Origin of the sequence: Enterobacter cloacae complex sp. IR5402 (assembly GCF_049238125.1) — a bacterium.
GTDB classification, from domain to species: domain Bacteria; phylum Pseudomonadota; class Gammaproteobacteria; order Enterobacterales; family Enterobacteriaceae; genus Enterobacter; species Enterobacter hormaechei_C.
On record NZ_JBMKHO010000013.1, the window covers coordinates 57488 to 115158 of the forward strand.

At 56.1% G+C, this 57671-nt stretch carries 53 protein-coding genes (2 of these 53 running past the window's edge); 28 read left to right on the forward strand and 25 right to left on the reverse strand.

Features of this window, described 5'->3' with window-relative positions; genetic code table 11:
- Window positions 1–165, forward strand: the 3' portion of a protein-coding gene (gene rhaR / locus ACOTXL_RS18630; protein WP_045350732.1) for an HTH-type transcriptional activator RhaR. It extends 684 nt beyond the left edge of the window; 165 of the gene's 849 nt are visible here — the last part of the coding sequence; its start codon lies beyond the left edge, outside the window; its stop codon occupies window positions 163–165.
- Here the strand turns inward: rhaR and rhaT are convergent, their stop codons facing one another.
- Window positions 166–1200 carry an L-rhamnose/proton symporter RhaT gene (rhaT, locus tag ACOTXL_RS18635; protein ID WP_003861997.1) on the reverse strand — a complete coding sequence of 345 codons (1035 nt, stop codon included), beginning with the start codon at window positions 1198–1200 and terminating at the stop codon, window positions 166–168.
- A 288-nt stretch (window positions 1201–1488) separates the two neighbouring features.
- On the opposite strand from rhaT, the gene sodA reads away from it, so the two are divergent.
- Together sodA and yiiM are read left to right on the forward strand one after the other, a co-directional pair.
- Entirely contained in the window at window positions 1489–2109 is a 621-nt protein-coding gene (gene sodA / locus ACOTXL_RS18640) for a superoxide dismutase [Mn] (RefSeq protein ID WP_003861999.1), read from the forward strand.
- A gap of 66 nt (window positions 2110–2175) precedes the next feature.
- Window positions 2176–2850: a 6-hydroxyaminopurine reductase gene (gene yiiM, locus ACOTXL_RS18645; RefSeq protein WP_045350733.1), complete on the forward strand. Its 675-nt coding sequence runs from the start codon at window positions 2176–2178 to the stop codon at window positions 2848–2850.
- Window positions 2851–2902: 52 nt separating this feature from the next.
- On the opposite strand, the gene cpxA is transcribed toward yiiM, so the two are convergent.
- Together cpxA and cpxR are read right to left on the reverse strand one after the other, a co-directional pair.
- Window positions 2903–4276, reverse strand: coding sequence for an envelope stress sensor histidine kinase CpxA (cpxA, locus tag ACOTXL_RS18650; protein WP_045350734.1), 1374 nt, complete (start codon window positions 4274–4276; stop codon window positions 2903–2905).
- The gene (gene cpxR, locus ACOTXL_RS18655) at window positions 4273–4971 is read right to left on the reverse strand and encodes an envelope stress response regulator transcription factor CpxR (RefSeq protein ID WP_003862004.1); all 699 of its coding nucleotides are present in this window, start codon (window positions 4969–4971) and stop codon (window positions 4273–4275) included. Before cpxR ends, cpxA begins: the two co-directional genes overlap by 4 nt.
- Window positions 4972–5121: 150 nt before the next feature.
- Between cpxR and cpxP the strand changes: the two genes are divergently transcribed.
- From cpxP to ACOTXL_RS18685, 6 genes are all read left to right on the forward strand, one after another.
- Window positions 5122–5628, forward strand: coding sequence for a cell-envelope stress modulator CpxP (gene cpxP, locus ACOTXL_RS18660; protein ID WP_003862006.1), 507 nt, complete (start codon window positions 5122–5124; stop codon window positions 5626–5628).
- A gap of 153 nt (window positions 5629–5781) precedes the next feature.
- Window positions 5782–6666 carry a CDF family cation-efflux transporter FieF gene (gene fieF, locus ACOTXL_RS18665; protein WP_022652064.1) on the forward strand — a complete coding sequence of 295 codons (885 nt, stop codon included), beginning with the start codon at window positions 5782–5784 and terminating at the stop codon, window positions 6664–6666.
- A 184-nt stretch (window positions 6667–6850) separates the two neighbouring features.
- On the forward strand, window positions 6851–7813 hold the full coding sequence (gene pfkA / locus ACOTXL_RS18670; protein ID WP_003862009.1) for a 6-phosphofructokinase: 963 nt from the start codon (window positions 6851–6853) through the stop codon (window positions 7811–7813).
- Between the two features lie 231 nt (window positions 7814–8044).
- Window positions 8045–9034: a sulfate ABC transporter substrate-binding protein gene (locus ACOTXL_RS18675; RefSeq protein ID WP_003862012.1), complete on the forward strand. Its 990-nt coding sequence runs from the start codon at window positions 8045–8047 to the stop codon at window positions 9032–9034.
- 111 nt (window positions 9035–9145) lie between these two features.
- Window positions 9146–9889, forward strand: a complete 744-nt coding sequence (locus tag ACOTXL_RS18680; RefSeq protein ID WP_003862014.1) for a CDP-diacylglycerol diphosphatase — start codon at window positions 9146–9148, stop codon at window positions 9887–9889.
- Window positions 9890–9962: 73 nt separating this feature from the next.
- Window positions 9963–11267 carry an SLC13 family permease gene (locus ACOTXL_RS18685; RefSeq protein ID WP_045350735.1) on the forward strand — a complete coding sequence of 435 codons (1305 nt, stop codon included), beginning with the start codon at window positions 9963–9965 and terminating at the stop codon, window positions 11265–11267.
- A gap of 47 nt (window positions 11268–11314) precedes the next feature.
- Here the strand turns inward: ACOTXL_RS18685 and tpiA are convergent, their stop codons facing one another.
- Window positions 11315–12082: a triose-phosphate isomerase gene (tpiA, locus tag ACOTXL_RS18690; protein ID WP_003862019.1), complete on the reverse strand. Its 768-nt coding sequence runs from the start codon at window positions 12080–12082 to the stop codon at window positions 11315–11317.
- 111 nt (window positions 12083–12193) lie between these two features.
- Window positions 12194–12790 carry a DUF1454 family protein gene (locus ACOTXL_RS18695; RefSeq protein ID WP_003862020.1) on the reverse strand — a complete coding sequence of 199 codons (597 nt, stop codon included), beginning with the start codon at window positions 12788–12790 and terminating at the stop codon, window positions 12194–12196.
- Window positions 12791–12902: 112 nt separating this feature from the next.
- Between ACOTXL_RS18695 and ACOTXL_RS18700 the strand changes: the two genes are divergently transcribed.
- Window positions 12903–13322, forward strand: a complete 420-nt coding sequence (locus ACOTXL_RS18700) for a DUF805 domain-containing protein (RefSeq protein ID WP_003862022.1) — start codon at window positions 12903–12905, stop codon at window positions 13320–13322.
- On the opposite strand, the gene fpr is transcribed toward ACOTXL_RS18700, so the two are convergent.
- From fpr to ACOTXL_RS18720, 4 genes are all read right to left on the reverse strand, one after another.
- Window positions 13323–14069, reverse strand: coding sequence for a ferredoxin--NADP(+) reductase (fpr, locus tag ACOTXL_RS18705; protein ID WP_045350736.1), 747 nt, complete (start codon window positions 14067–14069; stop codon window positions 13323–13325).
- Between the two features lie 96 nt (window positions 14070–14165).
- Window positions 14166–15176, reverse strand: a complete 1011-nt coding sequence (gene glpX, locus ACOTXL_RS18710) for a class II fructose-bisphosphatase (RefSeq protein ID WP_023315041.1) — start codon at window positions 15174–15176, stop codon at window positions 14166–14168.
- Window positions 15177–15299: 123 nt separating this feature from the next.
- A complete protein-coding gene (gene glpK, locus ACOTXL_RS18715; protein WP_003862028.1) occupies window positions 15300–16808 on the reverse strand; it encodes a glycerol kinase GlpK in 1509 nt (502 codons plus the stop codon).
- A 21-nt stretch (window positions 16809–16829) separates the two neighbouring features.
- Window positions 16830–17675 carry an MIP/aquaporin family protein gene (locus tag ACOTXL_RS18720; RefSeq protein WP_003862030.1) on the reverse strand — a complete coding sequence of 282 codons (846 nt, stop codon included), beginning with the start codon at window positions 17673–17675 and terminating at the stop codon, window positions 16830–16832.
- A 399-nt stretch (window positions 17676–18074) separates the two neighbouring features.
- Here ACOTXL_RS18720 and zapB point away from each other — a divergent pair, with 399 nt between their 5' ends.
- A complete protein-coding gene (gene zapB / locus ACOTXL_RS18725) occupies window positions 18075–18314 on the forward strand; it encodes a septal ring assembly protein ZapB (RefSeq protein WP_003862031.1) in 240 nt (79 codons plus the stop codon).
- A gap of 80 nt (window positions 18315–18394) precedes the next feature.
- Here the strand turns inward: zapB and rraA are convergent, their stop codons facing one another.
- The 7 genes from rraA to priA all read right to left on the reverse strand — a co-directional run bounded on the left by rraA (window position 18395) and on the right by priA (window position 26329).
- A complete protein-coding gene (rraA, locus tag ACOTXL_RS18730) occupies window positions 18395–18880 on the reverse strand; it encodes a ribonuclease E activity regulator RraA (protein ID WP_003862032.1) in 486 nt (161 codons plus the stop codon).
- A gap of 92 nt (window positions 18881–18972) precedes the next feature.
- Window positions 18973–19899: a 1,4-dihydroxy-2-naphthoate polyprenyltransferase gene (menA, locus tag ACOTXL_RS18735; protein WP_086531981.1), complete on the reverse strand. Its 927-nt coding sequence runs from the start codon at window positions 19897–19899 to the stop codon at window positions 18973–18975.
- Between the two features lie 62 nt (window positions 19900–19961).
- A complete protein-coding gene (gene hslU, locus ACOTXL_RS18740) occupies window positions 19962–21293 on the reverse strand; it encodes an HslU--HslV peptidase ATPase subunit (protein WP_003862035.1) in 1332 nt (443 codons plus the stop codon).
- A 9-nt stretch (window positions 21294–21302) separates the two neighbouring features.
- Window positions 21303–21833, reverse strand: coding sequence for an ATP-dependent protease subunit HslV (gene hslV, locus ACOTXL_RS18745; RefSeq protein ID WP_003862036.1), 531 nt, complete (start codon window positions 21831–21833; stop codon window positions 21303–21305).
- Window positions 21834–21927: 94 nt separating this feature from the next.
- Window positions 21928–22896 (reverse strand): cell division protein FtsN, encoded by a 969-nt coding sequence (gene ftsN, locus ACOTXL_RS18750; RefSeq protein WP_003862037.1) that lies wholly within the window; start codon window positions 22894–22896, stop codon window positions 21928–21930.
- Window positions 22897–22988: 92 nt separating this feature from the next.
- A complete protein-coding gene (cytR, locus tag ACOTXL_RS18755; protein WP_003862038.1) occupies window positions 22989–24014 on the reverse strand; it encodes a DNA-binding transcriptional regulator CytR in 1026 nt (341 codons plus the stop codon).
- A gap of 119 nt (window positions 24015–24133) precedes the next feature.
- Entirely contained in the window at window positions 24134–26329 is a 2196-nt protein-coding gene (gene priA / locus ACOTXL_RS18760) for a primosomal protein N' (RefSeq protein WP_023315037.1), read from the reverse strand.
- 200 nt (window positions 26330–26529) lie between these two features.
- On the opposite strand from priA, the gene rpmE reads away from it, so the two are divergent.
- Both rpmE and ACOTXL_RS18770 read left to right on the forward strand, forming a co-directional pair.
- Window positions 26530–26742, forward strand: coding sequence for a 50S ribosomal protein L31 (gene rpmE / locus ACOTXL_RS18765; RefSeq protein ID WP_003862040.1), 213 nt, complete (start codon window positions 26530–26532; stop codon window positions 26740–26742).
- A gap of 321 nt (window positions 26743–27063) precedes the next feature.
- On the forward strand, window positions 27064–27744 hold the full coding sequence (locus ACOTXL_RS18770) for an oligogalacturonate-specific porin KdgM family protein (RefSeq protein WP_045617562.1): 681 nt from the start codon (window positions 27064–27066) through the stop codon (window positions 27742–27744).
- 42 nt (window positions 27745–27786) lie between these two features.
- Here the strand turns inward: ACOTXL_RS18770 and metJ are convergent, their stop codons facing one another.
- Window positions 27787–28104, reverse strand: coding sequence for a met regulon transcriptional regulator MetJ (metJ, locus tag ACOTXL_RS18775; protein WP_003862042.1), 318 nt, complete (start codon window positions 28102–28104; stop codon window positions 27787–27789).
- Between the two features lie 275 nt (window positions 28105–28379).
- Between metJ and metB the strand changes: the two genes are divergently transcribed.
- The 4 genes from metB to katG all read left to right on the forward strand — a co-directional run bounded on the left by metB (window position 28380) and on the right by katG (window position 35417).
- Window positions 28380–29540: a cystathionine gamma-synthase gene (gene metB / locus ACOTXL_RS18780; protein WP_023323886.1), complete on the forward strand. Its 1161-nt coding sequence runs from the start codon at window positions 28380–28382 to the stop codon at window positions 29538–29540.
- Window positions 29541–29542: 2 nt separating this feature from the next.
- Window positions 29543–31975 carry a bifunctional aspartate kinase/homoserine dehydrogenase II gene (locus ACOTXL_RS18785; RefSeq protein ID WP_003862044.1) on the forward strand — a complete coding sequence of 811 codons (2433 nt, stop codon included), beginning with the start codon at window positions 29543–29545 and terminating at the stop codon, window positions 31973–31975.
- 226 nt (window positions 31976–32201) lie between these two features.
- The gene (metF, locus tag ACOTXL_RS18790; RefSeq protein ID WP_003862045.1) at window positions 32202–33092 is read left to right on the forward strand and encodes a methylenetetrahydrofolate reductase; all 891 of its coding nucleotides are present in this window, start codon (window positions 32202–32204) and stop codon (window positions 33090–33092) included.
- A 144-nt stretch (window positions 33093–33236) separates the two neighbouring features.
- Window positions 33237–35417 (forward strand): catalase/peroxidase HPI, encoded by a 2181-nt coding sequence (katG, locus tag ACOTXL_RS18795; protein ID WP_003862046.1) that lies wholly within the window; start codon window positions 33237–33239, stop codon window positions 35415–35417.
- Window positions 35418–35509: 92 nt separating this feature from the next.
- On the opposite strand, the gene gldA is transcribed toward katG, so the two are convergent.
- The 3 genes from gldA to ptsP are packed head-to-tail and all read right to left on the reverse strand — an operon-like array spanning window position 35510 to window position 39804.
- The gene (gene gldA, locus ACOTXL_RS18800; RefSeq protein ID WP_023315034.1) at window positions 35510–36613 is read right to left on the reverse strand and encodes a bifunctional L-1,2-propanediol dehydrogenase/glycerol dehydrogenase; all 1104 of its coding nucleotides are present in this window, start codon (window positions 36611–36613) and stop codon (window positions 35510–35512) included.
- A gap of 12 nt (window positions 36614–36625) precedes the next feature.
- Window positions 36626–37288, reverse strand: a complete 663-nt coding sequence (fsa, locus tag ACOTXL_RS18805) for a fructose-6-phosphate aldolase (RefSeq protein WP_023315033.1) — start codon at window positions 37286–37288, stop codon at window positions 36626–36628.
- A gap of 14 nt (window positions 37289–37302) precedes the next feature.
- Window positions 37303–39804: a phosphoenolpyruvate--protein phosphotransferase gene (gene ptsP / locus ACOTXL_RS18810; protein ID WP_045350738.1), complete on the reverse strand. Its 2502-nt coding sequence runs from the start codon at window positions 39802–39804 to the stop codon at window positions 37303–37305.
- A gap of 305 nt (window positions 39805–40109) precedes the next feature.
- Here ptsP and ACOTXL_RS18815 point away from each other — a divergent pair, with 305 nt between their 5' ends.
- The 5 genes from ACOTXL_RS18815 to ACOTXL_RS18835 are packed head-to-tail and all read left to right on the forward strand — an operon-like array spanning window position 40110 to window position 45073.
- Window positions 40110–41189, forward strand: a complete 1080-nt coding sequence (locus ACOTXL_RS18815; protein WP_045350739.1) for a PTS fructose transporter subunit EIIC — start codon at window positions 40110–40112, stop codon at window positions 41187–41189.
- A gap of 14 nt (window positions 41190–41203) precedes the next feature.
- Entirely contained in the window at window positions 41204–41524 is a 321-nt protein-coding gene (locus ACOTXL_RS18820; protein ID WP_045346531.1) for a PTS fructose-like transporter subunit IIB, read from the forward strand.
- 51 nt (window positions 41525–41575) lie between these two features.
- Window positions 41576–43873, forward strand: coding sequence for a formate C-acetyltransferase (locus ACOTXL_RS18825; RefSeq protein WP_045350740.1), 2298 nt, complete (start codon window positions 41576–41578; stop codon window positions 43871–43873).
- Window positions 43839–44714 carry a [formate-C-acetyltransferase]-activating enzyme gene (locus ACOTXL_RS18830; protein WP_045343484.1) on the forward strand — a complete coding sequence of 292 codons (876 nt, stop codon included), beginning with the start codon at window positions 43839–43841 and terminating at the stop codon, window positions 44712–44714. Before ACOTXL_RS18825 ends, ACOTXL_RS18830 begins: the two co-directional genes overlap by 35 nt.
- 2 nt (window positions 44715–44716) lie before the next feature.
- Entirely contained in the window at window positions 44717–45073 is a 357-nt protein-coding gene (locus ACOTXL_RS18835; RefSeq protein WP_045343485.1) for a PTS fructose-like transporter subunit IIB, read from the forward strand.
- On the opposite strand, the gene ACOTXL_RS18840 is transcribed toward ACOTXL_RS18835, so the two are convergent.
- The 3 genes from ACOTXL_RS18840 to argE all read right to left on the reverse strand — a co-directional run bounded on the left by ACOTXL_RS18840 (window position 45060) and on the right by argE (window position 50085).
- Window positions 45060–45908: a helix-turn-helix transcriptional regulator gene (locus ACOTXL_RS18840; protein ID WP_045343486.1), complete on the reverse strand. Its 849-nt coding sequence runs from the start codon at window positions 45906–45908 to the stop codon at window positions 45060–45062. The genes ACOTXL_RS18835 and ACOTXL_RS18840 overlap by 14 nt on opposite strands.
- A 102-nt stretch (window positions 45909–46010) precedes the next feature.
- Entirely contained in the window at window positions 46011–48662 is a 2652-nt protein-coding gene (gene ppc / locus ACOTXL_RS18845) for a phosphoenolpyruvate carboxylase (protein ID WP_017383108.1), read from the reverse strand.
- A gap of 271 nt (window positions 48663–48933) precedes the next feature.
- Window positions 48934–50085, reverse strand: a complete 1152-nt coding sequence (gene argE, locus ACOTXL_RS18850) for an acetylornithine deacetylase (RefSeq protein WP_003862050.1) — start codon at window positions 50083–50085, stop codon at window positions 48934–48936.
- Between the two features lie 88 nt (window positions 50086–50173).
- Here argE and argC point away from each other — a divergent pair, with 88 nt between their 5' ends.
- The 4 genes from argC (at window position 50174) to oxyR (ending at window position 54663) form a co-directional block, all read left to right on the forward strand.
- The gene (gene argC, locus ACOTXL_RS18855) at window positions 50174–51178 is read left to right on the forward strand and encodes an N-acetyl-gamma-glutamyl-phosphate reductase (protein WP_045350741.1); all 1005 of its coding nucleotides are present in this window, start codon (window positions 50174–50176) and stop codon (window positions 51176–51178) included.
- 6 nt (window positions 51179–51184) lie between these two features.
- A complete protein-coding gene (gene argB / locus ACOTXL_RS18860) occupies window positions 51185–51961 on the forward strand; it encodes an acetylglutamate kinase (RefSeq protein WP_086531982.1) in 777 nt (258 codons plus the stop codon).
- Between the two features lie 105 nt (window positions 51962–52066).
- The gene (gene argH, locus ACOTXL_RS18865; RefSeq protein ID WP_003862053.1) at window positions 52067–53440 is read left to right on the forward strand and encodes an argininosuccinate lyase; all 1374 of its coding nucleotides are present in this window, start codon (window positions 52067–52069) and stop codon (window positions 53438–53440) included.
- Between the two features lie 305 nt (window positions 53441–53745).
- Complete coding sequence (oxyR, locus tag ACOTXL_RS18870) at window positions 53746–54663, forward strand: DNA-binding transcriptional regulator OxyR (RefSeq protein ID WP_008501786.1); 918 nt, start codon at window positions 53746–53748, stop codon at window positions 54661–54663.
- On the opposite strand, the gene sthA is transcribed toward oxyR, so the two are convergent.
- A complete protein-coding gene (gene sthA / locus ACOTXL_RS18875) occupies window positions 54646–56046 on the reverse strand; it encodes a Si-specific NAD(P)(+) transhydrogenase (protein ID WP_003862057.1) in 1401 nt (466 codons plus the stop codon). The two genes, oxyR and sthA, sit on opposite strands and share 18 nt — an antisense overlap.
- A 196-nt stretch (window positions 56047–56242) precedes the next feature.
- Here sthA and fabR point away from each other — a divergent pair, with 196 nt between their 5' ends.
- Window positions 56243–56881, forward strand: a complete 639-nt coding sequence (fabR, locus tag ACOTXL_RS18880; RefSeq protein ID WP_003862059.1) for an HTH-type transcriptional repressor FabR — start codon at window positions 56243–56245, stop codon at window positions 56879–56881.
- A 9-nt stretch (window positions 56882–56890) separates the two neighbouring features.
- Entirely contained in the window at window positions 56891–57250 is a 360-nt protein-coding gene (locus tag ACOTXL_RS18885; RefSeq protein WP_003862061.1) for a YijD family membrane protein, read from the forward strand.
- A gap of 55 nt (window positions 57251–57305) precedes the next feature.
- Here ACOTXL_RS18885 and trmA read toward each other — a convergent pair whose 3' ends face one another.
- Window positions 57306–57671, reverse strand: the end of a protein-coding gene (gene trmA / locus ACOTXL_RS18890) for a tRNA (uridine(54)-C5)-methyltransferase TrmA (RefSeq protein ID WP_045343489.1). Its footprint extends 735 nt past the window's final position; 366 of the gene's 1101 nt are visible here — the last part of the coding sequence; its start codon lies off the right edge, out of view — the gene reads right to left on this strand; its stop codon occupies window positions 57306–57308.

The following is a 57671-nucleotide window of genomic DNA, read 5'->3' on the forward strand; positions in this document are numbered from 1 at the left end:
CGCATCTGCCACGCCCAGTACCTGTTACAGCATACGGAGCTGATGGTGAGTGAAGTGGCGATGCGCTGCGGCTTTGAGGACAGTAACTACTTTTCGGTGGTGTTTAACCGTGAGGTGGGGATGACGCCGGTTCAGTGGCGTCATCGCAGTCGAAAGGCAGCGTAATCAGTTCGCCATGCCGAGGCCGACGATATTGGCCGCAATGATAATCACCACGCAGCCCAGGCTCAGCACGCCAACCGGACGACGCCCGGCATTGTTCCACTCTTTCAGCACCAGCCCAACCAGCCCGCCGCACAGCACGTAGAAGCTCATGTGCAGCATCCAGCTCATGTAGTCATACTGCGCCGGAATACTGGCGTGACCCCAGGCGTAGAAGAAAAATTGCAGATACCACATCAGGCCGCCAAGGGCGGAGAGCAGGACGTTGGTGACGATCAGCGGTTTTGCCAGCGAGAAGTCGGCTTTTACCGACAGGTTGTTCACTTTTGCCAGACGAATAAAGCAGAAGCCGAGGTTTACCAGCGCGCCGCCGCCCATGATCACCACGTAGCTTGGCAGGGCAACGTACAGCGGATCGACGCCCAGCGCCGCAGCGGCGTCGTGCATCGGTTTGGCGGCATTCATGGCGAACGACATGCCCGCCGAGAAGATGCCGCACATCACCGCCAGCAGCAGCCCTTTCTTCAGGTTGAACTCTTCGGCTTTGATGCCCATCTTGCGTTCTTTCAGCTGGCCCGCGCGGGTGACGATGCCCACGCCGATCACCGCCACCAGCACGCCCAGCAGGGTCATTCGCCCTCCCTGGGTGTTGATCAGCACATCGAAGTTGCCGTTGAGGATTGGCGTCATCAGGGTGCCAACAATCAACGTTATGCCAATCGCGATGCCAATCCCCATCGACATGCCGAGGTAGCGCATGGTGAGGCCGTAGTTGATATTACCGATGCCCCACATCGCGCCGAACAGGAATACCGGCAGCAGGGTGGAGGCGTTGAAGGAGGAGAAGTAGCCCCAGAAATCGGGCAGCAGCATGGCGCTGATTGTCCACGGCAAAATCAGCCAGGACACGGTACCGCCAACGGACCACATGGTTTCCCATGACCAGCCTTTCACCTTTTTAAACGGGGCATAGAAACAGGCTGCACTGGCCGCGCCTATCAAATGCCAGAAGATACCCATCGTAATCGCATGATTCATTTTTACATCCTCATCGTTTTTATAGCCGGAGGCTTCCCGCCGACTTGATGAGTGTAAAAATGAGGCGGTTTGGGAACCTTCAGAAGGTTGCCGCACTTTTGTTCAGGATGGCAATCAGCACGTTAAACACGTGAGCAGACTCACAATTTTTTCATTTATCAAAAACCGAATAACCTTATAAAAACTACGGCATTGATAATCATTTTCAATATCATTTAATTAACTATAATGAACCAACTGCTTACGCGGCATTAACAGCTGTGCCGCCCGACAATAATGGAGAGGATTATGAGTTATACACTGCCATCCCTGCCGTATGCCTACGACGCACTGGAACCGCATTTCGACAAGCAGACGATGGAAATCCATCACACTAAACACCACCAGACCTACGTGAACAACGCGAATGCTGCGCTGGAAAGCCTGCCAGAGTTCGCTAATCTGCCTGTTGAAGAGCTGATCACCAAACTGGACCAGCTGCCGGCAGACAAGAAAACCGTGCTGCGCAACAACGCGGGCGGTCACGCTAACCACAGCCTGTTCTGGAAAGGCCTGAAAACCGGCACCACCCTTCAGGGCGACCTGAAAGCGGCTATCGAGCGTGACTTCGGTTCCGTTGACAACTTCAAAGCGGAATTCGAAAAAGCCGCTGCAACCCGTTTCGGCTCTGGCTGGGCGTGGCTGGTCCTGAAAGGTGACAAACTGGCGGTCGTTTCTACCGCTAACCAGGACTCCCCGCTGATGGGTGAAGCTATCTCTGGCGCATCCGGCTTCCCAATTCTGGGTCTGGACGTGTGGGAACACGCTTACTACCTGAAGTTCCAGAACCGTCGCCCTGACTACATCAAAGCCTTCTGGGATGTAGTGAACTGGGACGAAGCAGCAGCGCGTTTCGCCGCTAAAAAATAAGGTTGCATTGACGCCTGTGAGAAGCGAGTCTGATGGCTCGCTTTTTTTGTATCTGAAGGAGTGGAGATGCATTACCCGGTGAATGTGTTTACAGGCAAGGTAAGGGAGTACGAAGGCAGCCGCCCGAGTGCCATCGCCAAAGTGCAGGTCGACGGTGAGCTGACGTTGACCGATCTCGGGCTTGCGGGTGACCAGCAGGCTGAAAAGAAAATCCACGGCGGGCCCGATCGCGCGCTGTGCCATTATCCGCGCGAGCACTATCAGCACTGGAAAACCGAATTTCCTGAACAGGCTGACCTCTTCGCCGCCCCCGCGTTTGGCGAAAATCTCTCAACGGAGGGGTTGACGGAGAAGAACGTCTTTATCGGCGATATTTACCGCTGGGGCGATGCTTTGATTCAGGTCACCCAGCCGCGCTCACCGTGCTTTAAGCTTAATTACCATTTCGGCATTCAGGATATGTCGGCCCAGTTGCAAAACGCGGGTAAAACCGGCTGGCTGTATCGCGTTGTGCAGGCGGGACAGGTTTCGGCGGATGCGCCGCTTGAGCTGGCTTCGCGTTTGAGTGAGGTGTCGGTGTACGAGGCCTGCGCAATTGCCTGGCATATGCCGTTTGATGACGATCAGTATCACCGTCTGCTGTCAGCGGCGGGATTATCCACCAGCTGGACCAGAACGATGCAGAAGCGGCGGATAAGCGGCAAGATCGAGAGCAGTTCGCGGAGATTATGGGGGAAATAGTTCCCGCAGAAAGTAGGCCGGGTAAGGCGAAGCCGCCACCCGGCACATACTGTTACGAACGCTTATACAGCGGCAGCCACAGCGTTAACCTGAGCCCGCCCAGCGGGCTGTCATCGGCTTTCACCCAGCCACGGTGCTGTTGCATGGCGGTTTCAACAATCGCCAGACCCAGTCCCGTACCGCCAGATTCACGGTCGCGTGCCTCGTCGGTACGGTAGAACGGACGGAAAATCTGCTCGCGGTCTTCCGGGCTGACGCCAGGACCGTCGTCGTCGACAATGACGGTGATCCCGTCTTTATCCACCGAGAATGCCACCTCAATCTTCGTGTGCGAGTAGCGCAGGGCGTTACGCACGATATTTTCCAGCGCGCTTTCCAGCGCGTTGGGGTTACCGTACAGCGGCCATGGACCCGGCGGGAAGTTAACGGTGAAGGATTTGCCCATCTGCTCCGCTTCGAACGCCGCGTTATCCAGCACTTCATGCCACAGATGATTGGCTTTCACCGTTTCGCTCACCAGCGCGTTTTTCTGCTGATTGCGCGACATGACCAGCAGATCGTTGATCATGCTGTCCAGACGATGCGCTTCGGTTTCGATGCGCTCCAGCTCTTTGCTCTCACCGCTGCGGCGACGCAGCAGGGCGGTACCCAGCTGTAAGCGCGTGAGCGGGGTACGCAGTTCGTGCGAGATATCCGACAGCAGGCGCTGCTGGGCCGTCATCATGCGATCGAGCGCGCTCACCATCTGGTTAAAACTGGTCCCGGCGGCCAGGAACTCCTGCGGCCCGGATTCCAGCTCCGGATGCTGCCTCAGGTTGCCCTGCGCCACTTCGTCCGCCGCATTTTTCAGCTTACGCGCCGGTTTCGCCAGGCTCCACGCCAGCCATAACAGCAGCGGGGAACTGACCAGCATCGTGACAATCAACAGCAAAAGCGGACGGTCAAACAGCAGGTTGATGAAGTCGGACTGGGAACTGCTCGCAGGGCGAATCAGGTAGAGCTGATAATTGTCTTCCCCGTCCCGAACCGAGAAAGGACCAACCATCTCTACCCGACCATATTTCTTTTTCTGTGGGTGATCGGCGTTATCCGCCTGGCCAATAAAGTTGCGGATAATCTGCATTTCATTGCGATCGGCCCCAATCACGCGGCCTTCACTGGTGACCAGTAAAAGACGTTGTCCGGGGGGCGCCCACTTGTGGATAGCGCGAAACAACCTGCGCCACCACATTAAATCGTTCGGCGGATCGTTTGCCAGCTCCGCTTCCACGTGCTGCTCGATCATCACGCCCTGACGTTGCTCGCTGTCTAGTAGCTCCGTCATCTGGCGTGAGTCGAGTTTTGGCAACATCAAAACGAGCATTAAAACCAGTGCCAGCGTCAGCCAGAAGATGGCGAAGATGCGGGCGGTTAAGCTGCCTATCATGAAGCGGAAACCATCAGATAACCACGACCACGCAGGGTTTTGAACCAGGGATGACCGTCTTTACGCTCCGGCAGCTTACGGCGCAGGTTCGAGATATGCATGTCGATGGCGCGGTCAAACGGGGTGAGGCGTTTGCCCAGCACTTCCTGGCTTAAGTGTTCACGCGACACCACCTGGCCGAGATGCTGCGCCAGCAGATACAGCAGGGTGAACTCGGTGCCGGTTAGCTCCAGCGTTTCACCGTCGAAGCTCGCTTCCTGTCGGCCCGGGTTCAGGCTCAGGGAGTCCACTTCCAGCGTAGGTGAGCTGTTGTCGGTATTCTGCTGCTGCTCGCTCCAGTGAGAGCGGCGCAGGATCGCGCGAATACGGGCCACCAGTTCACGGTCGTTGAACGGCTTAGGTAAATAGTCATCCGCACCCAGCTCAAGGCCGAGTACGCGGTCAAGCTCGCTGCCGCGTGCGGTCAGCATAATGACGGGGGTCTGGTGTGTCTGGCGAAGCTCTTTCAACGTATCAATACCGTTTTTCTTCGGCATCATGACGTCGAGCAAAAGTAAATCGATGCTGTCGTCAAGGAGACTCAGCGCCTGCTCGCCATCATGGGCAACCAGGACGTTGAAACCTTCCATGTCGAGCAACTCCTTTAAAAGAGATGTGAGCTCTCGGTCATCATCAACTAACAGGATTTTATTCATTGTTTAAATACCTCCGAGGCAGAAATTACGACATCAAGGCTATCTAATCCATGACTTTACGTTGTTTTACACCCCCTGACGCATGTTTGCAGCCTGAATCGTAGACTGTCTCTCGTTGAATCGCGACACGAAAGATTTTGGGAGCAAGTGATGCGCAAAGTTACCGCTGCCGTCATGGCCTCAACGCTGGCCTTCAGTGCGTTTAGCCAGGCTGCTGTAGCTATCATCAGCGATAACGGTTCCTCAGCAGAGGGCGCAACGCAGCACAGCAGCCAAAGCCATATGTTTGACGGCATAAGTTTAACCGAACATCAGCGTCAACAGATGCGAGATCTGATGCAGAGGGCAAGACACGACCAGCCCCCTGTTAATGTTAGCGAAATGGAGACAATGCATCGCCTTGTCACCGCAGAAAATTTTGACGAAAGCGCTGTACGCGCTCAGGCCGAAAAAATGGCGCAGGAACAGGTTGCCCGCCAGGTAGAGATGGCGAAGGTTCGCAACCAGATGTTCCACCTGCTAACGCCCGAGCAGCAAGCGGTTTTGAATACCAAACATCAGCAACGTATGAACCAGTTGCGTGAGGTTGCACGGATGCAGCGAAGCTCAGATATGACGCTTTTCAGTAGCAATAGCAGTACCCGTAGTAACCAGTAAACCCTGTTTTCCTTGCCATAGACACCATCCCTGTCTTCCCCCACATGATGTGGGGGTTTTTTTTGCCCATCGTTCCGGTTTGTTAACGCTTTATTCATCCTTTCACTCCACCACCATCCGTTATACTAGCGCCATGGCATGACAGGAGTGTTTATGAATCAATCCTATGGACGGCTGGTAAGCCGGGCCGCAATAGCCGCGACGGTGATGGCGTCGTGTTTACTGATCATTAAAATTTTCGCGTGGTGGTACACCGGATCGGTCAGTATTCTGGCGGCGCTGGTGGACTCACTGGTGGATATTGCCGCCTCGCTGACCAACCTGCTGGTGGTGCGCTACTCGCTGCAACCGGCGGATGAAGAGCATACGTTTGGCCACGGCAAAGCGGAATCGCTGGCCGCGCTGGCACAAAGCATGTTTATTTCGGGCTCTGCGCTTTTCCTGTTTTTGACAGGCATTCAGCATCTTGTTTCGCCGTCACCAATGAACGATCCGGGCGTTGGCGTGGTCGTAACGGTAGTTGCACTTATAAGCACACTTGTTCTTGTAACGTTCCAGCGCTGGGTTGTACGCAAAACACAAAGCCAGGCTGTACGGGCCGATATGCTTCATTATCAGTCTGATGTTATGATGAATGGGGCTATTCTTATTGCGCTTGGTCTGGCCTGGTATGGCTGGCATCGGGCCGATGCGTTGTTTGCGTTAGGGATAGGGATCTATATTTTATACAGCGCCTTGCGGATGGGGTATGACGCGGTACAGTCGCTTCTTGACCGTGCGCTTCCGGATGCAGAACGTGATGAAATTTATGCCATCGTGACCAACTGGCCCGGCGTCAGTGGTGCTCACGATCTTCGTACGCGGCAGTCAGGGCCGACCCGCTTTATTCAGATTCATTTGGAAATGGAAGACAACCTGCCACTGGTTCAGGCGCATATGGTCGCTGAACAGGTGGAGCAGGCGATTTTGCAGCGTTTCCCTGGGTCAGACGTCATTATTCACCAGGACCCATGCTCTGTCGTACCCAGGGCGTTTTGAGCTTTCGTAATTCGTTGTAAAAAAGTGAGCCAGAGCAGCATTTTGTGGATAAATTACCACCATATGGCCTGACCTGAATCAATTCAGCTGGAAGGGATTGATATACTATTTGCAGTATTCGACGGTTGAACAGTTTCTTCCGGCAGCAGATTTCAATTTTGCATTCCTAAGTTCAGAGGTAGTCATGATTAAGAAAATCGGTGTGTTGACAAGCGGCGGTGATGCGCCGGGCATGAACGCGGCAATCCGTGGGGTTGTCCGTGCAGCGCTGACGGAAGGTCTGGAAGTTTTTGGTATCTATGACGGTTACCTGGGTCTGTATGAAGACCGCATGGTTCAGCTCGACCGCTACAGCGTGTCTGACATGATCAACCGTGGCGGTACTTTCCTCGGTTCTGCACGCTTCCCGGAATTCCGTGACGAACACATCCGTGAAGTGGCTATCGAAAACATGAAAAAACGGGGTCTGGATGCGCTGGTGGTTATCGGCGGCGACGGCTCCTACATGGGTGCAAAACGTCTGACTGAAATGGGCTTCCCGTGCATCGGCCTGCCTGGCACCATCGACAACGACATTAAAGGCACCGACTACACCATCGGTTACTTCACCGCGCTGGGTACCGTTGTGGAAGCGATTGACCGCCTGCGTGACACCTCTTCCTCTCACCAGCGTATTTCCATTGTTGAAGTGATGGGCCGTTACTGCGGTGACCTGACTCTGGCGGCGGCAATTGCCGGTGGCTGTGAGTTCGTGGTGGTGCCGGAAGTGGAATTCAGCCGTGAAGATCTGGTCGCTGAAATCAAAGCTGGTATCGCGAAAGGCAAAAAACATGCGATCGTTGCCATCACCGAGCACATCTGTGACGTTGACGAGCTGGCGAAGTACATCGAAACCGAAACCAAACGCGAAACCCGCGCGACCGTTCTGGGTCACATTCAGCGTGGCGGTTCCCCAGGCCCGTACGACCGTATCCTGGCGTCCCGCATGGGCGCGTACGCGATCGAGCTGCTGCTACAGGGCCACGGCGGCCGCTGCGTCGGTATCCAGAACGAGAAACTGGTTCACCATGACATCATCGACGCCATTGAAAACATGAAGCGTCCGTTCAAAGGTGACTGGCTGGACTGCGCGAAAAAACTGTACTGATTGGCTCTGTTGCCCGGTGGCGGCAAGGTAAATGCAAAACGGTAACCCTTGGGTTACCGTTTTTTATGGTTGCTCCCTCTCCTGTGGGAGAGGGTTGGGGTGAGGGCATCAGTCCGCTCATTCACTTTTTTTATTCCTCCACGTTATAGCCAATCTTTTTTTATTCTTTAATCATCGGTTAGCTTTCTGGCACGCTGCATTCATCAAAACACTACACAAGAGAGCTGGGCGATGAATAAATGGGGCGTGGGGTTAACATTATTGCTGGCATCAACCAGCGTTCTGGCAAAGGACATTCAGTTACTGAATGTGTCGTACGATCCGACGCGTGAACTGTACGACCAGTACAACAAAGCTTTCGCGGCGCACTGGAAACAGGAAACCGGCGATAACGTGGTGGTTCGCCAGTCTCACGGCGGTTCCGGTAAGCAGGCGACATCGGTGATCAACGGTATCGAAGCCGACGTGGTGACCCTGGCGCTGGCTTATGACGTGGATGCGATCGCGGAGCGTGGCCGTATCGACAAAAACTGGATCAAGCGCCTGCCGGACAACTCTGCGCCATACACCTCGACCATCGTCTTCCTGGTGCGCAAAGGCAACCCGAAACAGATTAAAGACTGGAACGACCTGATTAAGCCGGGCGTGTCTGTCATCACCCCGAACCCGAAAAGCTCCGGCGGCGCACGCTGGAACTACCTGGCGGCCTGGGGCTACGCGCTGCACCACAACAACGGCGATCAGGCCAAAGCACAGGACTTCGTCAAAGCACTGTTTAAAAACGTCGAAGTGCTGGACTCCGGCGCGCGCGGCGCAACCAACACCTTCGTCGAGCGCGGCATCGGCGACGTGCTGATCGCCTGGGAAAACGAAGCCCTGCTGGCGACCAACGAGCTGGGTAAAGACAAGTTCGAGATCGTCACCCCGAGCGAATCCATCCTCGCTGAGCCGACCGTCTCCGTCGTCGATAAGGTTGTTGATAAGAAGGGCACCAAAGCGGTGGCGGAAGCCTACCTGAAGTACCTCTACTCACCGGAAGGGCAGGAAATTGCGGCGAAAAACTTCTACCGCCCACGCGATGAGGCCGTCGCGAAGAAATACGAAAACGCCTTCCCGAAACTGAAGCTGTTTACTATCGATGATGTTTTTGGCGGCTGGACCAAAGCGCAGAAAGAGCACTTCTCTAACGGCGGCACCTTCGACCAGATCAGCAAGCGCTAAGCGTTTTACAAAGAACGACACGGTAACCCGGTGTGAGAAATCCGCCGGGTTTTTTATTTGGTCATCATTTTGCGTTACTCTTTTGCCTCTATTGAAAACAGGGAACGCGTTGTGAAAAAAATTATCTTACTGATTCTGATCGTTATCGCCCTTGCCGCAGGCGGCGTGTACTGGATGAAAGCGGGTAATCCGAATGCGTTGCGTCATATCGTTCTCGACCAGTGTGTGCCCAACCAGCTGCATAACCGTAACCCGGCACCGTGCGCGCAGGTGAAGCCAGATGCGGGCTACGTGGTGTTCAAAGACCGCAACGGACCGCTGCAATACCTGCTGATGCCCACGTACCGTATCAACGGCACCGAAAGCCCATTGCTGACAGAGCCGCAGACACCGAATTTCTTCTGGCTGGCATGGCAGTCTCGTCATTTTATGAGCATGAAACGAGGGGCCGACGTGCCTGACAGCGCCGTTTCGCTAACCATCAACTCCCCGACCGGGCGCACGCAAAACCATTTTCATATCCACATCTCCTGTCTGCGCCCAGACGTGCGCGAGAAGCTGAACGCGTCGCAGGGGCAAATCAGCACCCAGTGGTTACCGCTTCCGGGCGGGCTGGAAGGGCATGAATACCTTGCCCGTCGGGTGACGGAGAACGAACTGGTGCAGCGCAGCCCGTTTATGATGCTGGCGGAAGAGCTGCCAGAAGCGCGCGACCATATGGGACGCTTCGCGCTGGCGATGGCGCAGCAGTCAGACGGCTCGTTTGTATTGCTGGCGACAGAGCGTAATTTGCTTACCTTTAACCGCGCGTCAGCTGAGGAATTGCAGGATCATCAATGCGATATCCTGAAGTGACCCCACCATAAATAGCGTTTACTCGCCCTGCCTGTCGCCGTAGACTTGCTGAAAAATTCTACAGGAGACAGGTATGTCGCTCTGGTTAACGCATCCTCTGCTGCTTCCCTCGCTGATCGTCGGCGTCACCATCGTGCTGTGGGCGACGTCGCTGTTGCCCGAATTTATCACCGCGCTGTTGTTTTTCACGGCGGCGATGACCGCCAGAATCGCCCCGCCGGAAGTGATCTTCGGCGGCTTCGCCTCGTCTGCCTTCTGGCTGGTGTTCAGCGGCTTTGTGCTGGGTGTGGCGATTCGGAAAACCGGCCTGGCGGACAGGGCCGCCCGGGCGCTGTCGGCAAAGCTTACCGACTCCTGGGTGCTGATGGTGGCAAGCGTTGTGCTACTGAGCTATGCCCTGGCATTCGTGATGTCGTCGAACATGGGACGTATTGCGCTTCTGATGCCGATTGTCGCCGCGATGGCGAAGCGGGCCGGCATTCCTGATGGCTCGCGGGCCTGGTTTGGCCTGGCGCTGGCGGTCGGGTTTGGCACCTTCCAGCTCTCGGCCACTATTTTGCCCGCCAACGTGCCCAACCTGGTGATGAGCGGCGCGGCGGAAGGCTCATACGGCATCCACCTGAACTATGTTCCGTATCTGCTGCTGCACACCCCGGTGCTGGGTATTCTCAAAGGCCTGATTCTGATTGGCCTGATCTGCTGGCTGTTCCCCGGCAACCCGAAACCGGCGAAGGATCTCGCGCCATCGGAACCGATGGGGCGTGACGAAAAACGGCTCGCCTGGCTGCTGGCGGTGGTGTTGACGATGTGGGTGACGGAGAGCTGGCACGGCGTGGGCCCAGCGTGGACAGGGCTGGCGGCCTCAGTCGTCGTTATGCTGCCGCGTATAGGTTTTATCACCGGGGAGGAGTTCTCGGCGGGGGTGAATATGCGTACCTGTATTTACGTCGCGGGTATACTCGGGCTGGCCATTACGGTAACGCAGACCGGTATCGGTTCGACCGTAGGTGAAGCGTTGCTCCATATCATGCCGCTGGATGCAGATCGCCCGTTTACCAGCTTCCTGGCGCTGACGGGGATCACCACGGCGCTCAACTTCATTATGACCGCCAATGGCGTTCCGGCGCTGTACACCACGCTGGCGCAGAGCTTCTCCGACGCGACCGGCTTCCCGCTGCTGTCGGTGATCATGATTCAGGTGCTGGGGTATTCCACGCCGCTGCTGCCGTATCAGGCGTCGCCAATTGTGGTGGCGATGGGCTTAGGGAAAGTGCCTGCGAAGGCGGGGATGCTGCTCTGCCTGGCGCTGGCGATTGCGACGTATCTGGTGCTGCTGCCGCTGGATTATTTGTGGTTTAGCGTATTAGGACGTTTGTAGTGGTTTTGTAGGGCGGGTTAGCGAAGCGCCACCCGCCCCAAAGGCAATTACGCCTGCTTAGCCGCTTCTGCCGCTTTAACGATCACCGCGAAAGCGTCTGCTTTCAGGGATGCGCCGCCAACCAGCGCGCCATCGATGTCTGGCTGGGTGAACAGCTCAGCTGCGTTTGATGCGTTAACGGAACCGCCGTACTGGATGATGACCTGCTCCGCCACTTTCGCGTCTGCTTTTGCAATGTGGTCACGAATGAACTTGTGCACCGCCTGTGCCTGCGCTGGAGTTGCAGATTTGCCGGTACCGATCGCCCAGACTGGCTCGTAAGCGATAACCGCGCCTTCGAACGCTGCCGCGCCCTGGGTTTTCAGCACAGCGTCGATCTGACGTGCGCACACTTCTTCGGTTTTACCCGCTTCGTTTTCTGCTTCGGTTTCACCGATGCACAGAACCGGGATCAGACCCTGCTCTTTCAGCACAGCGAATTTCTTCGCGATGAACTCGTCAGATTCTTTGTGGTAGGTGCGACGCTCAGAGTGGCCGATGATGATGTATTTCGCGCCGATGTCTTTCAGCATTTCAGCGGAGGTTTCACCGGTAAACGCGCCAGACAGGTTAACGTCAACGTTCTGCGCGCCTAGAATGATGTGGCTGCCGTCAGCGGCACGTTTAGCCAGATCCAGGTACATATCCGGCGGAGCGATAGCAACCGCGCAGCCGGTCACGCCAGCCAGCTCTTTACGCAGGTTAGCAACCAGTTCGTTTACCATGTGGCGGCTGCCGTTCAGTTTCCAGTTACCCATCACTAAAGGATGTCGCATTTCAATTCTCCACGCTCAATAAGCGAATTAAGGAATATGGCCACCCTTAAGGGCAGCATGGTCTGTGAATCAGTATAGAGATTTTCCCTCGAAAGGCTTTGCTTTTTGTCATTAATTCGCCCCCTCGAGTGCGTCTGATAGGGCCAGCTTAATCGGTTCAACCGCGAAGGTCAGCCCCTTTTCGCCGTTATCTGCGACGACATAGCGAACGGCACCTTCCGTATCGGCGTAATAGCGTTTGTTTTTCCCCGCGGTAAGTAGTTTTTGCAGCTTTTGCTGGCTTTGTGCTTTCGTGAAGGTGGGGGTAAAGGCGCGCAGAATAGCGCTCATGTACTCCAGCGCTTTCGCTTTCGCCGCTTTCTGCTCTGGGCCCTGAATCGGCAGCCAGGTGATCTGCATGCTTTTGATTTTTAACGTTCCGCGCTCAAGGGCGGTAGAGGCATACAGATTCTCGTTAATTTTGCTGGCCGCGCGGGTCAGGGTCGGCGTATCGCGGGCGCTGTCAATCGCTCGGAACTCTCCCAACGGAAGTGAGGGGTTTTCTTTGTTGAAGGCTTCGCGGAACTGGCTGATAGATTGATCGAAAGAGGGAGCGCCCGCCAGAAGATAGGGGGCGGTGACCGGGGAAGCCGTTTCCGTGGCGTACAGGGAAAAACTGGCGCTCAGCATCGCTAAACACAAATAAAGAGAGTGTGCCGAACTTTTCATCAACATTGCCCCTGGCCGTCATTGCCCATGATTAAAACGATATCTGGTCGGCTTGTCAAAAGGTCACAACTCCAGGGTAAAATGCGGGCTAAACAATAATAAGGAACCTTACATGACCATACAGCAGTGGCTGTTTTCATTCAAAGGGCGTATTGGGCGCCGTGACTTCTGGATCTGGATTGCAACGTGGGTTGTCGCCATGCTGCTTCTGTTTTTTGTTGCCTACAACGCATGGCTGAGCACGCAAACCGCGGCATTTGCGCTGGTCTGTTTACTGTGGCCAACCGCCGCCGTGGTGGTGAAACGTCTGCACGATCGTGGCCGCTCCGGCGCATGGGCTTTCCTGATTATCCTGGCGTGGATGCTGGTGGCGGGGAACTGGTCATTGCTGCCCTCAATCCTCCCATGGGTGGTGGGCAGACTGCTGCCGACGGTTATCTTTGTAATGATGGTTGTCGAACTGGGCGCGTTTATCGGCACCCAGAGCGAGAACAAATATGGAAAAGATACCCTTGAGGTGAAGTACCGCTGATCACCAGTAGTGTTCGGCGGTTATGTGGCCCGGCCGACGGCGAAGGTGCTTCGTCATCTGCCGGGTATCCTTCAGCAACTGCTGCGTATCGCGCACCATCTGCGGGTTGCCGCACAGCATCACGTGGCTGGTTTCGGTATTCATCGGTAAACCCACCGCCTCTTCCAGCGCGCCGCTTTCAATCAACGCCGGAACGCGACCGGTTAACGAGCCAGCTGCGGTTTCGCGGCTGACCACCGTCTGAATTTTTAACTTTCCGCCATATCGCTGTTCCAGCGCCTGCATCTGCGGCAAATAGCTCAGGTCTGCGGCGTAGCGCGCGGCGTGAACCAGCACGATATTTTTAAAGCGCTCCAGATCTTTGCCGTATTGCAGAATGGAAAGATACGGGCCGATGGCCGTGCCGGTCGCCAGCATCCAGAGCGTGTCACAGTCGGGGATTTCATCCAGCACGAAGAACCCCGCCGCGTCGGAGACAATCTGCACTTCATCGCCTGGCTTCAGCGCGGCGAGGCGCGGGCTGAGCTTACCGTCCGGGACGGTGACCAGATAGAACTCAAGGTCCGGGTTATCAGGCGCATTAACGTAAGAGTAGGCGCGCTGTACGCGTTCACCGTCGATATCCAGCCCGAGTTTGGCAAACTGCCCGGCAGTAAACGGATGAACGGGAGCGTGCAGCGTGAGGCTAAATAGCGCATCGGTCCAGAACTGTACCTTTGTGACTTTACCTGTTACCCAGTCCGCCATGATCTTCTCCTGTGCTGTTTCTCTCTTCTATCTTCCGTACTTGTGGGAAACATTTCCAGCCCATTCGGGCCGGAAAGCTCTATCGATCAAACGGTTTTACAGAATGTGCGTCTGTACGTCCGGATCTTTACGATCGAGATAATGAATGGACTTAATGCGGCGAATAGTGCGGGATTTACCGCGGATCAGCAGGGTTTCAGTGGTGGCCATGTTGCCCTTGCGGGTGATGCCGTCCAGCAGATCGCCTTTGGTGATGCCGGTTGCGGAGAAGACCACGTTATCGCTGCGGGCCATCTCGTTTAGCGCGAGCACTTTATTGGCCTCGATGCCCATCGCCGCGCAGCGCGCCAGTTCGTCTGCACCAATGCGAAGGTTCTCGTCGCTGTCGCCTTTCACCTCATGGCGTGGCAGCAGACGCGCCTGCATATCGCCGTCCAGCGCGCGGATCACTGCCGCAGAGACCACACCCTCCGGCGCGCCGCCGATGCCGTAAAGCACGTCGACTTCGCTGTCAGGCATGCAGGTCAGAATAGAGGCGGCAACGTCGCCATCCGGAATAGCAAATACGCGCACGCCAAGCGTTTGCAGGTACGCGATGGTGGCGTCGTGGCGCGGTTTTGCCAGAATGGTCACGGTGAGTTCGCTGAGCGCTTTACCCAGCGCCGCAGCGATATTGCGCAGGTTGGCGTCCAGCGGCAGACTAAGGTCGATAGCGCCTTTAGCGCCAGGACCGACGATCAGCTTTTCCATGTACATATCGGGCGCGTTGAGGAAGCAGCCCTTATCGCCCACCGCCAGTACCGCCAGCGCGTTGGCCTGGCCCATCGCCGTCATGCGCGTGCCTTCGATCGGGTCGACCGCGATATCCACCGCATCGCCTTTGCCGGTCCCGACCTTTTCACCGATGTAGAGCATCGGCGCTTCGTCGATCTCGCCTTCACCGATGACGATAGTGCCGTCGATGTTAACCTGATTAAGCACAATGCGCATGGCGTGGACGGCTGCGCCGTCTGCGGTATTTTTGTCGCCACGGCCCAGCCACTTGTAGCCTGCGAGGGCGGCAGCTTCGGTGACGCGGGAAAACTCGATAGCAAGTTCACGTTTCATGAGGTACTCGTACAATCAAAAGGAATTGCACGAAGTTTATCACAGAGTGGGGAGGGTCGAGGGGACCGGTGCGGTTGGAGCCCCTCACCCTAACCCTCTCCCCAGGGGAGAGGGAATATAGGCTTACTCGTCGTGCTCTTCCCACGCCAGGGCACGTTTCACCGCTTTCTTCCAGCCGCTGTAGCGGTAGTTGCGCTCGGTGGTTTCGATGCCAGGACGGAATTCGCGTTCGATAACCGCTTTTTCCTGAAGCTCGTCGAGGTTTTGCCAGAAGCCAACCGCCAGACCTGCCAGATACGCCGCGCCCAGCGCCGTCACTTCTCGCACCTCAGGACGTTCAACGCGAGTGCCCAGAATGTCGGACTGGAACTGCATCAGAAAGTTGTTGGCTACTGCACCGCCGTCCACGCGCAGGGCGTGCAGACGAATGCCAGAGTCAGCCTGCATCGCTTCCAGCACGTCGCGCGTCTGGTAGGCGATGGATTCCAGCGTCGCGCGAATGATGTGGTTTGAGTTCACGCCGCGCGTCAGGCCGAAAATCGCGCCGCGGGCGTACGGATCCCAGTACGGTGCGCCCAGACCGGTGAACGCTGGCACCACGTACACGCCGTTGGTGTCTTTCACTTTGGTCGCGAAGTATTCGGAGTCAAACGCGTCGCTAATCAGCTTCATCTCGTCGCGCAGCCACTGAATGGAGGCACCCGCCATGAATACCGCGCCTTCCAGGGCATAGTTCACTTCGCCGCGCGGGCCGCAGGCGATGGTGGTCAGCAGACCGTTTTCTGATTTCACCGCTTTCTCGCCCGTGTTCATCAGCATAAAGCAGCCGGTGCCGTAGGTGTTCTTCGCCATCCCTTCTTTTACGCACAGCTGGCCGAACAGGGCTGCCTGCTGGTCACCGGCGATACCGGCGATAGGAATACGCGTGCCGCCTTTACCGCCAATGTTGGTCTGGCCGTACACTTCTGAAGATTTACGCACGTCTGGCAGCATCGCTCGCGGAATGTCCAGCGCGTCCAGCATCTTGTCATCCCACTCCAGAGTGTTGATGTTGAACAGCATGGTGCGCGAGGCGTTGGTGTAGTCGGTGACGTGAACGCGTCCCTGAGTCATCTTCCAGATAAGCCAGGTATCGACGGTACCGAAGAGCAGCTCGCCACGACGTGCGCGCTCGCGTGAACCTTCCACGTGGTCGAGGATCCACTTCACTTTGGTGCCGGAGAAATAGGGGTCAACCACCAGGCCGGTGGCGCTGCGCACGTACTCTTCCATCCCGTCGCGCTTCAGCTGTTCGCAGATCTCTGACGTACGGCGGCACTGCCAGACGATGGCGTTGTAGATGGGCTTACCGGTTTCGCGCTCCCAGACCACAGTCGTTTCACGCTGGTTGGTGATACCGATAGCGGCAATCTGGTCAGAACTGATGTCGGCTTTCGCCAGCACTTCCACCAGCGTGGAGCTTTGTGACGCCCAGATCTCCATCGGGTCGTGTTCAACCCAGCCTGGACGCGGATAAATTTGCTCAAATTCGCGTTGAGACACGCTGACAATGTTCGCGTCATGATCCATTACGACAGCGCGGGAGCTGGTAGTGCCCTGGTCGAGCGCAACGATATATTTTTTTTCGGTCATGGTATGTGTCCCGTAGTCAGATTACAGCGAAGCTTTTTGTTGTGTGGTGGAAGTTGTCTCTTTTTCCTCTTCCACACAGGTGTCGCACGGTAAGTGGCGACCAATTAATTTGCGATAGCCGAATGCGCCCAGTGCCGCCCCTACAATTGGCCCGAACAGCGGAACCAGGAAGTAAGGAATGTCTTTGCCGCCCGTGAAGGCGACATCGCCCCATCCCGCAAAGAAGGCGAAGGTTTTTGGACCCAGGTCACGCGCCGGATTCATCGCAAAACCGGTCAGCGGACCCATGGATGCGCCAATCACCGCAATCAGAAGGCCAATCAGAAGTGGTGCCAGCGGGCCGCGCGGAATGCCGTTTCCGTCGTCGCCCAGCGCCATAATGACGCCCATCAGAATAGCGGTAATCACCATTTCAACTGCGAACGCCTGCACAAAATTGATATGCGGATTCGGATACGTTGAGAAAATGCCTGCCAGATCCAGACTTTCGACACTGCCACGCACCATATGATGCGTCTGTTCGAAGTCGATGAAAAGATTGTAATAAAGCCCGTAAACTAACGCCGCTGCGCAAAAGGCGCCGGCAAATTGCGAAATGATGAAAGGAACAACTTTGCGTCCGTCAAAGCACGCGAATAGCCACAACGCGATGGTCACCGCCGGGTTAAGATGTGCGCCGGAAACCCCTGCGGTCAGGTAGATGGCCATCGCCACGCCCAGACCCCAGATAATACTGATTTCCCACTGACCAAAACTGGCACCCGCCACTTTCAGTGCAGCGACACAGCCTACTCCGAAGAATATCAACAACCCGGTACCCAGGAACTCGGCAATGCACTGGCCTTTTAAGGTTGATGTCTGACTCATAATCGGAATCCTGCAAAAGAGTAATGTTTATTGTTTGCGTGACCGCCCGTGACAGTCACGATGCCCTGTAGACATAGTGTTAATTTATCGTTAACGAGCACAAACGAGAAATATCGAAATCGAAATGTGTGGTCTGCGTCAATAAAATGAGCGTTTTCGCGCCATAAGGCGCGTTTTTGCATCAGGTAATGATTGTGGGTTGAATCATTTCTTTAACTTATGGGTTAACAACTTAGGGGTATATGCGGCGAACGCACCAGGACGAGGCCGAAAAGTGTTGCAAACCGCGATCTGCGTGGCATGCCGCTGGACAGGGGCGACGGCGCTCCATACAATCGGAACATATGTTGTGCGCGTTTACGTTAAAGCGTCGCCTTGCAATTCAGGAGAGGTAGGATCATGTCTTTAGAAGTGTTTGAGAAACTGGAATCGAAAGTACAGCAGGCGATTGACACCATCACGCTGCTGCAAATGGAAATTGAAGAACTGAAAGAGAAGAACAACTCCCTGTCTCAGGAAGTTCAGAACGCTCAGCACAGCCGCGAAGAACTGGAGCGCGAAAACAACCAGCTGCGCGAACAGCAGAACGGCTGGCAGGAACGCTTGCAGGCGCTGCTGGGACGTATGGAAGAAGTCTGATTTCCTTGGGAATGAATTGAACAGGCCGGGTAAGGCGAAGCCGCCACCCGGCTTTTTTATGCATCTCGCTTACCGATTAACTACTCAATATCCAGCGCATCCTCAGAAAGGATAATGCCGGTATTGTCAGCATAAAGGTGGTCACCAGAGAAGAAGGTCACGCCGCCGAAGTTAACGCGCACGTCGCTTTCGCCGATGCCTTCACCCGCTGCGCCAACCGGAATGGCGGCAATGGCCTGAATACCGATATCCAGATCTTCCAGATCGTCCACCTGGCGCACGGAGCCGTAGACCACAATCCCTTCCCACTCGTTTTGCACCGCAAGGCGGGCGAGGTCCGCATCGATCAGTGCACGGCGCACTGAACCGCCACCATCCACCAGCAGAACGCGGCCACGACCGTTCTCTTCGAGCAGATCGTACAGCAACCCGTTGTCCTCGAAACATTTCACCGTGATGATTTGTCCGCCAAACGACGACCGTCCACCAAAGTTGGAGAACAGGGGTTCAACGACGTTGACATCTTCCTGGTAGATGTCACAAAGCTCGGAGGTATCGTATTTCATAGGTTTAACGCTCTGTTGCTGCGAATGTGTTCAGTATATCGTGCGAAATGCGTTGTTGGCAAAATCATCAATTGTTAATTGATATTTGTCAGCTAACTCAGCGTCTGGCTTAAGACAATCCCGATGACGAACAGCAGGTTAGTCAGTAACGCGCCTTTTACCGTACGTTCCAGCATCGGTGGCATGGCGGCCGGGCTGAGTTCACGCATGACATAGCGGGCCTGCTTAATCAGCAGCGGTGCGGCGAGCACAAACAGCCAGCCCCACAGGCTGTGCAGAGAGATCAGATTGAACAGTGCCAGGCAGACCAGCGCGCCGATGAGCAGGAAGGCGTGATAGCGGCGTGCATTCACCGGACCCAGACGCACGGCCAGCGTGTTTTTACCGTTCTCGCGGTCGCTGTCGATGTCGCGCAGGTTATTGATATTCAGCACCGCCGTCGCCAGCAGACCGCAGGCGGTCGCCGGCAGGAACAGGGCTGGTATCACCGTATGCGCCTGCAAGTACCAGCTTCCCATCACGCTCAGCCAGCCGAAGAACACCAGCACGGAGATGTCGCCCAGACCAATATACCCGTAAGGACGCGTCCCGACGGTATAGGTAATGGCTGCAATAATGGCAAGCAAGCCCAGCACCAGGAAGCCAATGAAATCACTGGTGGTTTTCGACGCGACCGTCACCAGCGCCAGCCCGGACAGGCAAATCAATACCACGGTGATAATCAGCGCCCGTTTCATCTGTGCCTGGGTAATCACCCCTTTTTGCATCCCGCGCAGCGGCCCGATACGGTCAGGCTTGTCGCTGCCCTTTACCGCATCGCCGTAATCATTGGCGAGATTAGAGAGGATTTGCAGCAGCCCGGCGGTGACAAGCGCCAGGCCTGCTACCAGCGGATCGAAATGACCCTGCCACCAGGCAAGCGTGGTACCGACAATAATGGCGGCAAAAGCCAGAGGAAGCGTTTTAGGGCGCAGACTTTCGAGCCACGCCTGCGTACGGCTGATATCAGTCATAGTTATTTAGCCAATAAAAATGGGGGCCATAGCCCCCATCAACAGTGATGAAAATGCATTGAACGCGATTATAGAATAAAACGGCTCAGATCTTCATCTGCCACTAACGCATCCAGGTGTTTGCCCACATAGTCTGCGTCAATGGTAATGCTTTGACCGTTAAGGTCGCTCGCATCATAAGAGATGTCTTCCATCAGGCGTTCCAGCACGGTGTGCAGACGACGCGCACCGATGTTCTCGGTGGTTTCGTTGACCTGCCACGCGGCCTGGGCGATGCGCTTGATACCGTCATCGGTAAATTCAATGTTCACGCCTTCGGTCGCCATCAGCGCTTTATACTGTACGGTCACAGAAGCGTTTGGCTCAGTCAGGATACGTTCGAAATCTTCGGTGGTCAGCGCCTGCAACTCAACGCGGATTGGCAGACGACCCTGGAGTTCCGGGATCAGGTCAGACGGGCTGGCAATCTGGAACGCACCGGAGGCGATAAACAGAATGTGGTCAGTTTTAACCATGCCGTGCTTGGTGGAGACGGTGCACCCTTCCACCAGCGGCAGCAGGTCGCGCTGAACGCCTTCGCGGGAGACATCCGGGCCGGACGCGTTGCCGCGCTTACAGATTTTGTCGATTTCGTCGATAAACACGATACCGTGCTGCTCAACCGCGTCGATAGCGTCCTGTTTCAGCTCCTCCGGGTTAACCAGCTTCGCGGCTTCTTCTTCAATCAGCAGCTTCATCGCGTCTTTGATTTTCAGCTTACGCGCTTTCTGCTTCTGCCCGCCCAGGTTCTGGAACATGGACTGCAACTGGCTGGTCATCTCTTCCATGCCCGGAGGCGCCATAATTTCCACGCCCATTGGCGCGGCAGCGAGATCGATCTCAATCTCTTTATCGTCCAGCTCGCCTTCGCGCAGTTTTTTGCGGAATGCCTGACGCGCAGCAGAAGGTTCAGACTGCTGTTCAGCCTGTCCCCAGTTGTTTTTTGCCGGTGGGATCAGCACGTCGAGAATACGCTCTTCGGCCATCTCTTCGGCGCGATAGCGGTTTTTCTCAATCGCCTGGACGCGCACCATCTTAATCGCCGAATCGGTCAGATCGCGGATGATGGAGTCCACTTCTTTACCCACATAGCCCACTTCGGTGAACTTAGTGGCTTCAACTTTGATGAACGGCGCGTTAGCCAGTTTGGCCAGACGACGGGCGATTTCGGTTTTACCCACACCGGTCGGGCCGATCATCAGAATATTTTTTGGCGTCACTTCGTGGCGAAGCTCTTCGTCGAGCTGCATGCGACGCCAGCGGTTACGCAGTGCGATAGCCACGGAGCGCTTGGCATTGTCCTGGCCGATAATGTGTTTGTTCAGTTCGCTGACAATTTCGCGTGGGGTCATTTCAGACATGGGCGATCCTTACGCTTTAGACGGTAATTCTTCGATGGTGTGATTGTGGTTGGTATAGATGCAGATATCACCTGCAATATCCAACGCTTTCACCGCGATATCGCGCGCGTTCATGTCGGTATTTTCCAACAGCGCACGGGCTGCGGCCTGGGCGTACGGGCCGCCAGAGCCGATGGCAATCAGGTCGTTTTCAGGCTGAACTACGTCGCCGTTACCGGTGATGATCAGCGAGGCGTTTTCGTCAGCCACGGCCAGCAGCGCTTCGAGCTTGCGTAGCATGCGGTCGGTACGCCAGTCTTTTGCCAGCTCAACGGCGGCTTTCACCAGATGACCCTGATGCATTTCCAGTTTGCGTTCAAACAGTTCAAACAGCGTGAAGGCATCAGCCGTGCCGCCTGCGAAACCGGCGATCACTTTGTCGTTATAAAGACGACGTACTTTCTTCACGTTGCCTTTCATGACGGTATTACCCAGCGTGGCCTGGCCATCACCGGCAATTACCACCTGGCCGTTACGGCGTACACTTACTATTGTTGTCACGAGCAGACCCCCTGGTTACAGATTCGGGAAACAGAAGCCCTGAGCCTGTGCTCAGGGCTGAATTAAATGATAGATGGGGGGGATTTTGGGGGTTTCAACCCCCGGAGGCGAGTCGAATGCAGTTTGTGTGGCCAGCCACTTTCAAACGGGAAATGGTGCCATCGGCATTTTCTTTGCCTTTGACCGGTCCAATCACTACGCGATTCCAGCCGTTATTGGTGGTAATGCGTGAGTCAAATCCTTCAAATGCCAGCTGAGCACGCACCGTTTCTGCCTGTTCGGCGCCTTTAAACGAACCGCACTGAACCATCCAGCGGCGTTCATCTTTTTTCTCAGCCGTCTGCTTCGGCACCTCGGTCTCTTTGGTGACCGGCGCAGCCTGCTGCGTTTTTGGCTGTTGCGCAGTGGTATGCGCAGGCGTCTGCAACAGATCCTGATACGGCTGTGCCGTTTGCTTCTGCGGCTGCGCCTTCGGTTGCTGCTGGACAGGCTGAGTTTGTACGGTACGCGTCTGCTGCTGCGGTTGTGAACGCGGCTGCTGTACCGGCTGCGTCTGCGTCCACTGCTGCTGTTGCGTTTGCTGCTGAGCCTGACGCTGGCGCTGCAATGTTTGCTGACGCTGCGCCGGGGTTTGTTCGTTCCACGGCACTTCGTTCAACTGCGTAGGCTGCTGGCGCATGTCCGCCTGCATCTGAGCGAGCAATTGACGCTGTTCGTCCGTCAGCTGATCGGCATTCTTCACTTCACCCCCGGCAGAAGGTTCGGTAGGCGCACGTACGCCAGGCTGGCGGCTTTCCAGCTCTTTAATGTAGCGCCAGCGCTCTTCAGGCTTAGGAGGAAGGCCGTTGCCGACGACCTTGTTACCCTGAAGGGCTTCAGACTCTTCTTTTTTATGATGCGTAATGAAGTAGAGGCCGCCAATAAAGGCCACCAGCACGGCCGCAGCAATGGCGACCATGGCTGGGGAGACAGCAGACAGGCTACGTTGCTTGCTTTTTGAACTACTCTTTTTGCGTCGCGAAGGTGCCGGCTGGCCGCGACGTACATAATCTCGTTGTGCCACTATCGTTTCGCTGTATTTATTCGTTCGTCAGCCCGCCATGTTACTTAAGCGACGGGGCTTTGACCAGATAAGGGTGTCGAAAGGTATTTACTTTAAGTTAATGCCTGGGTAGAGCCGCGCACAATTAGCTCACAATCCAGTAGCCGTGACCCACTGCTAACTGTTTGACCGTGCAGCTGATCCAGCAAAAGCAGCATCGCTTCCCGGCCAATGTCATACCGCGGCTGTGCAACGGTCGAAAGCGGCGGATCGCAAAACTCCGAAAGCGAAATATTATCAAAACCGATTATCGACAGGTCCTGCGGCACACGCAGGCCGTGACGTTTGGCGTAGGATAACGCCCCTAGCGCCATCACGTCGCTGTGGCAGAAGACCGCGGTAGGCGGTTCTGGCAAGGCCAGCAATTTTTCCAGCGCCTGCCCGCCCGCTTCAAAGGTGAAATCACCGCGCGCAATGTAGTGCGGATCGACGATAGCCCCGGTACGGCGCAGCGCCTGAACGTAGCCCTGCAAGCGGTAATGACACAGCGGCATCTCTTCTGGTCCGGCGATACAACCGATGCGCTTATGCCCCAGTTCCTGAAGATAGTTCACGGCGTTGAACGCGGCGGTGAGGTTATCGATATGAACGGTTGGCAGCTCCAGCTCCGGCGCGAATTCGTTCGCCATGACCATCGGCGGTAAATTGCGCTGTTCTTCAATGCTGGCATCAAACGGCAGGCGTGAGCCAAGCAGCAGCATGCCATCAATCTGCTTGGTGATGATCAGGTCGATGAACGTTTTTTCCTGCTGGTTCTGGTGGGCACAATCGCCAATCAGCACCAGATAGCCCTGGGCGGCGGCCGTGACTTCAATGCCGCGGATGATTTCGCTGAAGAAGGGATCGCAGATGTCGGGCACGATCACCAGGATGGTGCGGGATTCGTTGCGTTTTACGTTACGCCCCATGGCTTGCGGAAAATAACCGACCTCAAGCGCCGCCTTTTCAACCCGGTTTCGGGTCGCCTGGGAGACTTTGTCAGGGTTCATCAATGCGCGGGACACGGTTGCTGTTGAGACTTGTGCTTTCTCGGCAACGTCTTTCATGGTCGCCGAGGCAACCTCTTTCCTGGACTTCAACGTCTTCTCCTCGCCTGAACACCGAACTGCGGACCGCACCATTTTTACAGATAGTTAATGGAATCGGTTACAGAATTTTCATAAAAAGTGTGAGGCGCATTAAATTTTTCGATCCGTCTTCAGCCTTCAATCGGATCGACGTCCAGAACCCACTTCACTTTTCGCGCTTCCGGCAGGGTATTGATCAGCGCCAGCGTGCCGCTGACGATCTGCTGTAAACGGATACGCGAGGGGTGCTGAAGTAAGAGTTGCCAGCGGAAACGGCCGCCGCGTTTCGGGGCGAGCGCGGGTACCGGGCCTAAAATCCACAGCTGATTATCCACCAGCGGGCTGGCTTGCAGGAGGTTTCTCAGCTGTTGCAGGAACAGCGGCGCCTGCTGGTTATTATGGTCTTCCGCACGGATGATAACGTGGCTGGTCCACGGGGGAAGCTGCATCGTCTGACGTTCGGCCAGCGCCTGGTCCGCGAAGGCGTCATAGCCTTTGTGCAGCAGGGTTTGCAGCAGCGGATGTTCAGGGTGGTGCGTTTGCAGCACCACCTCGCCCTGCTTACCCGCTCGACCAGCGCGACCGGCAACCTGGGTATAAAGCTGGGCGAAACGCTCGGCGGAGCGAAAATCCGCGGAGAACAGCGCGCCGTCGACGTCCAGCAGGGCGACCAGCGTCACGTCCGGGAAGTGGTGCCCTTTCGCCAGCATCTGAGTACCAATCAGGATACGCGCGCCGCCACGATGTACTTCCGCCAGTTGCTGCTCAAGCGCCCCTTTACGGCTGGTGGTATCCCTGTCGATACGGGAGATGGGCACATCCGGGAAGAAGGGCGCGAGCGCCTGTTCAAGCTGTTCCGTTCCCAGACCGACCGGCACGATGTGCGTTGAGCCGCAGGACGGGCACTGACGGGGGACCGGACGCTGGCTGTCGCAGTGGTGGCAGCGCAAATGGCGCTGAGCCTGGTGGAAGGTGTAGTAGTGATCGCAGCGCGGGCACTCCGCGATCCAGCCGCAGTCGTGGCACAGCAGCGCAGGCGCAAAGCCGCGGCGGTTCAGGAACAGGATCACCTGGTTGCCCGCCTGCAAATGCTGACGCATGCGGCTAATCAGCGCAGGCGCTAACCCGGCCTGCACCTGCTGACCTTTCAGATCCAGCACATGCTGAATGGCCGGGCGGGCATTTCCCGCGCGGCGCGTCAGGCGCAGCATGTGGTATTTACGCTGGCGAACGTTGTGCAGCGTTTCAAGCGCGGGGGTGGCAGACCCGAGAATAATGGGGATTTGCTCGCTGTGGGCGCGGTACACGGCTAAGTCGCGGGCGTGATAGCGCCAGCCTTCCTGCTGTTTATAGGAGCTGTCATGCTCTTCATCGATCACGATAACGCCGAGATTTTTAAACGGCGTAAACAGCGATGAACGGGTGCCGATCACAATCGCCGCTTCGCCGTTTTTCGCTTTCAGCCAGGCGCTGAGGCGCTCGCTGTCGTTCAGGCCGGAGTGCAGAACCTCAACGGGCGCATTAAAACGTTCACGGAAACGCGCGATGGTTTGCGGCGTCAGGCCGATTTCCGGCACCATCACCAGCGCCTGTTTGCCCTGCGCGAGCACGTTTTCCAGCACGCTCAGATACACTTCGGTTTTACCGGAGCCGGTGACGCCCGCCAGCAGCCAGGCGGAAAAACGATCGGCAGCGCTGTGAATCGCGCCTACGGCGGTGGCCTGCTCGGTATTCAGACGCAGACGATCGCCCGAGACGGAAAAGCCGTCGCGCCAGTCGTGAAGGGCAGGTGCTTCACTGGCCAGCTCGCTCAGCCCTTTCTTCCTTAATGCCTGCAACGCGGTTTCGCTTACCTCAAGCTCGTCGACCTGATGGCGCCAGATTTTTCCCTGGCGCAGCGCGGCCAACGCCTGCTGCTGTTTTTGCGAGCGCTTCAGGCTGTTAATGTCCACCGCCTGGCCCTGCTCGGTGGCAAACCAGTACCACATTGGCGCGTGGCTGGCGCTCTTACCCTGGCGCAGCATAATGGGCAGGGCATGGAACAGGACGTCGCCAATCGGATGATGATAATAATCTGCCGCCCACAGCAGCAGTCGCCAGGTGCTGGTGGAGTAAACCGGCTCGCTGTCCAGCACCTCAACAACCGATTTCAGCTCGTTTAGCGGCAGTTCGCTTTTATTACTGACGGACACCACGATCCCCACGCGCTGCTGTTTGCCAAACGGCACGGTCACGCGACAGCCCGCTTTGGCGCTCATGCTGTCGGGCAGCAGGTAGTCAAAGGTGCGGGGAAGCGGAACGGGCAGGGCAACGTGAGCGACGGGCATCGAATCTTCCTGACTTGAAAAGTGGCGCGTTAGTATACACATTAGTGAAAGCGGCGTGCGGATCAGTTTGCATACGTTGGTCAAATTCTGTATGATTCGCCGCCTTTGGTGTATTTTACGCCAAAGAACTTACATTCAACATCGCGTGGTGTCTGGCGTTAGGGCTGGAAGAGCGACGCGGCCTTAACTGAGGTTCTCCCATGAAAAAAGATATTCACCCGAAATACGAAATGATTACTGCAAACTGCTCTTGCGGTAACTCTATCCAGATCCGCTCTACCGTGGGTCACGATCTGAACCTGGACGTGTGCGGCAAATGCCACCCGTTCTACACTGGTAAGCAGCGTGATGTTGCAACCGGTGGCCGTGTTGACCGCTTCAACAAGCGTTTCAGCATCCCGGGCGCTAAATAAGCATCCAGAAGAAACCGCCTCCGGGCGGTTTTTTTGTGCCTGTAATATCTCTCCTGAATTAATTCTGTATTTATATTTTCTCTTCAAATATATATTTTAATTTTTCCGAAAAATAATCACCGTGTCTTAATATATTCCTATTTATACGGATAGTGAGCTTTATCTCTGTATTCTTGGCCTGTTTGCCATTTTATTGCCGGATATGGCAATAAATAAAAGGTTTCCCTCTGGGTGTAAAATTACACTGCGCTCGACATAAATTCTTATTTGCCATTTCAACAGCGATGGCTTTCAGGGTGTATTTACTTTGAGGGAAAAAGGATGAAACTGAAGCAACTTTTATTCGTGCTTCCATTACTATCGTGCGCGGCGCAGGCGGGATATGTTGATTACCGACACGAGTATTACGACGATGGACGTAACTATGACCGTGTGTACATGTCACACCGTTTCGGGACGGGCTTTGGTGTGGCCGTAGAGGCCGTCTCACGCTCAGACGAAAAGCAATCTAATGATGCGCTCAATAATATGGAAAGTAACAGCAACGAATATACTGCCAGCTACCAGTTTACCTGGCAGGGATTTATCTGGCAGCCGGGTATCGCGGTTGAAATGGGTGACGACATGGCTATTTATAAACCCTATTTACGCGTACAGTATAATATTAATGAAAGCTGGTGGACGGCGTTCCGTTATCGTACCGAATATACCCGCCGTAATGCAGACGGTAAAGATGACAGACTGGTATATCGCCCGGAAATGTGGCTGGGATATAATATTGATAACTGGATGTTTGAGCTGAACGGAATTTATAAATTCGCCGACAACGAATATCTGTATAACAACAAAAAAGAGGATTACGAATATAACTTCCGCGTGGCGTATAACATCGATTCGTGGGTGCCATTCGTGGAGGTGGGTAATGTCTCTTCCGGCTATAACACTGCTACCACTGACGACCGACAAACGCGTCTGCGTGTCGGCTTAGGTTACAACTTCTGAGAAACCATCCCGCTGAGCACCCTCAGCGGGACCGCATCGCTGTTAGTATTCCCAGGTCTCCGGGTCGATACCCAGTTCACGCATGATCACCTTCGCCTCTTCCGGGATTTCGTCACTGCGTTCTTTACGCAGATCGTCATCGTTCGGCAACGGTTGGCCGGTAAACGCATGCAGGAACGCTTCGCACAGCAGTTCGCTGTTAGTGGCGTGACGCAGGTTGTTCACCTGACGACGCGTACGTTCATCGGTGAGGATCTTCAACACCTTCAGAGGAATGGACACCGTGATTTTCTTGACTTGCTCACTCTTCTTACCGTGCTCAGCGTATGGGCTGATATATTCGCCGCTCCATTCAGCCATGAGATACCTTTAATCCTCTCAGTCATTAATCTAAAGGTGCAAAACCCGTAACCATCAGTTTTGAACCGTAATCTTGCGTAGTTTACCGTAGAGACGATACCGAGGCACGGATATTGCCGCTGTAGCGTGTCCTAAAGCATATAATTTTAACGGCTATTTGCGCATTGCTCAATCTATACGCAAAGAAGTTTAGATGTCCAGATGTATTGACGTCCATACTTTCAATGTTTACTCTGGTGCCTGACTTTTCACCTCATTCGCCAGGAAGCCTCACCATGACGCGTAAACAGGCCACCATCGCAGTGCGTAGCGGATTGAATGATGACGAGCAGTACGGCTGCGTTGTCCCGCCAATTCATCTCTCCAGTACCTATAATTTCACCGGATTTAATGAACCTCGCGCGCATGACTACTCGCGTCGCGGCAATCCTACGCGCGACGTCACCCAGCGCGCGCTGGCGGAACTGGAAGGCGGCGCAGGGGCGGTATTAACCAATACCGGCATGTCTGCCATTCACCTGGTAACCACAGTGTTCCTGAAACCTGGCGATCTGCTGGTGGCGCCACACGACTGTTACGGCGGCAGCTATCGTCTGTTTGATAGCCTGGCGAAACGTGGCTGCTACCGTGTGCTGTTTGTCGATCAAAACGACGAACAGGCGCTGAAACAGGCGCTTGCCGAGCAGCCGAAGCTGGTTCTGGTGGAAAGTCCAAGCAATCCATTGTTGCGCGTAGTCGATATTGCGAAAATTTGTCAGCTCGCAAGGGATGCGGGAGCGATAAGTGTAGTGGATAATACGTTCCTCAGTCCGGCCCTTCAGAACCCACTGGCACTGGGTGCCGATCTGGTGTTGCATTCATGCACGAAATATCTGAACGGCCATTCTGACGTGGTGGCGGGCGTGGTGATTGCCAGAGATCCCGACGTTGTCACCGAACTGGCATGGTGGGCCAATAACATTGGCGTCACCGCGGGCGCGTTCGACAGCTATTTGCTGCTGCGCGGTATTCGCACGCTATCACCGCGTATGGACGTGGCGCAGCGTAATGCCCAGGCGATCGTGGATTTCCTGAAAAACCAGCCGCTGGTGAAAAAGCTTTATCACCCGTCGCTGCCGGAAAACCAGGGGCACGAGATTGCCGCGCGCCAACAGAAAGGATTTGGCGCGATGTTAAGTTTTGAACTGGACGGTGACGAGCAAACGCTGCGTCGCTTCCTGAGCGGGTTGTCATTGTTTACGCTGGCGGAATCCTTAGGGGGAGTAGAAAGCTTGATCTCCCACGCCGCAACTATGACGCACGCAGGTATGGCACCCGAAGCACGTGCCGCCGCCGGGATTTCCGAGACGCTGCTGCGTATCTCGACCGGTATTGAAGATTCTGAAGATTTAATTGCCGATCTGGAAAATGGCTTCCGGGTCGCAGCCAAGGGGTAATCATGAGTGTGATAGCGCAGGCAGGGGCGAAGGGTCGTCAGCTGCACAAGTTTGGTGGTAGTAGTCTTGCTGATGTGAAATGTTACCTGCGTGTCGCAGGGATCATGACCGAGTATTCACAGCCGGGGGACATGATGGTTGTCTCTGCGGCAGGCAGCACCACCAACCAGTTGATTAGCTGGCTGAAACTGAGCCAGACCGATCGCCTCTCTGCGCATCAGGTGCAACAGTCCTTACGTCGTTACCAGAGCGAACTGATTGCCGGTTTGCTGCCTGCGGACGTGGCGGACGGGCTGATTAGCGCTTTTACGCACGACCTTGAGCGTCTGGCCGCTCTGCTGGACAGCGGCATTACCGATGCGGTGTATGCCGAAGTGGTTGGCCACGGTGAAGTGTGGTCTGCGCGCCTGATGGCCGCCGTGCTGCAACACCTGGGTGTGGAAGCCGCCTGGCTCGACGCGCGTGATTTCCTGCGTGCCGAACGTGCCGCGCAGCCGCAGGTGGACGAAGGGTTGTCCTACCCGCTGCTGCAACAGCTGCTGGTGCAACATCCCGGTAAACGTATTGTCGTCACCGGCTTTATCAGCCGCAGCAATGCCGGCGAAACCGTTCTGCTGGGCCGTAACGGCTCTGACTACTCGGCAACACAGATTGGTGCCCTGGCGGGCGTGTCCCGCGTCACCATCTGGAGCGACGTGGCCGGTGTGTACAGCGCGGACCCGCGCAAAGTGAAAGATGCCTGCCTGCTGCCGCTGCTGCGTCTCGACGAAGCGAGCGAGCTGGCGCGTCTGGCGGCCCCGGTGCTGCACGCGCGCACGCTACAGCCGGTTTCCGGCAGCGACATCGACCTGCAACTACGCTGTAGCTACACGCCGGATCAGGGTTCCACCCGCATCGAGCGCGTGCTGGCATCCGGTACGGGCGCGCGCATTGTCACCAGCCACGATGACATCTGCCTGATTGAGTTCCAGGTGCCTGCGGGCCAGGATTTCAAACTGGCGCACAAAGATATCGACACCATCCTGAAACGTGCTCAGGTGCGTCCGCTGGCCGTTGGCGTGCATAACGATCGCCAGCTGTTGCAGTTCTGCTATACCGCCGAAGTGGTGGACAGCGCCCTGAAAATTCTGGATGAAGCGGGCCTGCCGGGCGAGCTTCGCCTGCGTCAGGGGCTGGCGCTGGTGGCGATGGTAGGCGCGGGCGTCACCCGTAACCCGCTGCACTGCCACCGCTTCTGGCAGCAGCTGAAAGGCCAGCCGGTGGAGTTCACCTGGCAATCAGAAGAGGGCATCAGCCTGGTTGCCGTTCTGCGTAAAGGGCCAACCGAAAGCCTGATTCAGGGCCTGCATACCTCCCTGTTCCGTGCGGAAAAACGCATCGGCCTGGTGCTGTTTGGTAAAGGCAACATCGGTTCCCGCTGGCTGGAGCTGTTCGCCCGCGAACAGGTCACGCTCTCGGCGCGTACCGGGTTCGAATTCATTCTCGCAGGCGTGGTGGACAGCCGCCGCAGCCTGCTGAACTACGAAGGGCTGGATGCCAGCCGCGCGCTGGCCTTCTTTAATGATGAAGCCGTCGAGCAAGATGAAGAGTCGCTGTTCCTGTGGATGCGTGCGCACCCGTATGACGATCTGGTAGTGCTGGATGTGACCGCCAGCGAGCAGCTGGCCGATCAGTATCTGGATTTCGCCAGCCACGGGTTCCACGTCATCAGCGCCAACAAGCTGGCGGGCGCGAGCAGCACTGATAAATATCGCCAGATCCACGACGCGTTCGAAAAAACGGGTCGTCACTGGCTGTATAACGCCACCGTTGGCGCAGGTCTGCCGGTTAACCATACCGTGCGCGATCTGATTGAAAGCGGCGACAGCATTCTGGCGCTGAGCGGGATCTTCTCCGGCACGCTCTCCTGGCTGTTCCTGCAATTTGACGGCACCGTGCCGTTCACCGACCTGGTGGATCAGGCGTGGCAGCAGGGTTTAACCGAGCCGGATCCGCGCGTTGACCTTGCCGGTAAAGACGTGATGCGCAAGCTGGTGATCCTGGCGCGTGAAGCCGGCTACGACATTGAGCCGGGTCAGGTACGCGTTGAGTCGCTGGTGCCTGCGGGCTGCGAGGAAGGGTCCGTCGATCACTTCTTCGAGAACGGCGACGAGCTGAACGAGCAGATGGTGCAACGTCTGGAAGCGGCTAACGAGATGGGGCTGGTGCTGCGTTACGTGGCGCGCTTCGAGGCGAACGGTAAAGCGCGCGTGGGCGTGGAGGCGGTGCGTCCTGAACATCCGCTGGCGGCGCTCCTGCCATGCGACAACGTCTTCGCCATCGAAAGCCGCTGGTACCGCGATAACCCGCTGGTGATCCGTGGCCCGGGCGCGGGACGCGATGTCACCGCCGGAGCCATTCAGTCCGACATTAATCGTCTGGCTAAGCTGCTGTAACGTCTGCATTTCCCTCTCCCTGTGGGAGAGGGTCGGGGTGAGGGTATCAGACCGCACTCACCCCCATCATGAATGCCCTTCATCTTCCCTGAACAAACCTCACCGTTAATGTTGATTATTTCTGTTGACGTCATCCCGCTTTTCCGTCATTTTTACATCTGGACGTCTAAACGTATAGAAGTTCACAACACAACAGACAATGACACGCGATTGATAGGGGTAGGGTATGAGCTTTTTTCACGCCAACCAGCGGGAAGCACTGAACCAGAGCCTGGCCGAAGTAAACGGCCAGATTAACGTCTCTTTTGAATTTTTCCCGCCGCGCACCAGTGAAATGGAGCAAACCCTGTGGAGCTCTATCGATCGCCTGAGCAGCCTCAAGCCGAAGTTCGTCTCCGTGACCTACGGCGCCAACTCCGGTGAGCGTGACCGCACGCACAGCATCATTAAGGGCATTAAAGACCGAACCGGTCTGGAAGCGGCGCCGCACCTGACCTGTATCGACGCCACCCGTGATGAACTGCGCGCCATTGCCCAGGACTACTGGAATAACGGCATTCGCCACATTGTGGCCCTGCGCGGCGACCTCCCGCCAGGCAGCGGTAAGCCAGAGATGTTTGCCGCCGATCTGGTCGGCCTGCTGAAAGACGTTGCCGACTTTGATATCTCCGTGGCCGCCTACCCTGAAGTTCACCCGGAAGCCAAAAGTGCCCAGGCGGATCTGCTCAACCTGAAGCGTAAAGTGGAGGCTGGTGCTAACCGTGCGATTACTCAGTTCTTCTTTGACGTTGAAAGCTACCTGCGCTTTCGTGACCGCTGCGTCTCGGCAGGTATTGATGTCGAAATCATCCCTGGTATTCTGCCGGTCTCGAACTTCAAACAGGCGAAGAAATTCGCGGATATGACCAACGTGCGCATTCCGCTGTGGATGTCCAAAATGTATGAAGGGCTGGACGACGACCCGGAAACCCGCAAGCTGGTGGGAGCCAATATCGCGATGGACATGGTGAAGATTTTAAGCCGCGAAGGGGTGAAAGATTTCCATTTCTATACCCTGAATCGCGCGGAAATGAGCTATGCCATTTGCCATACGCTCGGTGTTCGCCCGGCGCTGTAAAGTAAAAAGCCCTCATAAAACGAGGGCTTTTTAATCGAACAGAGAGTTAAAAGGTATTAGCTATCGAATCTGTGGATTAATTCAACTATCTCTTATCGCTAGTGGTGTATATCGTAACGGTAACACTGTAAAGGGAGCATAGCGATGAGCATGTCAGACGAGACCAATAACGCGGCATCCGCCGGCAAATGTCCGTTCCACCAGGGCGGCGTCGATCACAGCGCGGGTGCAGGTACCGGCAGCAAAGATTGGTGGCCTAAACAACTCCGCATCGATCTTCTAAACCAACATTCCAACCGTTCGAACCCGCTGGGTGAAGACTTCGACTACCGCAAAGAATTCAGCAAGCTCGACTATTCCGCCCTTAAGGGCGATCTCAAAGCCCTTTTAACTGACTCACAACCGTGGTGGCCTGCCGACTGGGGAAGCTATGCGGGCCTGTTTATTCGTATGGCCTGGCACGGTGCGGGTACCTATCGCTCCGTTGACGGTCGCGGCGGCGCGGGGCGCGGCCAGCAACGTTTTGCGCCGCTGAACTCCTGGCCTGATAACGTCAGCCTGGATAAGGCTCGCCGTCTGCTGTGGCCAGTTAAGCAAAAATACGGACAAAAAATCTCCTGGGCCGACCTGTTTATCCTCGCGGGTAACGTGGCGCTGGAGAACTCCGGCTTCCGCACTTTTGGTTTCGGTGCCGGGCGTGAAGACGTCTGGGAACCGGATCTGGATGTGAACTGGGGCGATGAAAAAGCCTGGCTGACCCACCGTGACCCGGAAGCGCTGGCGAAGCGCCCGCTTGCGGCCACTGAAATGGGCCTGATTTACGTTAACCCGGAAGGGCCAAACGCCAGCGGTGAACCGCTGTCTGCGGCGGCGGCGATCCGCGCTACCTTTGGCAATATGGGCATGAACGACGAAGAGACCGTCGCGCTGATTGCAGGCGGCCATACGCTCGGTAAAACGCACGGCGCAGGCGAAGCCACGCATGTGGGCACTGACCCGGAAGCGTCGCCGATTGAAGCGCAGGGTCTGGGCTGGGCCAGCACGCACGGCACCGGTATTGGCGCTGACGCCATCACCTCCGGGCTGGAAGTTATCTGGTCTCAAACCCCGACCCAGTGGAGCAACTACTTCTTCGAGAACCTGTTCAAATACGAATGGGTGCAGACGCGTAGCCCGGCGGGCGCCATTCAGTTTGAAGCCGTGGATGCGCCAGAAATTATGCCTGACCCGTTTGACCCGTCGAAAAAACGCAAGCCAACCATGCTGGTCACCGACCTGACGCTGCGTTTTGATCCGGAATTCGAGAAAATTTCCCGTCGCTTCCTGAACGATCCGCAGGCCTTCAACGAAGCCTTTGCGCGCGCGTGGTTCAAGCTGACCCATCGCGATATGGGGCCAAAAGCGCGGTACATTGGCCCGGAAGTGCCGAAAGAAGATTTGATTTGGCAGGATCCGCTGCCTCAGCCGGTGTTCCATCCGACGCAGGAAGATATTGAAAGCCTGAAAGCGGAAATCGCGGCCTCTGGTCTCTCCGTGAGCGAGCTGGTTTCCGTGGCCTGGGCGTCGGCATCGACCTTCCGCGGCGGCGACAAGCGTGGCGGCGCTAACGGCGCGCGTCTGGCGCTGGCGCCTCAGCGCGACTGGGATGTGAACGCCGCGGCGGTACGGGCGTTACCGGCTCTGGAAGCTATTCAGCGCACCACTAATAAAGCCTCACTGGCCGATATCATCGTGCTGGCAGGTGTTGTGGGCGTTGAGCAGGCGGCGAAAGCGGCAGGCGTTTACGTCAACGTACCGTTTACCCCAGGCCGCGTAGATGCGCGTCAGGACCAGACGGACATCGAGATGTTTAACCTGCTCGAACCGGTTGCCGACGGTTTCCGCAACTACCGTGCGCAGGTGGATGTGTCCACCACCGAGTCGCTGCTGATCGACAAAGCCCAGCAGCTGACCCTGACCGCGCCGGAACTGACGGTGCTAATCGGCGGTCTGCGCGTACTGGGTGCAAACTTCGATGGCAGCAAGAATGGCGTGTTTACCAACCGCGAGGGCGTGCTGAGCAACGACTTCTTCGTTAATCTGCTGGATATGAACACCCAGTGGAAAGCGACCGATGACTCAAACGAGCTGTTTGCCGGTAGCGATCGCGCCAGCGGGGAAGTGAAATACACCGCCACCCGCGCCGATCTGGTCTTCGGTTCAAACGCCGTCCTGCGTGCGCTGGCCGAAGTTTACGCCAGCAGTGATGCACACGAGAAGTTCGTCCGTGATTTTGTTGCCGCGTGGGCGCGAGTGATGGATTTGGACCGGTTTGACGTGAAGTAACCCATGTGCCGGGTGGCGGCTACGCCTTACCCGGCCTACAAATTAAAGTGCCATGTAGGCCGGGTAAGCGCAGCGCCACCCGGCTTTTTTCGTTACTCCCACTCCTGCAAGAATCGCTGTCCATACTGGTCGGCCACCAGCAGCGCCGCATAGACCTGATCCGGCGTGACGCCGCCAGGCATGTTGTGAATGGTTTCACCTTCGGCGCAGGACGCTTCCGCGATCAGCCGCATTTTGGCCGGAATATCCTCTTTGATGTTCAGCTGCGCCAGGGTGATCGGCAGCCCAACGCTGTGGCAAAGCGCGGCGACGGTCTCAATTTCTTCAACCGGCGCGTTCTCCAGTACCAGCTGTGTCAGTGTGCCGAACGCGACCTTTTCACCATGGTAAAAATGATGCGCATCCGGCACCGCCGTCATGCCGTTGTGAATGGCGTGCGCCGCCGCCAGCCCGCCGCTTTCAAAGCCCACCCCGCTGAGATAGGTGTTGGCTTCGATAATGCGTTCCAGCGCCGGTGTGACGACATGCTGCTCTGCCGCCAGCATCGCTTTCTCGCCCTCTTCAACCAGCGTGTTGTAGCACAGCTCTGCCAGCGCTAACGCTGCCTGCGTGCACTTGCCACCCGCCATGGTCGTGGCGCCGCTGCGCGAACAGGCGCGCGCTTCAAACCAGGTTGCCAGTGCATCGCCAATCCCGGCGGCCAGCAGGCGCGCAGGTGCGCCTGCCACCACTTTGGTATCGACAATCACCATGTTCGGGTTGTGCGGCAGCATCAGGTAGCGATCGAACTCACCGCTGTCCGTATAAATCACGGAGAGGGCGCTGCACGGCGCATCGGTGGAGGCAATGGTCGGGGCAATGGCCACCGGCACGTCCATAAAGTGCGCCAGCGCTTTGGCGGTATCCAGCGTTTTTCCGCCGCCGATACCCAGCACCGCCAGGCAGTCGGCGCTGTCGGCCAGCTTTTTCAGGCGATCGATTTCATTTTGCGAACATTCGCCACCAAACGGTGCGATTTCGGCATGGAGTCCGGCTTTTTTAAAACTCTGACGCAGGGTTTCTTCAGCAAAACCCAGCACAAATTTATCGCCCACCACCAGCCAGCGATTCGCCAGCGGCTTCAGGTAGTCGCCGAGGCGAGTAAGAACATCTGCACCCTGAATGTATTTCCCCGGCGATTGAATAATACGGTCCATAACAGTTCTCCCTTAGAGGTTGAGGTTACCAAACGCGTTTTTCCAGTCCTGCTCGAACTTCTCTATGGCTGACTCTACCGCTGGTGTGTCGAGCATTTGTTGCGCTACGTCTAAGGGAAGCGTGATTGCCTCACATCCTGCCAACAGGCAATCCAGCGCCTGGCGCGGCGTTTTAAAGCTGGCAGCCAGCACCATGCTTTCCGGCGCATGCAGTTCCAGCAGGGACTGCAGCTCCTGTACCATGCCAATACCGTCGCCGCCCTGTGCGTCGACGCGGTTGACGTACGGCGCAACGTATTTCGCGCCTGCCAGCGCGGCCAGTAAACCCTGAGCGGCGCTGTAAACGGCGGTGCCCAGCGTGGTAATTCCCTCTTTCTTCAGCGCCTTAATCGCGATGAGCCCCTGTGCAGTGACGGGAATTTTTACCACGATGTCCGGCAGGGCATTGTTCAGCCGTTTTGCTTCCGCCACCATTTCTTCGGCATCGCGGCTCATGGTTTGAGCAAACAGCATGCCTTCCGGCCCAATGGCTTTTTGCAGGCGCGGCAGCACGTCCCAGATGGATTCACGGCTGGCGGCAATGATGCTTGGGTTGGTGGTGACGCCCGCGATGGGGAAGATGCGTGCAAGGCGTTCAACTTCCGCCACGTTGGCGGTATCCAGGTACAGTTCCATCACTCTTCCTCGTTTTACAGTTCTAATTCGTGTTGTAGCAGGGAAGCAATCGCCTCCCCTGAGCTGGCGTTAACCAGCGCATTGCGGAAATCCTCATGCATGATGCGGCGTGCCAGTCGGGAGAAAATACGCATATGCTGATCGCCCGCGGCGTGTTTATTCAGCGTTAGCATGATGATGAATTGTGCTTCTTCATCTCCCCACATGACGGGGGCTTTCAGGCGTGCAACGCTGATGGTGGATTGCTCAATGTGCTCCGATTTGCTGTGCGGGATAGCAAAGCTAAAGCCGAGCCCGGTGGAGAAGACCGCTTCGCGTGCCCACAGATCGGCCTCCAGCTTGCGTGGGTAGCGGCAACGTCCTGCGAGCAGCAGGTTATCGGTCATTCCCTTCATGACCTCTTCTTTGCTGTTCCAGTCATTGTCCAGTGAAATGCAGCGAGGTGTAACCAGAGGTGTGTCCTGCTGATTCATGCGGAACTGCGCCAGCAGGTGCTCCACTTCAAGCGAAGTGCGACACGCCATGGCCTGATTCAGCAACTGGCGGCAGGCGCGGCTATCAAGCTGAGCCAGACGCGCTTTGGTTGCCGGGATAGCGGGCGACCCCATGCTCAGCTCGTCCAAACCCAGACCCACCAGCAATGGCAACACCGAGCCTTTTGCACCCAGTTCGCCGCACAGGCCAATCCATTTCCCCTGGCGATGGACGGCTTGTACCGCGTAATCCAGCGCCCTCAGGAAGGCCGGGTTCAGGCTGTTGTAATGGCGTGTGACTTTGGCGTTATCGCGATCAACAGCCAGCAGATACTGCGTCAGGTCATTGCTACCGATGCTAAAGAAATCAATCTCTTCGCAGCACTGGTCGATGATAAACATCACCGAAGGGACTTCCAGCATGATGCCAAGCGGGATTTTCTCATCAAACGGAATATGCTCAGCGCGGAGCTGTTGTTTCGCTTCGGCAAGTTTCTCTTTCACCCACAGGATCTCTTCCATGGAAGAGATCATCGGGATCATGATCTTCAGGCTGCCGTGAGCAGAGGCGCGCAGGATCGCCCGAAGCTGGGTGGTGAAAAGCACTGCATACTCTTCGTAAATACGTACGGCGCGGTAACCGAGGAACGGGTTATTTTCGGCCGGGATCTTCAGGTACTCTACCGGCTTATCGCCGCCGATATCCATGGTCCGCACGATGATGCTGCGCCCGTTTGCACTTTCCAGTGCCTGACAGAAAATGTTGTAGAGCTCGTTTTCACCGGGCGCGCTGCTGCGGTCCATATAAAGCATTTCGGTGCGAAACAGGCCAACGCCCTCGGCGCCGTTCTCAAAGGCTGCCTGCGCTTCCACCGCATGGGCGATGTTCGCGGCAATCTCAACCCGCAGGCCGTCGGCGGTTCTGGCTTCCCGGTCCAGCCAGATGCCCTGCTGCTCGCGTAGTGCCTGTTGTACCCGTGCTTCCTGTCGGTAGTAGCGCGCCACCGCATCGCTGGCATCGACCACGACGGCACCAGCATTGCCATCGATAAATACGGATTGATTGCGCCACTGCAGCAGGCTTTCATTGTCGACGCCCACCAGCGTCGGAATATTAAAGGAACGTGCAAGAATAACCGTATGCGAGGTTGTTCCACCGCTTTTTAACAGCAGCCCTTTTAGCAAGGTTTTATCCAGTTCCAGGAACTGGCCGGGCGTGAGGTCGTCAGCAAGGCAGACGCTCGGCTGCGTCAGTTGCCCCGGAGACGGGAAACGCGCTTCACCGTAGATATGCTGTAAAAGCTGATAGCAGACGTCGCGTACGTCCAGCACACGCTCCTGCAAATACGTGCTGCTGGAACGAGAGAACGTATCGCAGAAATGGTTCGCCGTGGCGATGATGGCCTGAGCGCAGCTTAAGCCCCGGTTGACCCCTGACAGGAGGTGCTGGCGCAGCGAGGTATCCGTAGCCAGCGAACGATGGGCTTCAAGAATGGCGCTGGCGGTGCTGTCGCTGTCCAGCGCGCGCAGCTCAATGTTTTTCACCAGCAGGGTGAGACCATTATCCAGTGCTAACTGCTCATCTCCTTCGTCTTTCGCTTCGGGTAAATCTGACAGTGCGTTGAGATCCAGCGAGGCCAGCAAGGTCAACACGCCCTGGGCGCTACCGCTGCAAACGGGCAGGGCGCGGAAAAGCGTTGGATTAAGGCGCGCGAGGGATTCTGGCAGCGGATCGCGCTCAATATTAATGGCTTCTGCGAGCGGCGCATCACAGTGTGGGAACTCTTCCCGGAGCCATTGTTCCAGTTGCTGATAGGCGTTCTGCTCATCTTCACCTTGGATCACCAGACGACAGGCATCGCCTGCCAGCGTATCGGTGCCAATGACTGCCAGTGCGCTCTTGGCATTCCCTTTACGGTCTGTGCGCAGGTTGTGCCATTCGATTTGCGAGATAAACGTATTGCACAGCGTTTCCACATGACTTGCCGGACGCGCGTGAACACCGTTGGGTAATTCACAGGTAAATTCCACTACGAGAGCCATACACACTCCTGAAATCAATCCTCATTCATTGGGCAACAGCATACGAGTGTGTTGATGACGCGCGCCATGTGACAAATCTGCCAAAAGCTGGACAAATGTAATGTCACGTGGAAAGTGAGATTTGACTCACAGGTTGTGGTCCTTTGTCTTATGCGTAACGTCTATCAGAAATGTCGAGGCGGATCGCATTTTTATTTCGACATTACAAAAATCCAGTAAATGGCCTTTTTGTCTCCTGTCCGCCGTCTTCCTGATTGCCTATTGTTTGCCACAACATCTTTATGGTTTTAGGCCAGGAGCGACATATGAAAGAGTTGGTGCATATTCTCAAGAACACGCGGCAGCATCTGATGACTGGGGTGTCGCACATGATCCCGTTTGTGGTCTCGGGCGGCATTTTGCTGGCGGTTTCGGTCATGTTGTATGGCAAAGGCGCGGTGCCCGATGCCGCAACTGATCCCAACCTGAAAAATCTCTTTGATATCGGCGTGGTGGGGTTAACGCTGATGGTGCCATTCCTCGCCGCCTATATCGGCTACTCCATTGCAGAACGTGCCGCGCTGGCTCCCTGTGCAATTGCCGCCTGGGTGGGCAACAGCTTCGGTGCCGGGTTCTTTGGCGCGATTATCGCCGGGATTTTCGGTGGGATTGTCGTTTGGTACTTGAAAAAACTGCCGGTCCCGAAAGTGCTGCGCTCCGTCATGCCTATCTTCATCATCCCGATTATCGGCACGTTTATCACAGCAGGCATCATGATGTGGGGGCTGGGCGAGCCTGTAGGCGCACTGACCACCGGCCTTACCCAGTGGCTGCAAGGAATGCAGCAGGGCAGCATTGTGGTACTCGCCATTATTATCGGTCTCATGCTGGCGTTCGATATGGGCGGCCCGGTCAACAAAGTGGCGTATGCCTTCATGCTGATTTGCGTTGCGCAGGGCGTCTATACCGTCGTTGCAATTGCCGCCGTGGCTATTTGCATACCACCGCTAGGATTAGGCCTGGCGACGCTGATTAATCGCAAGAATTTTACCGGTGAAGAGCGTGAAGCGGGTAAGGCTGCATTAGTGATGGGCTGCGTGGGGGTCACCGAAGGGGCCATTCCGTTCGCTGCTGCTGATCCTCTGCGCGTTATTCCCTCCATCATGCTGGGATCCGCATGTGGCGCAGTGACGGCCGCCGTGATGGGCGCACAATGCTATGCCGGTTGGGGCGGGCTCATCGTTCTCCCTGTGGTGGAGGGCAAGCTGGGCTACATCGTGGCGGTTGCCGTGGGGGCTGTTGTGACGGCCATTAGCGTTAACGTGCTGAAGAGTTTTGCCCGCAAGAATGCAAAACAGGTCGAGGAAAAAGAGGACGACCTGGATCTGGATTTCGAAATTAACTGATTGAGGAAAAGAACATGGCCCGAATTATCGCAGTAACAGCTTGTCCGTCAGGCGTTGCCCATACCTACATGGCGGCCGAAGCGCTGGAAAGTGCCGCCAAATCTAAAGGTTGGGAAGTGAAGGTTGAAACGCAGGGGTCAATTGGCCTGGAGAACGAACTGACGGCAGAAGACGTTGCCGCCGCCGATATGGTGATCCTGACCAAAGATATCGGCATTAAATTCGAAGAGCGCTTTGCCGGGAAAACCATTGTACGCGTCAATATCAGCGACGCGGTAAAACGCGCCGACGCCATCATGAACAAAATTGATGCCCACCTGGCGCAAATCGCCTGACGCTCTCCCGCCCTTCGGGGCGGGTTCGTTTTCCGTTACAGGAGTTCCCTCATGACGAATCGTATCCAGCGTTTGAAAGACGCACTTTTTGCCAGTCCACGTGAAATCTCGCTTGAGCGTGCTTTGCTCTATACCGCCAGCCATCAACAGACGGAGGGCGAGCCGGTTATCCTCAGGCGAGCAAAAGCCACGGCGTACATTCTTGACCATGTGAATATCGCGATTCGTGATGAGGAACTGATTGCCGGAAACCGCACCGTTAAACCGCGCGCGGGCATTATGTCCCCTGAGATGGATCCGTACTGGCTACTTAAGGAGCTGGACCAGTTTTCCACACGTCCGCAGGACCGCTTCGAGATCGGCGAAGCGGATAAGCAGATCTACCGCGACGTGCTGTATCCCTATTGGGAAAAACGGTCGATGAAAGATTTCATCAACAGCCAGATGACGGATGAGGTGAAAGCCGCTGTAGGGACGCAAATTTTCAGCGTCAACCAGACGGACAAAGGGCAGGGGCATATCATTATTGATTATCCGCGCCTGCTGAATAACGGGCTGGGTGCGCTGGTGGAGCAAATGCGAGAATATTGTGCCCGCGATGCTCAGAACACGTTCTATGCCGCCGCGCTGATTCTGCTTGAAGCCTCCCAGCGCCATATTCTGCGCTATGCTGCGCTGGCTGAAACGCTTGCAACCGTCTGTGATGACGCTTCACGGCGTGAAGAGCTACGAAAGATTGCCGAAATCTCGCGTCACAACGCGCAGCATAAGCCGCAAACGTTCTGGCAGGCGTGTCAGCTGTTCTGGTATATGAACGTCATTTTGCAATACGAATCTAACGCCAGCTCGCTTTCTATCGGGCGCTTCGACCAGTATATGCTGCCCTTTTATCAGGCTTCGTTTTCGCAGGGGGACGATCCCGCATTTCTGAAAGAGCTACTGGAATCGCTGTGGGTGAAATGCAATGACGTGGTGCTTTTACGTTCGACGAGTAGCGCACGTTATTTTGCTGGTTTCCCGACGGGTTATACCGCGTTGTTGGGCGGTTTAACGGAGAGCGGTCGTAGCGCAGTGAATGTGCTTTCCTTCCTGTGCCTGGATGCTTACCAGAGCGTTCAGCTTCCTCAACCGAACCTTGGCGTGCGGGTTAACGAACTTATCGACCGTCCTTTTCTGCTTAAAACGGCGGAGACGATCCGCCTGGGCACCGGTATCCCGCAGATTTTCAATGATGAAGTGGTGGTACCCGCTTTCCTGAATCGGGGTGTGTCGCTGGAGGATGCGCGCGACTACGCGGTGGTTGGCTGTGTAGAACTGTCAATTCCGGGTAAAACCTATGGCCTGCACGATATCGCGATGTTTAACCTGCTGAAAGTAATGGAAATCGCGATGCAGGAGAACGAAGGTAATGCTGCGCTGAGTTATGAAGGCTTGCTGGACCATATTCGCGCCAAAATTAATCACTACATTGCGCTGATGGTTGAGGGGAGCAACATCTGCGATATCGGCCATCGAGACTGGGCACCGGTGCCGTTGCTCTCTTCATTTATCAGCGATTGTCTTGAATCAGGGAAAGATATTACCGACGGCGGGGCGCGGTATAACTTTTCTGGCGTTCAGGGGATCGGGATAGCCAATCTGAGTGATTCACTGCACGCCCTGAAAGGGCTGGTCTTTGAACAGCAGCGCTTAAGTTTTGATGAGCTCTTAGCCGTGTTAAAAGCGAACTTTGCCACCCCCGAGGGAGAAAAGGTGCGTGCAAGGTTGATCAATCGCTTCGAAAAATACGGCAATGATATCGATGATGTCGACAATATCAGCGCTGAACTGTTGCGCCATTACTGTAAAGAGGTCGAAAAATACCGGAACCCGCGCGGCGGACAGTTCACGCCAGGCTCTTATACCGTATCGGCGCACGTGCCGCTGGGGGCGGTGGTGGGAGCTACACCGGATGGCCGCTTTGCCGGAGAGCAACTGGCTGACGGTGGGCTCTCCCCGATGCTTGGGCAAGATATGCAGGGCCCAACGGCGGTACTTAAATCGGTAAGCAAGCTGGATAACTATCTGTTATCTAACGGTACGCTGTTAAACGTTAAATTTACCCCTGCGACGCTGGAAGGCGATGCCGGGCTGCAAAAGCTGGCGGATTTCCTTCGTGCTTTCACCCAGCTTAAGTTGCAGCATATCCAGTTCAACGTGGTGAACGCGGAAACATTGCGTGAAGCGCAACAGCGTCCACAGGATTTTGCCGGGCTGGTGGTGCGCGTTGCTGGCTACAGCGCCTTCTTTGTTGAGTTATCGAAGGAGATCCAGGATGACATTATCCGCCGCACAGCGCATCAGCTGTGACGTGGTTGAAACGCACGCCGAGGTGGCGCGTATTTTCAATATCCAGCGCTACTCATTGAATGACGGTCGCGGCATCCGTACGGTGGTCTTTTTTAAAGGTTGTCCTCATCGCTGTCCGTGGTGTGCGAATCCGGAGTCGATTTCACCGAAAATCGAAACGGTGCGCAGAGAAAGCAAATGTCTTCACTGCGCACCCTGTTTGCGGGACGTCGATGAGTGCCCCTCCGGCGCATTTGAGCCTATTGGGCGGGATGTTACGCTGGAGGAGCTGGTAAGCGAGGTAATGAAAGACGATGTTTTCTTTCGTTCCTCTGGAGGTGGGGTGACGCTCTCGGGTGGCGAAGTGTTGCTGCATGCGCCTTTCGCGACAAAATTTCTACAGGGTTTACGCCGTTTCGGCGTGCATACGGCCATCGAAACGGCAGGCGATGCCCCTTTGTCCCGATTAATGCCGCTGGCTCGCCAGTGTGATGAAGTGTTGTTTGATTTAAAGATCATGGACGCGGATCTGGCCCAATCGATTGTGGCAATGAATCTTCCCAGAGTGCTGGATAATTTCCGCCAGCTGGTGGCTGACGGGATAAACGTGATTCCTCGTGTGCCGCTTATTCCTGGCTATACGCTTAACGAAACGAACATGGCGCGCGTGCTGGCTTTCCTGCTACCTTCAGGAATACGGCAACTGCATTTATTGCCCTTTCATCAGTATGGGGAGCCAAAATACCGTCTGCTGGGACAGGAGTGGGGAATGCGGCAAGCGACCCCTCCGACAGAAGATGAGGTGTCAGCGATGCGTCAACTGGCAGAGCGCGAAGGTTTCAATGTTACCGTGGGAGGCTGAACATGACAGTGATAACGGGACGTCATCTGGTGGCGGTGACCGCGTGTGTCAGTGGCGTCGCACATACCTATATGGCTGCCGAACGTCTGGAAAAGCTCTGCCAGCAGGAGAAGTGGAGCGTTAACATTGAGACGCAGGGAGCGCTGGGTGTTGAGTGCGAGCTTACGGAAGACGACATACGGCGAGCCGATGTCGTATTGCTCATTACCGATATCGAACTGGCGGGCAGCGAACGTTTCGAGCATGCGCGCTACGTGAAGTGCGGTATTAGCGCCTTTTTACGCGACCCACAAAAGGTGATGGGGGCGGTGCGTAAAATGTTAGCCGCTCCGCAGCATACTCAGGTCATTCTGGACTAATGACCTTCCCGGTGAGCTGGCTGTGATACTGGCGACGGTATTCTGACGGCGAACGCTCGGTGTTTTTACGAAACAACCGGCAGAAATAGTTGCTGTCGACAAATCCGCAGGCATGCGCCACCTCTTTCACTTTCAAATCATATCCTTTCAGTAACTGGCGCGCGTGTTCCAGTCGGGTGTGCGTCAGGTACTCATTGAAACCCACTGCGCCCGTTTTCTGGAACAGATGCGACAGGTAGTTTGGGGAGATATAAAACGCCTGCGCGACGGATTCCCGGGTAAGGGGAGTGGCGTAGTGTTCGTCAATATAGACCCGAATTGCTTCAAACAAAGCCTGGCTGCGGGAGGCGGTTTGGATCTGACTACCCAGCAGGTCGACGCAGTGGCTAAGCAGGCTGGCAATAATCAGCCGCGCGGTTTGTTGCTCATGCGGTTGCATCTGCATTTCATGAAGCGTCTGTAAGAGTAGCGATCCAATACGGGGACCGCGGCGGGCAACGTGCTGCTTTGTCAGGTTTCGCACGTCTATACCATTCCAGTGTAAAAGGCTAAACCCAAGCTGCTGTTTGCCAAACAGGATGCTCAGCGTTGTTGCGGGTGCTTGCCATTGTGGATTATTCCAGCCGCCAGCCGGGACGTATAAAACATCACCCTGCTGTAAAACGCAGCCAGCCTGGTCTTTCATCGAACCTTCGATCGCGATCTCCAGACGTGGAAAATCGACCTGCAAGGCAAGTTCGGGGGCGGAGGTAGCGGAGTTTGCAAAATGCACCTGACGCAGCGGCGTTGTGCCGTTGATCAGGTTAGTCAGGATCTGGGTAATGTCGTGGTGCATGGTGTGGATACCAGGGTATTGCCCGGCGGCGCTGGTGCTTGCCGGGCCTACGAAAAGCCTATTTTAGGGCGGGTAAGCGTAAGCGCCACCTGGCAAAACCGATCAACCGGTGTTACGCATACCTGCCGCAACGCCTGCTATCGTTACCATCAGCGCCTGTTCAACGCGTGGATCCGGCTCTTTACCTTCCTCTTCCGCCAGACGCGAACGGTGCAGCAGTTCAGCCTGTAAAACGTTCAGCGGGTCGGTGTAGATGTTACGCAGCTGGATAGACTCGGCGATCCACGGCAGGTCTTCCATCAGGTGGGAGTCATTGGCGATATCCAGCACCACTTTGATGTCGCCTTCCAGCAGTTCGCGCAGCTCTTTGCCCAGCGCCCACAGCTCCGGCTTCACCAGGCGCTGATCGTAGTATTCCGCCAGCCACAGGTCGGCCTTCGAGAAGACCATCTCCAGCATTCCCAGACGGGTAGAGAAGAATGGCCAGTCGCGGCACATGGTTTCCAGTTCGCTCTGCTTACCGTCTTCCACCACTTTTTGCAGCGCCGCACCGGCACCCAGCCAGGCTGGCAGCATTAAGCGGTTTTGCGTCCAGGCGAAGATCCATGGAATGGCGCGCAGGGATTCAACGCCACCGGTCGGGCGACGCTTTGCAGGACGCGAGCCCAGCGGCAGTTTACCCAGCTCCTGTTCAGGCGTGGCCGAGCGGAAGTAAGGGACAAAATCTTTGTTTTCACGCACGTAGCCGCGGTACAGATCGCAGGAGATGTCAGACAGTTCGTCCATAATCCGGCACCAGGATTCTTTTGGCTCCGGCGGCGGCAGCAGGTTGGCTTCGAGGATCGCGCTGGTATAAAGCGACAGGCTGCTGATGGTCACTTCCGGCAGGCCGTACTTGAAGCGGATCATCTCGCCCTGCTCGGTCACGCGCAGGCCGCCTTTCAGGCTTCCTGGTGGTTGAGAGAGCAGCGCCGCGTGTGCAGGCGCACCGCCACGACCAATTGAGCCACCGCGTCCGTGGAACAGGGTCAGCTCGATACCGGCTTTCTCACAGGTTTTGATCAGTGCATCCTGTGCCTGATACTGCGCCCAGGAGGCTGCCATCACCCCCGCATCTTTCGCGGAGTCGGAATAGCCGATCATCACCATCTGTTTGCCCTGAATAAAGCCGCGATACCAGTCGATGTTCAGCAGCTGGGTCATCACGTCGTTAGCGTTGTTCAGGTCGTCGAGAGTCTCAAATAGCGGTGCTACCGGCAGAGCATAGTCAATGCCCGCTTCTTTCAGCAGAAGGTGAACGCCCAGCACGTCGGACGGGGTCTTCGCCATGGAGATCACGTAGGCGGCCACAGATCCTTTCGGCGCATCTACAATCGCTTTACAGGTGTTGAGCACTTCGCGGGTGTCATTGCTTGGCTCCCAGTTGCGCGGCAGCAGCGGGCGCTTGGAGTTCAGCTCGCGGATCAGGAACGCCTGTTTGTCGGCTTCTGACCAGCTTTCGTAGTCGCCAATGCCGAGGTAGCGGGTCAGCTCGCCCAGCGCTTCGGTATGACGGGTACTTTCCTGACGAACGTCGATACGCACCAGCGGCACGCCGAAACACTTCACGCGGCGCAGGGTGTCGAGCAGTTCGCCGTTGGCAATGATGCCCATCCCACAAGCCTGGAGCGATTTATAGCAGGCGTATAGAGGCTCCCAGAGCTGTTCGTTCTGGCTCAGCAGACCTTCCGGCTTCGGCAGGCGCTGGCCTTTCAGGCGCGCTTCCAGCCAGGCCTGAGTGGCCATCAGCTGACCGCGCAGCTTTTTCATCAGGAAGCGGTACGGCTCGCTGGCGCCTTCTTCACCGGCCAGCGCGCGCAGTTCCGGCGTCGCTTCCACCATCGACAGCTCGGAGATCAGCACCTGAATATCTTTCAGGAACAGGTCGGTTGCTTTCCAGCGGCTCAGCAGCAGGACGTGACGGGTGATTTCCGCCGTCACGTTCGGGTTGCCGTCGCGGTCGCCGCCCATCCAGGAGGTGAAGCGAACCGGCACAAAGTCGACCGGCAGGCGATAGCCCAGATTTTCTTCCAGCTGTTCGTTCAGCTCGCGCAGGTAGTTGGGTACCCCTTCCCACAGGCTGTTTTCCACCACCGCAAAGCCCCACTTGGCTTCGTCGACCGGGCTTGGGCGATGCTTACGAATTTCATCGGTGTGCCAGGACTGGGCAATCAGCTGGCGCAGGCGGCGCATAAGCTGGTTACGTTCGTAGTCGGCGATGTCTTTGTTATCCAACTGCTTCAGACAGTTGTTCACTTCCACCATTTTGTGGATCAGCGTACGACGGGTGATTTCGGTTGGGTGTGCGGTCAGCACCAGCTCCAGCGAAAGGGATTCCACCGCTTTTTTGATGGTCGCTTCGTTGAGGTCGGGCTGGTCTTTGAGTTTACGAAGGGTGCGGGCAATGACTTCCGGGTTGCTGGCCGCTTCGCCTTTTGGCGAAATGCTGTGGTATTGCTCAGCGGTGTTTGCCAGGTTTAGGAACTGGCTGAAGGCGCGGGCAACGGGCAGCAGCTCATCGTTGGAGAGGTTCTGCAAGGTGGTAAGCAGCTCCTGACGGTTGGCCTCATTACCGGCGCGGGAAGATTTGGACAGCTTGCGGATGGTTTCAACGCGGTCGAGGATGTTCTCCCCCAGTGCGTCTTTGATGGTATCTCCAAGCACTTTGCCGAGCATACTGACATTACTACGCAACGCGGAATATTGTTCGTTCATAAAAACCCAGTCACCCCATCATTTTTGTTTATGCCCAGGCGAAAATCTTCTGGACATTATTTTGTCATCTCCCTTTATAAAGCCACGTAAAACCCCCGTCGTCAATTGCTGCGAAAACGGTTCAGCAGACGAATAAATGCGGGCAATTTACGAAATTTAATTCGCATTGCGTCAGATAAGAGATGCTTATGGAAATGTGACGGTGATCATGCGATTTGTTGCCCTCACCCTAACCCTCTCCCACAGGGAGAGGGGACTTTTCGGTGCGGTTTTAATGCCAGCAGAAGTGATGCACAACCTGGGTAATGAGTTCGCGGGTGGGCTTGATGAAGCGGGTTTCGAGATATTCGTCCGGCTGGTGTGCCTGGTTGATGGAGCCAGGGCCCAGAACCAGCGTCGGGCACAGCGTCTGAATAAACGGCGCTTCGGTGCAGTAGTTCACCACGTCGGTTTTCTCGCCAAGCAGTTTTTCCACCACCTGAACCAGCTGGTGGTCAGGCGGGCATTCGTAGCCTGGAATCGGCGGATGCAGTTCGGAGACCGTCAGACGGCCCGGCCAGCGCTCGCTGACCGGTGCCAGCGCTTCGTTCAGTAAGCCATCCAGATCGCTCAGCGTCATACCCGGCAGAGGACGGATATCCATATGCAGTTCGCAGCAGGCGCAGATACGGTTGGACGCATCACCACCGTGCAGGCTGCCGAGGTTAAGCGTTGGATAAGGCACGGTGAACGCCTCGTAGTGATAGCGCTCTTTCAGATCGTCGCGCAGGGTCATGATGCGGCCAATCGCGTCATGCATCAGCTCAATGGCGTTCACGCCGCGCGCCGGATCGCTGGAGTGGCCAGACTGGCCCAGTACGCGCACCGCGGTCGAAATATGGCCTTTGTGCGCCCGAATCGGTTGCAGAGAGGTTGGTTCGCCGATGATCGCGCAGTCAGGACGAATCGATGTGTTTTCAGAGAAATAACGTGCGCCCGCCATGCTGGTCTCTTCATCGGCGGTCGCCAGAATGTAGAGTGGTTTTTTCAGCTTCGTCACGTCCACGTCACGCAGCGCGTCGAGGATAAAGGCGAAGAAGCCTTTCATGTCGGCGGTGCCCAGACCATAAAGCTTGTTGTCATGCTCGGTCAGCGTGAACGGATCGCGCGTCCAGCGGCCATCATCAAACGGCACGGTGTCAGTGTGCCCAGCCAGCAGCAGGCCGCCCGCGCCATGTCCGGTACTGGCGAGCAGGTTAAATTTGTGGCGTGTTCCGGGGACGGGCTGAACCTCAACGTTAAACCCAAGATCGCTAAACCAACCCGCCAGCAGATTGATTAAAGACTCATTGCTCTGATCCAGGGCTTCTTCCGTCGCGCTGATGGAGGGTGTGGCGATCAGGGCGCGGTAAATCTCGATAAATGGCGGTAAGTTCATTTTCATTGTTGACACACCTTAGGTCGTGATAGTATCAATATTCATGCAATAAATGTGAATAAAAATACATTAACGTTGAGCATAAAGGAACCCGATGTTGAATACGCTGATTGTAGGCGCTAGCGGTTATGCGGGCGCAGAGCTTGTAAGCTACGTAAATCGCCACCCTCATATGACCATAACCGCTTTGACCGTGTCAGCGCAAAGCAATGATGCCGGAAAGTTAATTTCCGATTTGCATCCACAACTTAAGGGCGTGGTTGATTTGCCTTTGCAGCCCATGTCTGACATCAGCGAGTTTACCGACGGCGTTGACGTGGTGTTTTTAGCCACCGCACACGAGGTCAGTCACGACCTGGCGCCGCAGTTCCTGGCAGCCGGATGCGTGGTGTTCGATCTCTCCGGCGCGTTCCGCGTTAACGACGGCGCGTTCTACGAAAAATATTACGGTTTCACCCACCAGCATCCGGATCTGCTTGAAAAAGCGGTCTACGGCCTGGCGGAGTGGAGCGCAGATAAACTGAAAGAAGCGAACCTGATTGCCGTTCCGGGATGCTACCCGACGGCGGCGCAGCTTTCCCTGAAGCCGCTGATCGACGCGGGGTTGCTGGATCTGAACCAGTGGCCGGTGATCAACGCCACCAGCGGCGTGAGCGGCGCCGGGCGCAAAGCGGCAATCTCCAACAGCTTCTGCGAAGTGAGCCTTCAGCCGTATGGCGTGTTTAACCACCGTCATCATCCTGAAATCACGACGCATCTGGGCGCGGACGTCATTTTCACCCCGCATCTGGGCAGCTTCCCGCGCGGGATCCTCGAAACCATTACCTGCCGCCTGAAGCCGGGTGTGGCCAAAGAACAGGTGAGCGAGGTCTTCACGCAGGCGTATGCGGATAAACCGCTGGTGCGCCTGTACGACAAAGGCGTGCCGGCGCTGAAAAATGTGGTCGGCCTGCCGTTCTGCGATATTGGCTTTGCCGTGCAGGGTGAGCATCTCATCGTGGTGGCCGCAGAAGATAACCTACTGAAAGGCGCTGCCGCACAGGCAATGCAGTGTGCAAATATTCGTTTCGGCTTCCCTGAAACGCAGGTTCTTATTTAAGGTGTGATGATGAATCCATTAATTATCAAACTCGGTGGTGTACTGCTGGACAGCGAAGAAGCGCTGGAGCGCCTGTTTAACGCACTGGTGAACTATCGTGAATCACACCAACGTCCGCTGGTGATTGTGCACGGCGGCGGCTGTGTGGTGGATGAGCTGATGAAAGGGCTCAACCTGCCGGTGAAAAAGAAAAATGGCCTGCGCGTGACGCCTGCCGACCAGATTGACATCATTACCGGCGCGCTGGCGGGCACAGCGAACAAAACGCTGCTGGCCTGGGCGAAGAAGCACCATATCGCCTCCGTTGGCCTCTGTCTGGGCGATGGCGATAGCGTGAAAGTGACCCAGCTCGACGAAGAGCTTGGCCATGTTGGACTGGCGCAGCCAGGTTCGCCTGAGCTGATTAACACCCTGCTGGAAGGCGGTTTCCTGCCGGTGGTGAGCTCAATCGGCGTGACCGAAGAGGGCGAGCTGATGAACGTTAACGCTGACCAGGCGGCAACCGCGCTGGCGGCCACGCTGGGCGCAGACCTGATCCTGCTCTCCGACGTGAGCGGCATACTGGACGGCAAAGGCCAGCGTATTGCGGAAATGACCGCCGCAAAAGCCGAGCAGCTGATCGATCAAGGCATTATCACCGACGGCATGATTGTTAAAGTGAATGCGGCGCTGGATGCGGCCCGCACGTTGGGTCGCCCGGTGGATATCGCCTCCTGGCGGCACGCGGAGCAACTCCCGGCGCTGTTTAACGGTACGCCGATTGGTACGCGTATTCTGGCTTAAGTTTCTGTGCCGGATGGCGCTTTGCTTATCCGGCCTACGTGAATTTTGTAGGCCCGGTAAGCGCAGCGCCACCGGGCAAAAATATCATCATTAAGGAAATTCGTTATGGCACTTTGGGGTGGGCGTTTTACACAGGCAGCGGATCAGCGGTTCAAACAGTTCAACGACTCTTTGCGCTTCGACTACCGCCTGGCCGAACAGGATATTGTCGGCTCTGTGGCCTGGTCCAAAGCGCTGGTGACCGTTGGCGTGCTGACCGCAGACGAACAGCAGCAGCTGGAAGAGGCGCTGAACAATCTGCTGGAAGAGGTGCGTCTGGATCCGCAGCAAATCCTCCAGAGCGATGCTGAAGATATTCACAGCTGGGTGGAAGGCAAACTGATCGACAAAGTCGGCCAGTTGGGTAAAAAGCTCCATACCGGGCGTAGCCGTAATGACCAGGTGGCGACCGACCTGAAGCTGTGGTGCAAAGAGACCGTCGGCGAACTGCTGGCGGCGAATCGTCAGTTGCAGGGCGCGCTGGTGGACACCGCGCAGAACAATCAGGACGCGGTGATGCCGGGTTATACCCACCTGCAACGCGCGCAGCCGGTGACGTTCGCGCACTGGTGTCTGGCCTATGTTGAGATGCTGGCGCGTGATGAGAGCCGTTTACAGGATACCTTAAAGCGTCTGGACGTGAGCCCGCTGGGCAGCGGCGCGCTTGCCGGCACGGCTTATGAAATTGACCGTGAGCAGCTGGCAGGCTGGCTGGGCTTTGCCTCCGCCACCCGCAATAGTCTGGACAGCGTCTCTGACCGTGACCACGTGCTGGAACTGCTCTCAAATGCGTCTATCGGGATGGTGCACCTGTCGCGCTTTGCCGAAGACCTGATCTTCTTTAACTCTGGCGAAGCCGGGTTTGTGGAGCTGTCCGACCGTGTGACGTCCGGCTCCTCCCTGATGCCGCAGAAGAAAAACCCGGACGCGCTGGAGCTGATCCGCGGGAAATGTGGCCGCGTGCAGGGTGCGCTGACCGGTATGATGATGACTCTGAAAGGGCTGCCGCTGGCGTACAACAAAGACATGCAGGAAGACAAAGAGGGGCTGTTCGACGCGCTCGACACCTGGCTGGACTGTCTGCATATGGGCGCGCTGGTGCTGGACGGCATTCAGGTGAAACGTCCGCGCTGCCAGGAAGCGGCGCAGCAGGGGTATGCTAACTCTACCGAGCTGGCGGACTACCTGGTGGCGAAAGGCGTACCGTTCCGCGAGGCGCACCATATTGTGGGTGAAGCGGTAGTGGAAGCGATTCGTCAGGGTAAAGCCCTTGAAGAGCTGGCGCTTGCCGACCTGCAAAAATTCAGCGCGGTTATCGGGGATGATGTCTACCCGATTCTGGCCCTGCAATCCTGCCTGGATAAGCGTGCAGCGAAAGGCGGCGTGTCACCGAAGCAGGTAGCGCAGGCGATTGCGGATGCGAAAAACCGGTTGGTTTAAACCGTGCGGGCTGGTGCCCTCACCCCGGCCCTCTCCCACTGGGAGAGGGAGAAAAACGGAGCCTGGCTTAGTGCTGGGCTTTTTTATACGCAAAAAAAAGCGGACCACGGGGTCCGCAAAAGTTCACGTTGGCTTTAGTTTTTCGAGTTTTGAGAGAAACTCGCTGACGGTGCGGGGACGTCAAGGGTCAAACACGTGCCGCCTCGTCTATGTGATGTATTATTCAACAGAATGCTTGATAGGGATAATCGTTCGTTGCTATGCTATCTATCGCCATGAACTATCGTGGCGACGGAGGATGAATAATGAATATTCGTGATCTTGAATACCTGGTAGCGTTAGCTGAGCATCGCCATTTTCGCCGCGCGGCAGACTCCTGCCATGTCAGCCAGCCAACGCTGAGCGGTCAGATCCGCAAGCTGGAAGATGAGCTGGGCGTGATGCTGCTGGAGCGCACCAGTCGTAAAGTACTGTTCACGCAGGCAGGTCTGCTGCTGGTGGATCAGGCGCGCACCGTACTGCGCGAGGTCAAAGTGCTCAAGGAAATGGCAAGCCAGCAGGGGGAAGCGATGTCCGGCCCGCTGCATATTGGCCTGATCCCAACCGTTGGCCCGTACCTGTTGCCGCACATCATTCCGATGCTGCACCAGACGTTCCCGAAACTCGAAATGTACCTGCATGAAGCGCAAACCCATCAGCTGCTGGCGCAGTTAGACAGCGGTAAGCTCGACTGTGCGATTCTGGCGCTCGTTAAAGAGAGTGAAGCGTTTATTGAAGTACCGCTGTTCGATGAGCCGATGATGCTGGCGATTTATGAAGATCACCCGTGGGCGAACCGCGATCGCGTACCGATGGCCGATCTGGCCGGTGAAAAACTGCTGATGCTGGAAGACGGCCACTGTCTGCGCGATCAGGCGATGGGCTTCTGCTTCGAAGCGGGTGCCGATGAAGATACCCATTTCCGCGCAACCAGCCTGGAAACGCTGCGTAATATGGTGGCGGCGGGAAGCGGTATTACGCTGTTGCCGGCGCTGGCGGTGCCGCACGAGCGTAAACGTGATGGCGTGGTCTATCTGCCGTGTATTAAGCCGGAGCCGCGTCGCACCATTGGTCTGGTTTATCGTCCGGGGTCACCGCTGCGCAGCCGCTATGAGCAGCTGGCAGAGGCCATCCGCGGTGCGATGGATGGCCATTTTGACAGCGCGTTAAAACAGGCGGTTTAAGCCGTTCAGCGCAGCGACCCGATAAGCTTCCGCCATGGTCGGGTAGTTAAAGGTGGTGTTAACGAAGTACTCAATGGTGTTGCCACCACCTTTTTGCTCCATGATCGCCTGGCCGATATGAATGATTTCCGCCGCGCGTTCACCGAAGCAGTGAATACCGAGGATCTCTTTCGTCTCGCGATGGAACAGGATCTTCAGTGTACCCACGCTCATTCCCACGATTTGCGCCCGCGCCAGATGTTTAAACTGGGCACGACCCACCTCGTAAGGCACCTTCATGGCCGTCAGCTGCTGCTCGGTTTTGCCGACAGAGCTGATTTCCGGAATGGTGTAGATGCCCGTCGGGATATCTTCAATCAGATGCGCCGTCGCTTCACCTTTCACCAGCGCCTGTGCGGCGATGCGGCCCTGATCGTAAGCGGCGGAGGCCAGGCTTGGGTAACCAATCACGTCGCCCACCGCGTAAACGTGCGGCAGCGCAGTCTGGTACATGCTGTTGACCTTGAGCTGACCGCGGCTGTCGGTTTCAAGCCCGATATTCTCCAGCTGCAATGAATCCGTGTTGCCGGTACGGCCGTTGGCATACAGCAGGCAGTCGGCTTTCAGCTTCTTACCGGATTTCAGGTGCATGATCACACCGTCATCGCAGCCTTCGATTTTCTCGTACTCTTCGTTGTGGCGAATCACCACGCCACTGTTCCAGAAGTGGTAAGAGAGGGAATCTGACATCTCCTGATCGAGGAACGCCAGCAGCCGGTCGCGGGTGTTGATCAAATCAACTTTGACCTCCATTCCGCGGAAGATCGACGCATATTCACAGCCAATCACCCCCGCACCATAAATGATCACATGGCGTGGCTCGTGGTGCAGGCTGAGGATGGAGTCGCTGTCGTAAATGCGCGGGTGCGAGAAATCCACGTCTGCCGGATGGTAAGGACGGGAGCCGCAGGCGATCACAAATTTTTCAGCGGTGAGCGTCTCAACCGAACCGTCGTGGCACTCCAGCGCCAGGGTGTGTTCATCCACAAAATGCGCGTTCCCTTGCAGAATTTCACAGTGGTTGCGCTCATAGAAACCCTGACGCATGCGCGTCTGCTGGTTAATGACCGTGTCTGCGTGATTCAGGATATCGGCAAAGGAGGAGCGAAGAAGTCGGGAGTGGTCGCTGTAAAGAGGGTTCTGGTTAAATTCGATAATGCGGCTAACGGCGTGGCGGAGGGCTTTCGAAGGGATGGTGCCCCAGTGGGTGCAACCGCCGCCGACATTATGGTAGCGCTCAATAACCGCTACTCTGGCTCCCTGTTTTACCAGACCCATAGCAGCACCTTCGCCGCCGGGGCCGGAACCAATAACTATTGCGTCGTAATCGTAGGAATGTGGCATGGCAAGGCTTACCTGTTCTTATACATAAAAGCAACAGAATCATAACATCATTGCCAGGGTAACCCAATTATCGTTGTGCTTTTTTCGGGCAGTGGAGCACAAACCGCGCGTAAACAATCATTCACAAAGTCAGGTAAACAGATTAATTTTATTCTCTGGTATAGTGCCAACGGGCCTTTGGAAGGATTCAACTATCGTGATGGGCGTAAGAGCACAACAAAAAGAGAAAACCCGGCGTTCGCTGGTGGAAGCCGCATTCAGTCAACTGAGTGCTGAGCGGAGTTTTGCCAGTTTGAGCCTGCGTGAAGTGGCGCGCGAGGCCGGGATTGCGCCAACGTCCTTCTATCGTCATTTCCGTGATGTGGATGAACTGGGCCTGACCATGGTCGACGAGAGCGGTTTGATGCTGCGCCAGCTTATGCGTCAGGCGCGTCAGCGTATCGCCAAGGGCGGCAGCGTGATCCGCACTTCCGTGTCGACATTTATGGAATTTATCGGCAATAACCCTAACGCGTTTCGCCTGCTGTTGCGTGAGCGTTCCGGAACGTCAGCCGCGTTTCGTGCCGCCGTCGCGCGTGAAATTCAGCATTTCATCGCGGAACTTGCCGACTATCTTGAACTCGAAAACCATATGCCGCGTGCGTTTACTGAAGCACAGGCTGAGGCGATGGTGACGATTGTGTTCAGCGCGGGTGCTGAAGCGCTGGATGTCAGCATTGAACAACGTAAGCAACTCGAAGAGCGACTGGTATTGCAGCTGCGGATGATTTCTAAAGGCGCGTACTACTGGTATCGCCGTGAACAAGAGAAGTTGGCACATCAAAACGATGAGTGAAGGTGAGTAATGAAACAGTCAGGTCAGGATAAAGGAACGCTGTTGCTGGCATTGATCGCTGGCTTATCCATTAATGGTACGTTTGCGGCGGTTTTCAGCTCAATTGTACCGTTCTCGATTTTCCCGATTATCGCGCTGGTGCTGACGGTGTACTGCCTGCATCAACGTTATCTGAACCGCACGATGCCAGTTGGGTTACCGGGACTGGCCGCAGCCTGTTTTATTCTGGGTGTATTGCTTTATAGCACGGTGGTGCGCGCGGAGTATCCGGATATTGGCTCTAACTTCCTGCCTGCGGTACTGTCTGTGGCGCTGGTGTTCTGGATTGGCTCTCGCATGCGTAGCCGCAAGAGCGAGTTGCCAGAGTAATGAGGTCTGAGTAGGGCAGGTAAGCGAAGCGCCACCTGCCAAAAACGCCGGCTAGTTACTTCGCCGTGAGCAGTACACCGCACTCCATATGGTGCGTATACGGGAACTGATCGAACAGCGCCAGACGTTCAACCTTGTGCGTCTGGCTTAATGTTTCCAGATTCTTGCACAGCGTCTCCGGGTTACAGGAGATGTACAAAATACGCGGGTACGCCTGCACCATCTTCTCGGTTTCGCTGTCCAGCCCGCTGCGCGGCGGATCGACAAAAATTGTCTCACACTGGTAGCTCTTCAAATCAATCCCTTGCAGGCGGTTAAACTCGCGTACGCCGTTCATCGCCTGGGTAAACTCTTCTGCCGCCATACGAATAATTTGTACGTTATCAATATGGTTAGCGGCGATGTTGTACTGCGCGGCTGC

Coding starts and splice junctions, on each gene's coding strand:
- ACOTXL_RS18885 (WP_003862061.1), top strand. CDS start 56,891: ATGAAACAGTCAGGTCAGGATAAAGGAACGCTGTTGCTGGCATTGATC.
- ACOTXL_RS18835 (WP_045343485.1), top strand. CDS start 44,717: ATGACAGTGATAACGGGACGTCATCTGGTGGCGGTGACCGCGTGTGTC.
- ACOTXL_RS18840 (WP_045343486.1), bottom strand. CDS start 45,908: ATGCACCACGACATTACCCAGATCCTGACTAACCTGATCAACGGCACA.
- argE (WP_003862050.1), bottom strand. CDS start 50,085: ATGAAAATGAACTTACCGCCATTTATCGAGATTTACCGCGCCCTGATC.
- metJ (WP_003862042.1), bottom strand. CDS start 28,104: ATGGCTGAATGGAGCGGCGAATATATCAGCCCATACGCTGAGCACGGT.
- ppc (WP_017383108.1), bottom strand. CDS start 48,662: ATGAACGAACAATATTCCGCGTTGCGTAGTAATGTCAGTATGCTCGGC.
- cpxA (WP_045350734.1), bottom strand. CDS start 4,276: ATGATAGGCAGCTTAACCGCCCGCATCTTCGCCATCTTCTGGCTGACG.
- ACOTXL_RS18825 (WP_045350740.1), top strand. CDS start 41,576: ATGACGAATCGTATCCAGCGTTTGAAAGACGCACTTTTTGCCAGTCCA.
- pfkA (WP_003862009.1), top strand. CDS start 6,851: ATGATTAAGAAAATCGGTGTGTTGACAAGCGGCGGTGATGCGCCGGGC.
- ACOTXL_RS18820 (WP_045346531.1), top strand. CDS start 41,204: ATGGCCCGAATTATCGCAGTAACAGCTTGTCCGTCAGGCGTTGCCCAT.
- fpr (WP_045350736.1), bottom strand. CDS start 14,069: ATGGCGGACTGGGTAACAGGTAAAGTCACAAAGGTACAGTTCTGGACC.
- ACOTXL_RS18700 (WP_003862022.1), top strand. CDS start 12,903: ATGACCATACAGCAGTGGCTGTTTTCATTCAAAGGGCGTATTGGGCGC.
- glpK (WP_003862028.1), bottom strand. CDS start 16,808: ATGACCGAAAAAAAATATATCGTTGCGCTCGACCAGGGCACTACCAGC.
- tpiA (WP_003862019.1), bottom strand. CDS start 12,082: ATGCGACATCCTTTAGTGATGGGTAACTGGAAACTGAACGGCAGCCGC.
- ACOTXL_RS18695 (WP_003862020.1), bottom strand. CDS start 12,790: ATGAAAAGTTCGGCACACTCTCTTTATTTGTGTTTAGCGATGCTGAGC.
- fsa (WP_023315033.1), bottom strand. CDS start 37,288: ATGGAACTGTACCTGGATACCGCCAACGTGGCGGAAGTTGAACGCCTT.
- ACOTXL_RS18815 (WP_045350739.1), top strand. CDS start 40,110: ATGAAAGAGTTGGTGCATATTCTCAAGAACACGCGGCAGCATCTGATG.
- yiiM (WP_045350733.1), top strand. CDS start 2,176: ATGCATTACCCGGTGAATGTGTTTACAGGCAAGGTAAGGGAGTACGAA.
- argB (WP_086531982.1), top strand. CDS start 51,185: ATGATGAATCCATTAATTATCAAACTCGGTGGTGTACTGCTGGACAGC.
- cpxR (WP_003862004.1), bottom strand. CDS start 4,971: ATGAATAAAATCCTGTTAGTTGATGATGACCGAGAGCTCACATCTCTT.
- cpxP (WP_003862006.1), top strand. CDS start 5,122: ATGCGCAAAGTTACCGCTGCCGTCATGGCCTCAACGCTGGCCTTCAGT.
- sthA (WP_003862057.1), bottom strand. CDS start 56,046: ATGCCACATTCCTACGATTACGACGCAATAGTTATTGGTTCCGGCCCC.
- rraA (WP_003862032.1), bottom strand. CDS start 18,880: ATGAAATACGATACCTCCGAGCTTTGTGACATCTACCAGGAAGATGTC.
- fieF (WP_022652064.1), top strand. CDS start 5,782: ATGAATCAATCCTATGGACGGCTGGTAAGCCGGGCCGCAATAGCCGCG.
- priA (WP_023315037.1), bottom strand. CDS start 26,329: ATGCCCGTCGCTCACGTTGCCCTGCCCGTTCCGCTTCCCCGCACCTTT.
- ACOTXL_RS18770 (WP_045617562.1), top strand. CDS start 27,064: ATGAAACTGAAGCAACTTTTATTCGTGCTTCCATTACTATCGTGCGCG.
- oxyR (WP_008501786.1), top strand. CDS start 53,746: ATGAATATTCGTGATCTTGAATACCTGGTAGCGTTAGCTGAGCATCGC.
- metB (WP_023323886.1), top strand. CDS start 28,380: ATGACGCGTAAACAGGCCACCATCGCAGTGCGTAGCGGATTGAATGAT.
- ACOTXL_RS18830 (WP_045343484.1), top strand. CDS start 43,839: ATGACATTATCCGCCGCACAGCGCATCAGCTGTGACGTGGTTGAAACG.
- ACOTXL_RS18720 (WP_003862030.1), bottom strand. CDS start 17,675: ATGAGTCAGACATCAACCTTAAAAGGCCAGTGCATTGCCGAGTTCCTG.
- rpmE (WP_003862040.1), top strand. CDS start 26,530: ATGAAAAAAGATATTCACCCGAAATACGAAATGATTACTGCAAACTGC.
- sodA (WP_003861999.1), top strand. CDS start 1,489: ATGAGTTATACACTGCCATCCCTGCCGTATGCCTACGACGCACTGGAA.
- gldA (WP_023315034.1), bottom strand. CDS start 36,613: ATGGACCGTATTATTCAATCGCCGGGGAAATACATTCAGGGTGCAGAT.
- metF (WP_003862045.1), top strand. CDS start 32,202: ATGAGCTTTTTTCACGCCAACCAGCGGGAAGCACTGAACCAGAGCCTG.
- hslU (WP_003862035.1), bottom strand. CDS start 21,293: ATGTCTGAAATGACCCCACGCGAAATTGTCAGCGAACTGAACAAACAC.
- katG (WP_003862046.1), top strand. CDS start 33,237: ATGAGCATGTCAGACGAGACCAATAACGCGGCATCCGCCGGCAAATGT.
- argC (WP_045350741.1), top strand. CDS start 50,174: ATGTTGAATACGCTGATTGTAGGCGCTAGCGGTTATGCGGGCGCAGAG.
- ACOTXL_RS18685 (WP_045350735.1), top strand. CDS start 9,963: ATGTCGCTCTGGTTAACGCATCCTCTGCTGCTTCCCTCGCTGATCGTC.
- rhaT (WP_003861997.1), bottom strand. CDS start 1,200: ATGAATCATGCGATTACGATGGGTATCTTCTGGCATTTGATAGGCGCG.
- ptsP (WP_045350738.1), bottom strand. CDS start 39,804: ATGGCTCTCGTAGTGGAATTTACCTGTGAATTACCCAACGGTGTTCAC.
- argH (WP_003862053.1), top strand. CDS start 52,067: ATGGCACTTTGGGGTGGGCGTTTTACACAGGCAGCGGATCAGCGGTTC.
- ACOTXL_RS18675 (WP_003862012.1), top strand. CDS start 8,045: ATGAATAAATGGGGCGTGGGGTTAACATTATTGCTGGCATCAACCAGC.
- ACOTXL_RS18785 (WP_003862044.1), top strand. CDS start 29,543: ATGAGTGTGATAGCGCAGGCAGGGGCGAAGGGTCGTCAGCTGCACAAG.
- glpX (WP_023315041.1), bottom strand. CDS start 15,176: ATGAAACGTGAACTTGCTATCGAGTTTTCCCGCGTCACCGAAGCTGCC.
- zapB (WP_003862031.1), top strand. CDS start 18,075: ATGTCTTTAGAAGTGTTTGAGAAACTGGAATCGAAAGTACAGCAGGCG.